The sequence below is a fragment of the Vibrio sp. 1CM2L genome (genome assembly GCF_023161695.1).
GTDB classification, from domain to species: domain Bacteria; phylum Pseudomonadota; class Gammaproteobacteria; order Enterobacterales; family Vibrionaceae; genus Vibrio; species Vibrio coralliirubri.
This window is the reverse complement of record NZ_JALNTT010000002.1, coordinates 979,380-1,037,050: the sequence shown is the minus strand read 5'-3', so window position 1 is coordinate 1,037,050 and position 57,671 is coordinate 979,380. Positions and strand designations below refer to the sequence as shown.

At 44.9% G+C, this 57,671-nt stretch carries 47 protein-coding genes and 2 tRNA genes; 38 read left to right on the top strand and 11 right to left on the bottom strand.

Annotated elements, in window-relative coordinates; translation table 11 throughout:
- Nucleotides 1-101 precede the first annotated feature (101 nt).
- Both MSG34_RS09720 and MSG34_RS09715 read left to right on the top strand, forming a co-directional pair.
- The gene (locus MSG34_RS09720) at nt 102-1,226 is read left to right on the top strand and encodes an efflux RND transporter periplasmic adaptor subunit (RefSeq protein ID WP_248337188.1); all 1,125 of its coding nucleotides are present in this window, start codon (nt 102-104) and stop codon (nt 1,224-1,226) included.
- Nucleotides 1,227-1,236: 10 nt separating this feature from the next.
- Nucleotides 1,237-4,326 carry an efflux RND transporter permease subunit gene (locus MSG34_RS09715; protein ID WP_248337186.1) on the top strand — a complete coding sequence of 1,030 codons (3,090 nt, stop codon included), beginning with the start codon at nt 1,237-1,239 and terminating at the stop codon, nt 4,324-4,326.
- A 77-nt stretch (nt 4,327-4,403) separates the two neighbouring features.
- Here the strand turns inward: MSG34_RS09715 and MSG34_RS09710 are convergent, their stop codons facing one another.
- On the bottom strand, nt 4,404-5,693 hold the full coding sequence (locus MSG34_RS09710) for a peptidoglycan DD-metalloendopeptidase family protein (protein ID WP_050633594.1): 1,290 nt from the start codon (nt 5,691-5,693) through the stop codon (nt 4,404-4,406).
- A 129-nt stretch (nt 5,694-5,822) separates the two neighbouring features.
- On the opposite strand from MSG34_RS09710, the gene tyrS reads away from it, so the two are divergent.
- Together tyrS and MSG34_RS09700 are read left to right on the top strand one after the other, a co-directional pair.
- Complete coding sequence (gene tyrS / locus MSG34_RS09705) at nt 5,823-7,010, top strand: tyrosine--tRNA ligase (protein ID WP_017059402.1); 1,188 nt, start codon at nt 5,823-5,825, stop codon at nt 7,008-7,010.
- 359 nt (nt 7,011-7,369) lie between these two features.
- Nucleotides 7,370-8,215 (top strand): magnesium transporter, encoded by an 846-nt coding sequence (locus MSG34_RS09700; protein WP_248337184.1) that lies wholly within the window; start codon nt 7,370-7,372, stop codon nt 8,213-8,215.
- 109 nt (nt 8,216-8,324) lie between these two features.
- On the opposite strand, the gene dacB is transcribed toward MSG34_RS09700, so the two are convergent.
- Both dacB and MSG34_RS09690 read right to left on the bottom strand, forming a co-directional pair.
- Nucleotides 8,325-9,758: a serine-type D-Ala-D-Ala carboxypeptidase gene (gene dacB, locus MSG34_RS09695; RefSeq protein ID WP_248337182.1), complete on the bottom strand. Its 1,434-nt coding sequence runs from the start codon at nt 9,756-9,758 to the stop codon at nt 8,325-8,327.
- Between the two features lie 111 nt (nt 9,759-9,869).
- Nucleotides 9,870-10,922, bottom strand: coding sequence for a porin (locus MSG34_RS09690; protein ID WP_248337180.1), 1,053 nt, complete (start codon nt 10,920-10,922; stop codon nt 9,870-9,872).
- Nucleotides 10,923-11,435: 513 nt separating this feature from the next.
- Here MSG34_RS09690 and greA point away from each other — a divergent pair.
- Entirely contained in the window at nt 11,436-11,909 is a 474-nt protein-coding gene (greA, locus tag MSG34_RS09685; protein ID WP_017059397.1) for a transcription elongation factor GreA, read from the top strand.
- A 125-nt stretch (nt 11,910-12,034) separates the two neighbouring features.
- Here the strand turns inward: greA and yhbY are convergent, their stop codons facing one another.
- Entirely contained in the window at nt 12,035-12,331 is a 297-nt protein-coding gene (gene yhbY, locus MSG34_RS09680) for a ribosome assembly RNA-binding protein YhbY (RefSeq protein WP_004738252.1), read from the bottom strand.
- A 114-nt stretch (nt 12,332-12,445) separates the two neighbouring features.
- Here yhbY and rlmE point away from each other — a divergent pair, with 114 nt between their 5' ends.
- From rlmE to MSG34_RS09595, 17 genes are all read left to right on the top strand, one after another.
- Nucleotides 12,446-13,075 carry a 23S rRNA (uridine(2552)-2'-O)-methyltransferase RlmE gene (gene rlmE / locus MSG34_RS09675; RefSeq protein WP_017059396.1) on the top strand — a complete coding sequence of 210 codons (630 nt, stop codon included), beginning with the start codon at nt 12,446-12,448 and terminating at the stop codon, nt 13,073-13,075.
- A gap of 107 nt (nt 13,076-13,182) precedes the next feature.
- Nucleotides 13,183-15,150 carry an ATP-dependent zinc metalloprotease FtsH gene (ftsH, locus tag MSG34_RS09670; protein WP_048612308.1) on the top strand — a complete coding sequence of 656 codons (1,968 nt, stop codon included), beginning with the start codon at nt 13,183-13,185 and terminating at the stop codon, nt 15,148-15,150.
- Nucleotides 15,151-15,238: 88 nt separating this feature from the next.
- On the top strand, nt 15,239-16,069 hold the full coding sequence (gene folP / locus MSG34_RS09665) for a dihydropteroate synthase (protein WP_248337178.1): 831 nt from the start codon (nt 15,239-15,241) through the stop codon (nt 16,067-16,069).
- A gap of 21 nt (nt 16,070-16,090) precedes the next feature.
- Nucleotides 16,091-17,431, top strand: a complete 1,341-nt coding sequence (gene glmM / locus MSG34_RS09660) for a phosphoglucosamine mutase (protein ID WP_248337176.1) — start codon at nt 16,091-16,093, stop codon at nt 17,429-17,431.
- Nucleotides 17,432-17,709: 278 nt separating this feature from the next.
- Complete coding sequence (gene secG, locus MSG34_RS09655; protein ID WP_017059392.1) at nt 17,710-18,042, top strand: preprotein translocase subunit SecG; 333 nt, start codon at nt 17,710-17,712, stop codon at nt 18,040-18,042.
- A 16-nt stretch (nt 18,043-18,058) separates the two neighbouring features.
- A tRNA-Leu gene (locus MSG34_RS09650) sits at nt 18,059-18,143 on the top strand.
- Between the two features lie 54 nt (nt 18,144-18,197).
- A tRNA-Met gene (locus tag MSG34_RS09645) sits at nt 18,198-18,274 on the top strand.
- Between the two features lie 234 nt (nt 18,275-18,508).
- A complete protein-coding gene (gene rimP, locus MSG34_RS09640) occupies nt 18,509-18,964 on the top strand; it encodes a ribosome maturation factor RimP (RefSeq protein ID WP_004738265.1) in 456 nt (151 codons plus the stop codon).
- 35 nt (nt 18,965-18,999) lie between these two features.
- Nucleotides 19,000-20,487 (top strand): transcription termination factor NusA, encoded by a 1,488-nt coding sequence (gene nusA / locus MSG34_RS09635; RefSeq protein ID WP_017059230.1) that lies wholly within the window; start codon nt 19,000-19,002, stop codon nt 20,485-20,487.
- Between the two features lie 22 nt (nt 20,488-20,509).
- Nucleotides 20,510-23,200 carry a translation initiation factor IF-2 gene (gene infB / locus MSG34_RS09630; protein WP_048605664.1) on the top strand — a complete coding sequence of 897 codons (2,691 nt, stop codon included), beginning with the start codon at nt 20,510-20,512 and terminating at the stop codon, nt 23,198-23,200.
- 134 nt (nt 23,201-23,334) lie between these two features.
- On the top strand, nt 23,335-23,748 hold the full coding sequence (rbfA, locus tag MSG34_RS09625; protein WP_017065964.1) for a 30S ribosome-binding factor RbfA: 414 nt from the start codon (nt 23,335-23,337) through the stop codon (nt 23,746-23,748).
- Nucleotides 23,748-24,701, top strand: coding sequence for a tRNA pseudouridine(55) synthase TruB (truB, locus tag MSG34_RS09620; RefSeq protein WP_017059233.1), 954 nt, complete (start codon nt 23,748-23,750; stop codon nt 24,699-24,701). The genes rbfA and truB overlap by 1 nt, the downstream gene beginning before the upstream one ends.
- Before the next feature lie 218 nt (nt 24,702-24,919).
- A complete protein-coding gene (gene rpsO, locus MSG34_RS09615) occupies nt 24,920-25,189 on the top strand; it encodes a 30S ribosomal protein S15 (RefSeq protein ID WP_010436144.1) in 270 nt (89 codons plus the stop codon).
- Nucleotides 25,190-25,567: 378 nt separating this feature from the next.
- Entirely contained in the window at nt 25,568-27,688 is a 2,121-nt protein-coding gene (pnp, locus tag MSG34_RS09610; protein WP_019819855.1) for a polyribonucleotide nucleotidyltransferase, read from the top strand.
- 124 nt (nt 27,689-27,812) lie between these two features.
- On the top strand, nt 27,813-28,736 hold the full coding sequence (gene nlpI, locus MSG34_RS09605) for a lipoprotein NlpI (RefSeq protein WP_048605659.1): 924 nt from the start codon (nt 27,813-27,815) through the stop codon (nt 28,734-28,736).
- Between the two features lie 153 nt (nt 28,737-28,889).
- A complete protein-coding gene (locus MSG34_RS09600) occupies nt 28,890-29,297 on the top strand; it encodes a MarR family transcriptional regulator (protein WP_017056675.1) in 408 nt (135 codons plus the stop codon).
- 97 nt (nt 29,298-29,394) lie between these two features.
- Nucleotides 29,395-30,732, top strand: coding sequence for an MATE family efflux transporter (locus MSG34_RS09595; RefSeq protein WP_050633591.1), 1,338 nt, complete (start codon nt 29,395-29,397; stop codon nt 30,730-30,732).
- 85 nt (nt 30,733-30,817) lie between these two features.
- Here MSG34_RS09595 and MSG34_RS09590 read toward each other — a convergent pair whose 3' ends face one another.
- From MSG34_RS09590 to MSG34_RS09580, 3 genes are all read right to left on the bottom strand, one after another.
- Nucleotides 30,818-31,696 carry a U32 family peptidase gene (locus MSG34_RS09590; RefSeq protein WP_017059237.1) on the bottom strand — a complete coding sequence of 293 codons (879 nt, stop codon included), beginning with the start codon at nt 31,694-31,696 and terminating at the stop codon, nt 30,818-30,820.
- A gap of 18 nt (nt 31,697-31,714) precedes the next feature.
- Complete coding sequence (locus MSG34_RS09585) at nt 31,715-32,728, bottom strand: peptidase U32 family protein (RefSeq protein WP_017068227.1); 1,014 nt, start codon at nt 32,726-32,728, stop codon at nt 31,715-31,717.
- A gap of 177 nt (nt 32,729-32,905) precedes the next feature.
- On the bottom strand, nt 32,906-34,945 hold the full coding sequence (locus MSG34_RS09580; protein ID WP_248337174.1) for a bifunctional diguanylate cyclase/phosphodiesterase: 2,040 nt from the start codon (nt 34,943-34,945) through the stop codon (nt 32,906-32,908).
- 216 nt (nt 34,946-35,161) lie between these two features.
- On the opposite strand from MSG34_RS09580, the gene MSG34_RS09575 reads away from it, so the two are divergent.
- The 6 genes from MSG34_RS09575 to MSG34_RS24245 all read left to right on the top strand — a co-directional run bounded on the left by MSG34_RS09575 (nt 35,162) and on the right by MSG34_RS24245 (nt 39,856).
- Nucleotides 35,162-35,731 (top strand): SCP2 domain-containing protein, encoded by a 570-nt coding sequence (locus MSG34_RS09575; RefSeq protein WP_157374513.1) that lies wholly within the window; start codon nt 35,162-35,164, stop codon nt 35,729-35,731.
- Nucleotides 35,715-36,218, top strand: a complete 504-nt coding sequence (locus MSG34_RS09570) for an N-acetyltransferase (RefSeq protein WP_050633588.1) — start codon at nt 35,715-35,717, stop codon at nt 36,216-36,218. Before MSG34_RS09575 ends, MSG34_RS09570 begins: the two co-directional genes overlap by 17 nt.
- Before the next feature lie 136 nt (nt 36,219-36,354).
- Complete coding sequence (locus tag MSG34_RS09565) at nt 36,355-36,753, top strand: DNA polymerase III subunit psi (RefSeq protein ID WP_248337173.1); 399 nt, start codon at nt 36,355-36,357, stop codon at nt 36,751-36,753.
- Nucleotides 36,746-37,201, top strand: coding sequence for a ribosomal protein S18-alanine N-acetyltransferase (rimI, locus tag MSG34_RS09560; RefSeq protein WP_048612301.1), 456 nt, complete (start codon nt 36,746-36,748; stop codon nt 37,199-37,201). Before MSG34_RS09565 ends, rimI begins: the two co-directional genes overlap by 8 nt.
- A gap of 137 nt (nt 37,202-37,338) precedes the next feature.
- Nucleotides 37,339-38,919, top strand: coding sequence for a peptide chain release factor 3 (gene prfC / locus MSG34_RS09555; RefSeq protein WP_017059244.1), 1,581 nt, complete (start codon nt 37,339-37,341; stop codon nt 38,917-38,919).
- A gap of 106 nt (nt 38,920-39,025) precedes the next feature.
- Nucleotides 39,026-39,856 (top strand): LysR family transcriptional regulator, encoded by an 831-nt coding sequence (locus tag MSG34_RS24245; protein WP_248337171.1) that lies wholly within the window; start codon nt 39,026-39,028, stop codon nt 39,854-39,856.
- On the opposite strand, the gene MSG34_RS09545 is transcribed toward MSG34_RS24245, so the two are convergent.
- Together MSG34_RS09545 and MSG34_RS09540 are read right to left on the bottom strand one after the other, a co-directional pair.
- Entirely contained in the window at nt 39,853-40,551 is a 699-nt protein-coding gene (locus MSG34_RS09545; protein ID WP_248337169.1) for a hypothetical protein, read from the bottom strand. The two genes, MSG34_RS24245 and MSG34_RS09545, sit on opposite strands and share 4 nt — an antisense overlap.
- Nucleotides 40,552-40,647: 96 nt before the next feature.
- A complete protein-coding gene (locus MSG34_RS09540; protein WP_248337167.1) occupies nt 40,648-41,964 on the bottom strand; it encodes a hypothetical protein in 1,317 nt (438 codons plus the stop codon).
- A 246-nt stretch (nt 41,965-42,210) separates the two neighbouring features.
- On the opposite strand from MSG34_RS09540, the gene MSG34_RS09535 reads away from it, so the two are divergent.
- The 7 genes from MSG34_RS09535 to deoD all read left to right on the top strand — a co-directional run bounded on the left by MSG34_RS09535 (nt 42,211) and on the right by deoD (nt 49,440).
- Nucleotides 42,211-42,366: a DUF5363 family protein gene (locus MSG34_RS09535; protein WP_164091100.1), complete on the top strand. Its 156-nt coding sequence runs from the start codon at nt 42,211-42,213 to the stop codon at nt 42,364-42,366.
- Nucleotides 42,347-43,159, top strand: a complete 813-nt coding sequence (locus MSG34_RS09530) for a TatD family hydrolase (RefSeq protein WP_248337165.1) — start codon at nt 42,347-42,349, stop codon at nt 43,157-43,159. The genes MSG34_RS09535 and MSG34_RS09530 overlap by 20 nt, the downstream gene beginning before the upstream one ends.
- 204 nt (nt 43,160-43,363) lie before the next feature.
- Nucleotides 43,364-44,626 carry a NupC/NupG family nucleoside CNT transporter gene (locus MSG34_RS09525; RefSeq protein ID WP_017058833.1) on the top strand — a complete coding sequence of 421 codons (1,263 nt, stop codon included), beginning with the start codon at nt 43,364-43,366 and terminating at the stop codon, nt 44,624-44,626.
- A gap of 517 nt (nt 44,627-45,143) precedes the next feature.
- A complete protein-coding gene (gene deoC / locus MSG34_RS09520; protein WP_048605645.1) occupies nt 45,144-45,920 on the top strand; it encodes a deoxyribose-phosphate aldolase in 777 nt (258 codons plus the stop codon).
- A 110-nt stretch (nt 45,921-46,030) separates the two neighbouring features.
- On the top strand, nt 46,031-47,359 hold the full coding sequence (deoA, locus tag MSG34_RS09515) for a thymidine phosphorylase (protein ID WP_050649685.1): 1,329 nt from the start codon (nt 46,031-46,033) through the stop codon (nt 47,357-47,359).
- A 76-nt stretch (nt 47,360-47,435) separates the two neighbouring features.
- Entirely contained in the window at nt 47,436-48,656 is a 1,221-nt protein-coding gene (locus tag MSG34_RS09510) for a phosphopentomutase (RefSeq protein WP_017068223.1), read from the top strand.
- A gap of 64 nt (nt 48,657-48,720) precedes the next feature.
- The gene (deoD, locus tag MSG34_RS09505; RefSeq protein WP_017063285.1) at nt 48,721-49,440 is read left to right on the top strand and encodes a purine-nucleoside phosphorylase; all 720 of its coding nucleotides are present in this window, start codon (nt 48,721-48,723) and stop codon (nt 49,438-49,440) included.
- Between the two features lie 129 nt (nt 49,441-49,569).
- Here deoD and MSG34_RS09500 read toward each other — a convergent pair whose 3' ends face one another.
- A complete protein-coding gene (locus MSG34_RS09500; RefSeq protein ID WP_076655999.1) occupies nt 49,570-50,181 on the bottom strand; it encodes a YtjB family periplasmic protein in 612 nt (203 codons plus the stop codon).
- 109 nt (nt 50,182-50,290) lie between these two features.
- On the opposite strand from MSG34_RS09500, the gene serB reads away from it, so the two are divergent.
- Entirely contained in the window at nt 50,291-51,271 is a 981-nt protein-coding gene (serB, locus tag MSG34_RS09495; RefSeq protein ID WP_017058828.1) for a phosphoserine phosphatase, read from the top strand.
- 114 nt (nt 51,272-51,385) lie between these two features.
- On the opposite strand, the gene MSG34_RS09490 is transcribed toward serB, so the two are convergent.
- A complete protein-coding gene (locus MSG34_RS09490) occupies nt 51,386-53,731 on the bottom strand; it encodes a PilZ domain-containing protein (RefSeq protein WP_248337163.1) in 2,346 nt (781 codons plus the stop codon).
- Between the two features lie 161 nt (nt 53,732-53,892).
- Here MSG34_RS09490 and radA point away from each other — a divergent pair, with 161 nt between their 5' ends.
- Both radA and fusA read left to right on the top strand, forming a co-directional pair.
- Nucleotides 53,893-55,272: a DNA repair protein RadA gene (gene radA / locus MSG34_RS09485; RefSeq protein WP_017058826.1), complete on the top strand. Its 1,380-nt coding sequence runs from the start codon at nt 53,893-53,895 to the stop codon at nt 55,270-55,272.
- Between the two features lie 234 nt (nt 55,273-55,506).
- The gene (gene fusA, locus MSG34_RS09480; protein WP_048612295.1) at nt 55,507-57,594 is read left to right on the top strand and encodes an elongation factor G; all 2,088 of its coding nucleotides are present in this window, start codon (nt 55,507-55,509) and stop codon (nt 57,592-57,594) included.
- Nucleotides 57,595-57,671: the final 77 nt, after the last annotated feature.

The following is a 57,671-nucleotide window of genomic DNA, read 5'->3' as shown; positions in this document are numbered from 1 at the left end:
AGGATTGGTCTGTTAAGGTTACCTTTGTGCATAAGGAAGTTGCACATCACGCTATTAAGCCAACTAGCGCGCATGAATTACATCGGACAAAAGGATTTGTTATGCCCACTCTATTTTCTAACTCACCACTTTTTCAGAAATTGAAGCAACCGTGGCTGGTTTCTCTGACTCTAGTCGTGTTGTTGTCGATTTGGCTTGGTTTAGGCGTTGGGCAAGCTGAAGAGTCACCTGAAAAAAAGGCGACAGAAATTCCATTGGCTAAGGTTTCCTTTCAAACATTCACTTCATCACCGACCTTTAAAACCATTGATCTCTATGGAAGAACGGCGCCCGATCGGCATGCTCGTCTAGGTGCAGAAGTCGCGGGCAAGATTGTAAGATTGAACGTTGTTAAGGGGGATATGGTTAAAGCTGGACAAGCCATTGCCCAGATAGATAAGGGTGATTTAGAGATTCAACTAGAGCGAGCATCTGCGTTATATCGCTTGAAGCAGAAAGAGTTCAAAGCGGCGCAGTCACTGAAGAAAAGAGGGCTGCAAGGCGAAATCGCCTACACTACAGCAGAGGCTTCATTAACAGAAGCAAAAGCCATGATGCGCAATGCGGAGTTGGCTTTAAAGAATACTGTGATTACTTCGCCTTTTTCGGGTGTGGTTCAAGACTTGATGGTTGAGCTTGGTGACTTTGTTGGGGTTGGCGACCTGGTCGCGGGCGTGATTGACCTCGATCCTCTGGTCATCGAAGCCGATATCAGTGAACGTCATATCCAGCATTTGTTAGTCAATCAATCCGCTTTGGTTCGCCTGTTAGGGAGAGAAGAAGCAGAAGGTCGTCTGCGTTATGTTTCTCGAATCTCTTCTGCTTCTACCAATACTTTTCCAATCGAGATTGAAATCGATAACTCCAAAGGCCTATTACCAGCAGGTGTCAGTGCCGAAGTAAAACTCAACCTAGAAACAAGAGACGCAATCAAGATAACACCGGCGATGCTGGCACTGGATGAGGCGGGTAACCTCGGGGTCAAAACCTTGCTCTCTGCTAGTGACTCACCAACGGTGAAATTTGTAGGCATTCAGCTAGTAAAGGCCGAACAAGATGGAGTGTGGCTCACGGGTTTAGGTCAACGCGTCGACATCATCACCGTAGGTCAAGGCTTTGTGCGTGATGGTGATTCTGTGATTGCTGTTGAGCAAGGTGCTGAACCCTCAAATGTAACCGCAGAGTAGGAGATTGCCGATGTATTCAATTATTGATGCAGCTTTGTCTCGTGCTCGAACAATGCTCTCCCTTTTGGTGTTAATCCTCGTAGCTGGTGTCGTCACTTATATCACGATCCCCAAAGAATCGAGCCCAGACATTACTATCCCGATTATCTATGTCTCTGTTGGGCACCAAGGTATTTCGCCAACCGATGCCGAACGGTTATTGGTTAGGCCGATAGAGCAAGAGCTGAGGTCGATTGAAGGCGTAAAAGAGATGACAGCAACCGCAGCAGAAGGCCACGCCTCTGTTGTTTTGGAGTTTAATGTCGGCGTCGATCTCACCAAAGCAATGGCCGATGTGCGTGACGCGGTTGATCTGGCTAAACCAAAACTGCCAGAAGACAGTGACGAGCCGACCGTAAATGAGGTGACGCTGGCTTCTGAGCAGCCTGTTCTGTCTGTTGTGCTATTCGGTACCGTTCCTGAGCGCACCATAGTGCAAATTGCTCGAGAGCTTGGAGATAAATTAGAAAGCTATCGCCAAATCCTTGAAGTGGATATTGCAGGCGATCGCGATGACATCGTCGAGATCATTGTCGATCCGTTATTGATGGAGAGCTACAGCTTAGATCAAGCAGATATCTACAATCTGATCGCTCTGAACAATCGAGTAGTTGCCGCAGGTTTTGTTGATACTGGCTACGGACGTTTTTCTGTCAAAGTCCCTTCGGTGTTTAATTCCTTAAAAGACGTGCTTGAGCTACCTATCAAAGTCGATGGCAAGCAGGTGGTCACTTTTGGCGATGTGGCTACAGTTCGCCGAGCATTTAGAGACCCAGAGAGCTTTGCTCGTTTAGATGGCAAATCTGCGGTGGTGTTGGATATCAAGAAGCGTGCAGGCGAAAACATCATCGAAACGGTTGAGCTAGTCAAAGCGGTAATGGCTGGTGCTCAGCAGCAAGCGGAATGGCCCAATAACCTGTTGGTTAAATACACCTGGGATGAATCTAAAGATGTGAAGATCATGCTCAATGATCTGCAAAACAATATCTTATCCGCCATTATTCTGGTGGTGATCGTTATCATCGCGATTCTTGGTGTGCGTACCGCTTTGTTAGTGGGTATTTCCATTCCTGGTTCCTTCCTTACCGGGCTGCTAGTGCTGTCTGTGTTCGGCTTAACCGTCAACATCGTGGTGTTGTTCTCTCTGATCATGGCAGTTGGTATGTTGGTTGATGGTGCGATTGTGGTTACCGAATTTGCAGACAGGCGAATGCAAGAAGGTGAAGGACGTAAAGTCGCTTACCGAGATGCAGCGAAACGGATGGCATGGCCGATAACTGCATCGACTGCAACAACCTTGGCCGCATTTGCTCCGTTGCTGTTTTGGCCGGATGTGACGGGCGAATTCATGAAGTTTTTACCACTAACTCTGATCGCTACGTTAACTGCCTCATTGATTATGGCGCTGTTGTTTGTGCCCGTGCTGGGCGGTTTGATTGGCAAACCGCAATACGTATCGTCTCAGAGCCAAGCTCGAATGGTCGCACTGCATAATGGTGACTTTTCACAAGCCACAGGCTTAACTAAGGCGTATTACCACACACTGTCGATTGCGATTAAGCACCCGTTTAAGATTTTGTTCAGTGCGATACTACTCGCGGTTGCGGTTGGCTTTACTTACTCCAAAGCCGGTCTTGGAGCAGAATTCTTTCCTGAGGTTGATCCGCCATTCTTTAATGTCAAAGTTCGTTCTCATGGTGATCTGTCTATCCAAGAAAAAGACGACATTATGCGCGACATTGAGCTGATGATGCTCAATCATGATGAGTTCGATACCGTTTACACGCGGACTGGTGGTGATGACCAGATTGGTTTGATCTCAATTACGCCTGTTGACTGGCAATATCGCCGCAGCGTTAAAGCGATCATTGATGAGTTGAAGGTACAAACCGATCAATACGCTGGTGTTGAGATTGAATATAAGTTTCCTGATGCTGGGCCTCCGGTTGAAAATGACTTAGTGATTGAGCTGTCAGCAAGAACGCCAGAGCAACTTAATCAGGCTGCAAAGATCGTGAGAGGTTGGGCAGATGGCAATCAAGCACTGACCAATATCAGTGATACCGCGAGTAAAGATGGCATCGATTGGAAGGTGGATATTCGCCGCGACGATGCCGCGCGCTTTGCTGCTGATGCGACCTTGGTGGGAAATACCGTTCAATTCGTGACTAATGGTCTCAAGATTGGTGATTACCTCCCAGATGACTCTTCAGAAGAGGTCGATATATTGGTACGTTACCCGAATGATAAAAGGGATATCGGACGCTTCGACCAGCTGAGAGTCAAAACACCTGCAGGCTTGGTGCCGATCACCAACTTTGCTCAGATTGTCCCCGACCACAAGCAAGATACGATTAAACGCCTTGATGGTAAGCGTGTAGTGAACATCATGGCGGATATGGAAGAGGGCTATAACCTTGCCCTCGAACTGCCAAAGATTGAGCAAGCGTTGAGTGAGCTTGGGCTACCGAGTAGTGTAGAATTTCGTATCCGTGGTCAAAATGAAGAACAAGAAAACTCTTCCGCCTTCTTACAAAGTGCTTTCTTGGTTGCTTTGGCGGTAATGGCTTTGATTCTGATTACTCAGTTTAATAGTTTCTATCAAGCATTCCTGATTTTGAGTGCGGTGTTGTTTTCGACGGTAGGTGTATTTGTTGGTTTGCTTATCTTCCAGCGCCCGTTTGGCATCGTGATGTCTGGTATTGGGGTGATTGCACTGGCAGGTATCGTGGTGAATAACAACATCGTGCTGATCGATACCTATAACCAGTTAATCAAAAGAGGCTTGGATAAGCGAGATGCGATTCTAAGAACTGGTGTTCAACGTTTAAGACCAGTAATGCTGACTACGGTCACCACCATTTTAGGTTTGATGCCGATGGTGCTAGAGATGAACATCGACCTGATTAATCAAAAGATAGAATTCGGCGCGCCGAGCACGCAATGGTGGTCGCAACTTGCTACGGCGATTGCGGGAGGCTTGGCATTCGCTACAGTCTTAACCTTGGTACTGACACCATGTCTGTTAATGCTAGGCCGAGACAAGAAGCCTGAAAGTTAGTAGATACGGTCGTTCGATGAACATAAAAAAGAGCGCCTTAGTGGGCGCTCTTTTTGTTGGTTTATATGGCTCTTAACCTAATTAGTCGCTAGCAACTGGCCGTATCGCTCTAGGTTATTCAGTCGAATCTCTGAGTTGGCAATAAATGTTGCTTTTGCTTTACCCGTTAACGACTTAGATTGAGGTAATTTCACGGTACGCGCATTTTTATGTACGCCATTAACCAAGAATTCATAATGTAAGTGCGGACCAGTCACACGGCCTGTACCGCCCAAAGTACCAATGGTTTGGCCTTGTTTTACGCGCTGACCTGTTTTCACCATACGTCTCTTCATGTGCAGATACTTGGTGATGTAGGTGTTGCTGTGGCGGATAAACACGTAGTTACCATTGAATTGGTTGTAACCCGACTTCTGAACAATACCATCACCGGCTGCCCAGATAGGCGTGCCAACAGGAGCTGCGTAGTCAGTGCCGCGGTGAGCGCGAACCTTACCGGTTACTGGGTGTCTCCTGGTAGGATTAAAGTTCGATGTTACGCGACGAAAATCAATTGGTGAGCGCAAGAACGCTTTCTTCATTGCTCGACCATTTTCATCGAAGTAGTTTCCGCTCTTATCATCCAATACCGCGGTAAATGAGTCGCCTTGGTTTTTGAATACGGCTGCCATGATCTTACCGCGACCAACCACTTCACCTTCAACCACTTTCTCTTGGTATAAGATTTTGAAGCTGTCGTTCTTACGAATATCTAACGCAAAGTCGATATCCCAACCGAAGATGCCCGCCAGTTCCATAATTTGGTTTGCGGTTAAACCTGCGCTTACGCCTGCGTTCCAGAAGTTAGAGGTGATGTTGGCTTCGGCATAATTGTATTGGTAGGCCACTTCTTTTTTGTCGAAACTTGATGAGAAAGAATCGCCAGACTTGGTGATCTTGAAGCTTTCAAATGCACTAAGTTGTCGTTTTAACTGAATAAGGTCGTTGTTTTCATCGAAGCCGAACTGCAATACATCGCCAGGTCTTAGATTAGACAGCTGCTTCTTAATATCATCATTGGTATTGAGTAGCGTGATCAGCAGGCGGTATGAGAGGCCAATACGTTCAAATAAAACAGAAGTGCTTTCGCCAGAGCGAACGGTGTATTTCTCCCAATTGAGCACTGCCGTCGGTGGAGCGTCACTTGAGCTAATAAGCGCAGAGGCATTGATAGTCAGCGGGTAATGTTTTCCCACAACTAAAGCGCCCGAATCGTCACGCAAACTGTTGACGTCGGGGAGTAAGAAAATCGCGACGAAAATTATGGCACTAAAAAATGCGATAAAAGCCCGGTGCAAAATAGGAAGGCGTGCAAAAATAGACAACATGTTCCGGTTCGTTCTGTAAATATTATGAAAATCGACGACGGAATAGTGTAACTGGTTTCAAAATACATCGCTATTCAAGTAAGATGTCTAATTAATGTATTTTTGCCAAATCTGTGGGAGTGAACAAGAATGGCGAGTATTGAAGCTGCACTAGCCGAGATCAAACGTGGCGTAGAAGAACTGATTCCAGAAGACGAACTGATTGCAAAACTAAAAGAAGGTCGTCCTTTACGCATTAAGCTGGGTGCCGATCCAACAGCTCCAGATATCCACCTAGGCCATACGGTTATCTTTAACAAGCTTCGTGCTTTCCAAGAGCTTGGTCATGAAGTGACATTCCTTATCGGTGATTTCACTGCAATGGTTGGTGACCCATCAGGTAAAAACTCAACACGTCCACCGCTAAGCCGCGAAGACGTATTGAAGAATGCTGAAACTTACAAAGAACAAGTATTCAAGATTCTAGATCCTGCGAAAACGCAAATTCGTTTCAACTCTGAATGGCTATCTGAGCTTGGCGCTGAAGGCATGATTCGTCTTGCTTCTAACCAAACTGTTGCTCGTATGCTTGAGCGTGATGACTTCAAAAAGCGTTATGCTGGTGGTCAACCGATCGCAATCCACGAATTCATGTACCCACTTCTACAAGGTCACGACTCTGTTGCACTAGAGAGCGACGTTGAGCTTGGCGGTACTGACCAGAAGTTTAACCTTCTAATGGGTCGTGAACTGCAAAAAGCAGCAGGTCAAAAACCACAAGCGGTACTGATGATGCCACTACTTGTTGGTCTAGACGGCGTTAAGAAGATGTCTAAGTCTGCGCACAACTACATCGGTATCAGCGAAGCACCAAGCGAGATGTTTGGTAAGATCATGTCTATCTCTGACGATCTAATGTGGAGCTACTACGAGCTACTGTCTTTCCGTCCTCTTGAAGAAGTTGCGGAACTGAAAGCTGGCGTTGATGCAGGTAAGAACCCGCGTGACGTTAAAGTACTTCTTGCTAAAGAGATCATCGCTCGTTTCCACAGTGAAGCAGATGCTGAAGCCGCTGAGCAAGAGTTCGTTAACCGTTTTGCTAAGAACCAAGTTCCTGATGAGATGCCGGAATTTGAATTCGAAGCTGGTTTGCCAATTGCGAACGTTCTAAAAGAAGCAGGTCTTGTAAACTCGACTTCTGATGCGATGCGTATGATCAAGCAAGGCGCGGCTAAGCTTGAAGGCGAGAAGATTGAAGACAGCAAATTCGTACCTGAAGCAGGTACTGCGGTTTACCAAGTAGGTAAGCGTAAGTTTGCTCGTATTACTATTAAGTAATAATGCACATCAATAATTGAACCAAAGGCATCCACGGATGCCTTTTTTATTGACCGAAAGTTGACGAAACTTTGAAGCGCCTATTGCTACACTATGCGCGCTGTCAAATTGACAGTAATTCTGGAGATTTTTATGAACAATACCGACCATCCTCCTAGTTTGAATGGAGAAGAATAACCTGTCTCGGTATTGATCTATTGTCCTGCCGTTCAGGTAGGGTATCTTTGTTTTTCCCCTCATTCTTTTCCACACACTAGATTCTAACAAGTAGACACACCTGTAGCTTTCTGCCCTTGGTGCGTATAAATCTATGCTATTTGTTTTGATGGTCGTTACCTTTGCCAATCGGGAGATTCGCCATGACGGTAATGAACAGCACTTTTTTATCTATTGAAGCTCTGTACTCAGAGCAAGACATCCAAGCTGTATCGAATGCATTTCAACAGTACGGACGTGAACAACAAATTAACCTTTTGAACCGAATGCCGCTCGAAGATGCGGTGCTAGTGCTGGGGCAATGCTCTCTTAGTACGATTCAGACTTTACTTAGTGAGCTAGAAGAGCAGGGCTTTGAGAAGCGCTCTCGACATCTAGCTCACCAACTAGGGCTGATCTACTCAGAGGTAGAACCTCAGCAGGGCTACCTTTCTACTGGCGTCATGAGCCACGTTAGGCAGCGTATCGGTTGGATTATTGCGTTAGCACTATTGGGAATCGTCTCAGGGCTTATCATTGCTCAGTATGAAGACATTCTCAGTCAGTTGGTACTTTTGGCAATCTACATGCCGGTAATTGCTGCTGCTGGTGGTAACACCGGAACACAAGCCGCGACTTTGGTGATCCGAGCCTTAGCCACAGGTGAGTTGAAAAAACGCCAATGGGCTAACGTTCTGTGGAAAGAGTTTAGGGTTGCTATTTGTTTAGCTCTAGCGATTGCCGTAGTGATGATTGGGCGTATTCTGCTATTCAGTGAAAACCAATCGACAGGTGGTTATGACATCAACATGATTGCGTTAGCGATTGCGGTAGCGCTGTTTATTCAGGTGACCATATCTACCGTACTCGGCGGAGGATTACCGATAGTTGCTAGGCTATTTAAGCTTGATCCAGCGGTGTTAGTGAGCCCCGTGCTTGCTTCGATAGTGGATATCTCAGGAATGTGGATCTACTTCACTGTCGTGAACTCATTCCTAGGAATCGCTTAAAAGCTGATAAAATAGTTAAATACATCTGAAGAACAAAAATGGCGCTGAAGATTTAAGGTCTTCAGCGCCATTTTTATTGTTTAAGTAGAAGTTTACACAGAGCTAAGCATTACTTAGATTTGCTTTGTGTTTGACTGAACTCGACCACATCTTTGTAGAAAGCACGCTCAAACTGGGTGATAGGTGCTTCTACTGGTTTGTCTGGATCTTGTTCTTCAGGGAAGTAATCACGGACAAATTGCACAAACAGAGAGTTTGGCTTTCCCACCTTATCTAATCCGTATCCCGCCATGTTGTAACTGCCGTATAGAGAACCACTTTTGGCGATAATGTTGCCTTGAATCGGTGCTTTTCTCATGCTTTGACGGTATTTGAGCGTTCCATCAGTGCCTGATGTAGGCATAGCCTCAATCAGGTTGAGCTGTTGATCGTTTTCCCAGATATAACGAAGCACTTGAGCCATGGTCTGTGACCTCATTCGGTTATTTCTGGATAGCCCTGAACCATCGACGAGCTGCGCTTTACTGAGGTCAATATTAGCCTTGGTCAGTAATATCTGCTTTATCGCTTCAGTACCGTTATTGAAGCTACCCGGTTGAACATAAAATGTTGCTCCTAGCGTTTTAGTTAGGTTGTCTGCGATAAGGTTATCCGACTTCTTGAGCATGATATCGAGCAGTTCAGGAAGCTTTTCTGAGTTATGACTAGCGATTAACGTGGTTTTGTCTGCTTTAGCTTTTTTACCAATAATCACATCACCTTTTACTTCTATTTTCAGTTCTTTGAGAAGCGATGTAACGACTTGATAGGTGTAAAGTTCTGGATTTTGAATCGCGAACTTGAGTGGCAGTGGCTTTTTACGTTCAACTAAGCAACCAGAGAGCTTGTAAGCGTTATCAGGTGTGGTGATGAGCTCTAAGTCGCATTGTGTTGCCTTCTGCCCAGAGCGAGTTACCGTGGCAGCGGTGGTCGTCACGTCTATCGGATAGTGAGCGGGAATATAAACGCGAGTGCTGCCATTATCTTTTGTATAAATAGAGGCTTGTGCGCAGTTGCTGTCTAAGGTCATTGCACTAGAAGGCGCGCTGTAACAAACGCCTAGAATGTCCCAAGGCCAACCCACCGCTCGCTGATAGCCCGTAAAAGTCGAGTTATCGAGATATAAGTTGCCCTTTATGGCTCTGGATTGAGACTTAGCGTATTGAGCTAAAAGGCTTTTAAGCTGTTCTCGTTGCAAGGTTGGGTCGCCACTAAATGAAATGATAGAATCATTCCCAGAACGAGCAATGCTGGTCGTGTAGTGAAAGTCATCCCCTAACTCCAACTTAGCCGCCAACGCTGTCACCAGCTTTAAAGTACTAGCGGGGGGATAGAAGCCATCACTGTTGGAATTCATTTTGTTTGAATCGCCTCTCAGGGATTCCAAAATTACACTGGTGCTACTGCCATCAGGCAGTTTATCTAGAGGGGGGTAAGCGAAAGCGTTAACTGAGAAAGCGCTAATGGAAAAACTACATATCAGTAGTGTGGATAGAAGGCGCATAGAAGATTTCTTGGATGGCTGATGTTTTCAGTATACAGATATAAAAAACGCCCGCTAGATAGCGGGCGTTTTGATTCTCAATTAACTAATTAATCAATTAGATAATCAGAATTAGAAGTCGTAACGTAGACCTAGAGCTAGCTCATCTTCAGCTTGTGCTTTAGTTGCGCCAAAGTTGAATCCATCAGCAGTACCGAACTTGTCACCTTCTGAGATAAGGTTGAAGTTGTACGAGATGTACGTACGGAAGTTAGGCTTGAAGTAGTAAGTTGCATCGATCGCAACGTTGTCAGCTGAAGTATCACCGTCAGTTTCTGCATTGTTGTACGTTAAAGTGAATGCAGTTTTATCTAGCGTGTACGCAGTTGCGAATTCGTAACCAGTGTAGTCACCGTCTTTTTTCGCTAGTTCACCGTCTGTGAATACACCAGCAAAGTATAGAGTTTCAGTGCGGAAAGATGCCGCTAGCATGTACTCGTTTTGCTCGTCTTGGTCAGCGTAACCTGCACCTAGCTTAAAGCCAGAATCACCGATTGCGTAGATACCTGATAGAGAGTAACCGTCTGCTTCGTTTTCATCGTAAGAAATTACAGTACCGTCAAGTTTTTTGTTTTCTGTACGGTCAGCGAAGCGGTAGCTTGCTTTTACGCTTAGGTCTTGGAATTGGCCTTTGTATGACGCCATGTTGTCAGCACGGTCTGCTGCATTGATTTTGTATGCAGCTGAGTTACCGTGGTAAGACATGATATCGGTAAAGTCAGTGATTACGCCTAGTGCGCCGTCATTTTTACCGTAAGTCACTTCACCGAATGTACCGCCAAGTCCAGCGTAAGCGTAACGGTTAGTGATGCTGTCGCTGTTCTCATCTGTACCTAGGTCGCCATCAGCAGTTGTGAATTCGCCTTCGTAGAAACCAACACCGTATAGGCCGTCTTGGATTTCAACTTTACCTAGGAAGTTAAGACGTACACGTGTTTTGTCTTCAGCTTTGCCATCTTTTAGAGATAGACGAGCTTCCGCACGACCACCGATTTCTAGAGAAGTGCCGTTTGAGCTGTATACAGAAGTACCGTCAATACCACCAGCTTGTTTACCGTCCGCTGCCACTGCGTTAGTAGCAAGAGCTGCAGCAGATACAGCAAGCGCGATCATAGTCTTGTTCATGTTATTATTTCCTAATTACTGTCCATAGAAGTTTTATCAAGGATTTGAACCCTTTTGTGTATTGCCTGTATTAATCAGGCTTCATAATCATGATTAGAACAGAAGTCTGAAAAATGCCAGTGCAATCCATGGGTTACTTTTTACCTCTAAAGTTCCATGGTCAGTTAGTAAAATGATATAAAACTAAAAAATGAACACTGTTTTATTATATCTCTTGTTATTTAAGTGTTTGTTTTTACGTGTTTTTTATAAAAGTGTGATCTATGTTTATTTTGTTTGTTTTTTGTTTTTTTAGGTATTTAACTCTCCACTTATTGATGGGGGAGTTATTATTCATTTTTGTGATGTCTGTAATTTAGACCTAGATAAAGCTTTTATAACGCAAAGTGGAATAAAGGTGATTTAGCCATAAAGTTTGTTTACACTAAGCCAAATCGTTTTGTTTCTATCACCCAATAAATGCGTTGGGTGTATTTATGTTGGCCAAAGAAAGCTTTGGCATAGAGGTAAAAAATGGAAAAGGTTCCAATGACAGTACGTGGCGCTCAGCAGCTACGTGACGAATTAGATCGCCTACTTAAGCTACGCCCTGTTATCTCAGCAGCTATTGGTGAAGCACGTGAACTAGGTGACCTGAAAGAGAATGCTGAATACCACGCCGCTCGTGAAGAGCAGGGTATTTGTGAAGCTCAGATCCGTGATATTGAATATAAGCTATCACTGGCTCAGATCATCGATGTAACGCAAATGGATAATACGGGCAAGATTATCTTTGGTACGACAGTGACGCTGATTGATGTGGATACCGATGATGAGTTCCGCTACCAAATCGTTTCAGAAGACGAAGCAGACATCAAAACGGGTCGTATTTCTGTGAAATCGCCAATTGCTCGAGGCCTTATCGGTAAAATGGAAGGCGACGAAGTCATGATTTCTACCCCTGGTGGTGACAAAGACTTCGAAATCGACAAAGTAGAATATATCTAATTGAATTTTCTTTGTTTCTGATAAGTAAAAAGGTCGCTAAATGCGACCTTTTTCGTTTCTCACGCTACACTAAAAGATAAACGCTGTGGCTTCCTATTAGTGAAGTTAGCTTATATTAAGCTCGCTTATTTACGTGGAATCTCGATTTTACGTGCTTCTGACTGACGGAACAGTACTAGAACTTTACCGATAGTCTGTACTTTCTCAGCTTTAGTCTCACGTACAATTGCATCGATAATCAGTTGCTTAGTCTCACGGTCTTCTGATGCAACTTTAATCTTGATCAGTTCGTGGTGGTCTAGAGCTAATTCGATTTCCGCTAGAACAGCTTCAGTAAGTCCATTTGCGCCCATTAGCACAACAGGTTTTAAACTGTGAGCTAGGCCCTTTAGATGCTGCTTTTGTTTGGTACTTAGGTTCATTACGCGGCCAATTTTCTTTACTATTAGGGTTGAAAAAACCTATTTTAACGCCATCTAAAGCTGAAGACTATAATTTATTCAGCAATTAGTACTTTCCTCCAATTTAGGTATCCAATGAGCAAACAGAAACACTCGGCCAGTTCAGGCCGTTGGTTGAAGGAACACTTCGACGACAAGTACGCAAATGAAGCAAGAAAGAAAGGCTATCGTTCACGTGCTTATTTCAAAATGGAAGAGATTCAAACGAAAGATAAATTGCTGTCTCCTGGGATGACCATTGTGGATTTGGGTGCAGCACCTGGCGGTTGGTCTCAATATGCTGCTAAGATTGTTGGAGACAACGGACAAATCATTGCGTGTGACTTGTTACCAATGGATCCGATTGCTGGTGTTAGCTTTTTACAAGGTGATTTCCGCGAAGAAGCTGTGCTAGATGCCTTGTTGGAACGTATACAACCAAATATGGTTGATGTCGTGATGTCAGATATGGCACCTAATATAGCAGGCAACAATTCTGTGGATCAGCCAAGAGCTATGTATTTAGTTGAATTAGCTTTGGATATGTGTCGACAAGTTCTAGCTACCAATGGTAGTTTTGTTGTAAAAGTATTCCAAGGCGAAGGGTTTGACCAATACGTTAAGGACGTCCGCGAGATGTTTAAAACAGTAAAAGTTAGAAAACCCGACTCTTCTCGAGCTCGATCTCGTGAAGTGTTTATCGTAGCCACTGGTTACAAAGGTTAACGATTCTCTTCCAAGAGTGAGAGTTAACAACATGGCTACAGGTTACAAACTGTAGTACCCTACCTTTAATTACAATTAGTTATCGAGAGGCTTACACCTTGAGTGACATGGCAAAAAATTTAATTCTGTGGCTTGTTATCGCGGTAGTGTTGATGTCGGTATTCCAGAGCTTCGGCCCTGGGGAAAGTAACGGCAGAGCAGTAGATTACACCACGTTTGTACAGGAAGTTGGCCAAGGCCAGATTCAAGACGCACAGTTCAATAACAGCGAAATCACTTTCACACGTCGTGGTGGTGGTTCTAAGTATGTAACTTACATGCCTGTTTATGATCAAAAGCTACTTGATGACTTAATTAATCAAAACGTAAAAGTTCAGGGTACACCACCTGAAGAGCAGAGCCTGCTTGGCACTATCTTCATCTCATGGTTCCCAATGATCTTACTGATTGGTGTATGGATTTTCTTCATGCGTCAAATGCAAGGCGGCGGCGGCGGTAAAGGCGCGATGTCTTTCGGTAAGAGTAAAGCTCGAATGATGAGCGAAGAACAAATCAAAACGATGTTTGCTGATGTTGCTGGTTGTGACGAAGCAAAAGAAGACGTGAAAGAGCTTGTGGATTACCTTCGTGACCCAAGCCGCTTCCAAAAACTAGGTGGTAAGATCCCGACAGGTATCCTGTTGGTTGGTCCTCCTGGTACGGGTAAAACATTGCTTGCAAAAGCGATTGCCGGTGAAGCGAAAGTACCGTTCTTTACTATCTCTGGTTCTGACTTCGTTGAAATGTTTGTTGGTGTTGGTGCATCTCGTGTGCGTGACATGTTCGAACAAGCGAAGAAAGCGGCACCTTGTATCATCTTTATTGATGAAATTGATGCTGTAGGTCGTCAACGTGGCGCAGGTGTTGGTGGTGGTCACGATGAACGAGAACAAACACTGAACCAGATGCTGGTTGAGATGGATGGTTTCGAAGGTAACGAAGGTATTATCGTTATCGCTGCGACTAACCGTCCAGACGTACTAGACCCTGCATTACTTCGTCCTGGTCGTTTTGACCGTCAAGTTGTGGTTGGTCTACCAGATGTACGTGGCCGTGAACAGATTCTTAAAGTACACATGCGTAAAGTGCCACTATCAGGTGATGTTGAACCATCTCTGATTGCTCGTGGTACTCCAGGTTTTTCTGGTGCAGATCTTGCGAACCTTGTGAACGAAGCGGCGCTATTTGCTGCTCGTGGTAACAAGCGCAATGTATCTATGGTTGAGTTTGAACTTGCGAAAGACAAAATTATGATGGGTGCAGAGCGCCGTTCAATGGTTATGTCTGAAGAAGTGAAAGAGTCAACGGCTTACCACGAAGCGGGTCACGCAATTGTTGGTCGTTTGGTGCCTGAACACGATCCTGTGTACAAGGTGTCAATCATTCCACGTGGTCGTGCGCTTGGTGTAACTATGTACCTTCCAGAGCAAGATCGCGTAAGCATGTCTCGCCAACATCTAGAATCAATGATCTCTAGCTTGTACGGTGGTCGTCTTGCTGAAGAACTTATCTACGGTAAAGACAAAGTTTCGACTGGTGCGTCTAACGATATCGAACGTGCAACTGATATTGCTCGTAAGATGGTAACGCAGTGGGGCTTCTCTGAAAAACTGGGTCCTCTTCTATATGCTGAAGAAGAAGGCGAAGTTTTCCTAGGTCGCGGTATGAGCCAAGCGAAACATGTTTCTGACGATACGACTAAGCTGATCGATGAAGAAATTCGTATTCTAATCGACCGCAACTATGCTCGTGCGAAGCAAATTCTTGAAGAGAACATGGATATCATGCACTCGATGAAAGACGCGCTAATGAAGTTTGAAACGATTGATGCAGGTCAGATTGATGACTTGATGGAACGTAAAGACGACATTCGTGAGCCAGCTGGTTGGGGTGATCAGGCGAAAGCAGAGCCTGCAAAGGAAGAAGCTAAACCTGAAGCGAAATCAGAAGAAGCAACAGCCGAACCAAAAGCTGAAGAGTCGAAAGTTGAAGAAGTTAAATCTGAAACAGATGATGCTCAAAACAAAGATTCTTAATTGCTAAGCTTTAAATTAAAACCCTGAGTACGCTCAGGGTTTTTCTGTTTCTAGCCCAAGATGTTTTTACCTTTAAGACCCGCCTTCCATGATATTAAAAGCACATAATAAAACGTTCGTTTTAGACCGCCCACATGTGATGGGTATCCTCAATGTTACGCCTGACTCTTTCTCTGATGGCGGAAAATTCAATTCATTAGATAATGCTCTACTGCAAGCAGAGCGTATGATTCAAGCTGGTGTTAGCATTATTGACATTGGTGGTGAATCAACTCGCCCGGGAGCGCCTGACGTACCTTTAGAAGAAGAGCTCGCTCGCGTTATTCCTGCCATAAAAGCAATTCGCGCCAAGTTTGATGTGTGGATCTCCATTGATACCAGTAAAGCGGAAGTGATGCGCCAAGCCGTTGAAGCGGGCGCTGATTTGATCAATGATGTGCGCGCATTGCAAGAGCCCGGAGCTCTAGATGCGGCCGCCGATGCTAATGTGCCAGTTTGCCTGATGCACATGAAAGGTCAGCCGAGAACCATGCAAGCTAACCCAAATTACGATGATGTCCTAACGGATGTTGAAGCGTTCTTAAAAGAAAGGGTGGAGGCTTGTGAGGCTGTTGGCATATCAAAAGAGCAGCTGATTCTGGATCCTGGTTTTGGTTTTGGTAAAACCATTGAGCATAATTACCACCTATTAGCGCACCTTGAAAAATTTCACAGGCTTGGATTGCCAGTCTTAGCTGGGATGTCGAGAAAATCGATGATCTTTAAGCTACTAGACAAAGCTCCAGCAGATTGCATGGTTGCTAGCGTCACTTGCGCGACTATCGCTGCAATTAAAGGAGCACAAATTATTCGCGTTCACGATGTTGAAGATACATTGGAAGCGATGAAGATAATCGAAGTGATGAATAACAATCACTAATCATAATTAAGGAAAATCAATATGTCTGATAAGAGACGTTACTTCGGCACAGATGGTGTACGTGGCAAAGTTGGCCAGTACCCGATTACACCTGATTTTGTTCTGAAGCTTGGCTGGGCTGCGGGTCGTGTTCTTGCGAAGCAAGGCACAAAGAAAGTCATTATTGGTAAAGATACTCGTATCTCTGGCTACATGCTGGAGTCTGCTCTAGAAGCTGGCCTTGCTGCTGCTGGTCTTCAGGCTACGTTTACTGGCCCGATGCCAACACCTGCTGTGGCTTATCTAACACAAACGTTCCGCGCTGAAGCGGGTATCGTTATCTCTGCATCACATAATCCATATTATGACAATGGCATTAAGTTTTTCTCTTCTGAAGGAACAAAACTGCCGGACGATATCGAGTTGGCGATTGAGGCAGAATTGGATAAAGACATCGAATGTGTTGATTCCTTCGAACTTGGTAAAGCAGTGCGCTTGAACGATGCAGCTGGCCGTTACATCGAGTTCTGTAAAAGTACGTTCCCACATAAAATGACACTAGCTGGCATGAAGATCGTTATCGATTGTGCACATGGTGCGACTTACCACATTGCGCCTGCTGTATTTAAAGAGCTGGGTGCTGAGGTTATTGCGATTGGTGTTGAGCCAAACGGTACTAACATTAACCACGAAGTAGGTGCGACGGATGTACGTGCTCTGCAAGCAAAAGTGGTTGAAGAGAAAGCGGCATTAGGTCTTGGCTTTGATGGTGATGGTGACCGTATCATCATGGTTGACGAGCTAGGCAATAAAGTGGATGGTGACCAAATTGCTTACATCATTGCTCGTGATGCACTGCGTCGCGGTGAGTTGAAAGGCGGCGTTGTTGGTACACTAATGACCAACCTTGGTATGGAAAACGGCCTTAAGCAGTTAGGTATTCCGTTTGTTCGTGCTGCTGTTGGTGACCGTTACGTAATGGAACAGCTTCTTGCTAAAGGCTGGAAGATCGGTGCTGAAAACTCGGGTCACGTTATCCTACTGGATAAAGTGACGACGGGTGATGCTATCGTTGCTGCTCTGCAAGTGTTGGCTTCAGTTGTTGATAGCGAAATGACACTGAATGAGCTGTCTCAAGGCATGACTTTGTACCCTCAAGTTCTAGAAAACGTTCGTTTCAGCGGAGATTCAAACCCATTGGAAGCCGAAGCGGTAAAAGCAGCGGTTGTTGAAGTAGAAGCTGAGCTTGGCGAGAAAGGTCGTGTGCTATTACGCAAGTCTGGTACCGAGCCACTACTGCGTGTCATGGTTGAAGGCGAAGATGCAGAGCTTGTTCAAGCGTCCGCGCTTAAGATTGCAGATGCAGTAAAAGCAAACTGCTAATTTAACCTTTTACTTAGCCGGCGCAACGAATAGCGCCTGTGATTAGAAGTGATTGAGTTATATCACGGTCAAAAGAGACGTAAATGAGTTTTGTGTCGCTTTTGACCTTTTTTTGACCATTCACTTGGTAAAGGCTTATTTTTTAGCAAATTCTCCTTGTCAGCCATCGTCGCATTCGCTAGTATTGCTCGGCCTTCAGTTAGGAGGTCGCTAGCCTTGTTCTTAAAAATAGTTTTTTGAACGGCGCTGGCTCAACAATTAGGAACATAGGTGGAAAAATGTTTACAGTTCTACTTGTGATTTACCTGTTGGCAGCGCTTGGTGTAATTGGCCTAGTGTTGATTCAACAAGGTAAAGGCGCAGATATGGGAGCCTCTTTCGGTGCTGGCGCTTCAAACACTGTGTTTGGTGCTGGTGGCTCAGGAAATTTCCTTACCCGAATGACTGCAATTTTTGCAACTACATTTTTTATCCTTAGCTTAGTGCTTGGTAATATGTCTACACATAAAACTGAGTCACAATGGATTGACCCGACCCAAGGTCAGGTAATTCAACAAGCTGATGATGCAGTGAGTGAAGTTCCGGCGCAAGGCGACGAAATTCCACAATAATCTGTAAAGATTTGATGCCGAGATGGTGAAATTGGTAGACACGCTAGCATGAGGTGCTAGTGCCTTAGGGTGTGAGGGTTCGAGTCCCTCTCTCGGCACCATGTTTACAAACTTGTAAAACATCTTGTTGGGCGTATAATGCTCGGCAAGTCGGACGCGGGATGGAGCAGTTTGGTAGCTCGTCGGGCTCATAACCCGAAGGTCGTCGGTTCAAATCCGGCTCCCGCAACCAATTTCAATGCTATTATATAGCTTGTATTGGTAGCAAGTTTGCACAGTGTGAACCTCACTGTGAGTTAAGTGCGATATCGAATGTGATGGCACTTAACATATAAGGGTCCAGCAACAAAAACCCCGGCTTATACGGGGTTTTTTGTTATCTAAGCATTTGTAAATGTATTTAGATAATGTTTGCTTGGAATTTAAATTGGGCTTTGAGCCCTTTTTTTGTTTCTGGAGTGGTTAAATGACTGGTTTAGAAAGACAACTTACTGAAATGCTTGACGCTCCAGTAGCAGCATCAGGTTATGAGTTAGTTGGATTAGAATTTATTCGTGCTGGTGAGCACTCAACGCTACGTATTTACATCGATTCACCAAACGGTATCAATGTAGATGATTGCGCTGAAGTTAGTCACCAAGTAAGTGCCGTAATGGACGTTGAAGATCCAATTTCAGTGGCTTATAACCTTGAAGTGTCTTCACCAGGTTTAGAGAGACCACTGTTCAAAGCAGAGCATTACCAACAATTTATTGGTCACGAGGTAAGCATCGTTTTGAAAATGGCTGTCGGCAACCGTCGTAAATGGAAAGGTGATATCCAATCTATCGAAGGCGAGACAGTGAAAGTATTGGTTGAAGGACAAGAAGAAGAATTCGTCCTGAGCAATATTGCGAAAGCTAACCTGATCCCTAAATTTTAGTTCTCCTAGAGAGAAGAGCTTAAGAGGCTAGATTAATGAACAAAGAAATTTTGGCGGTAGTAGAAGCTGTTTCAAATGAGAAAGCAGTTCCTCGTGAGCGTATTTTTGAAGCGCTTGAAATCGCGCTTGCAACGGCAACAAAAAAGAAAAGCGAACTAGAAATCGAAGTTCGTGTTGAAATTGACCGTAAAACGGGTGATTTCGAAACTTTCCGTCGTTGGGAAGCTGTTGAGGAAGTTGAATTCCCAACAAAAGAAATCTCTATTGAAGCTGCAAAGTACGATGACCCAGAGATCGAACTTGGCGGTTTCATTGAAGATGATATCGAATCAGTAACGTTTGACCGTATTACGACTCAAACGGCTAAGCAAGTTATCGTACAGAAAGTACGTGAAGCTGAACGCGCTCAAATCGTTGAGCAGTTCATCGATAACGAAGGCGAGCTAGTCACTGGCGCAGTTAAGAAAGTTAACCGTGACACTATTATCCTAGACCTAGGTAACAACGCTGAAGCGGTAATCCTTCGTGATGACCAACTTCCTCGTGAAAACTTCCGTCCAGGTGACCGTGTTCGTGGTCTTCTTTACGCAGTTAAACCAGAAGCTCGTGGTTTCCAGCTTTTCGTTACTCGTTCGAAGCCAGAAATGCTAGCTGAACTATTCCGTGTTGAAGTGCCTGAGATTGGTGAAGAGCTAATTGAACTTAAAGGTGCTGCACGTGACGCTGGTTCTCGTGCTAAAATCGCTGTGAAAACAAACGACAAACGTATTGACCCAGTTGGTGCGTGTGTTGGTATGCGTGGCGCACGTGTACAAGCTGTTTCTAACGATCTTGGTGGTGAGCGTATTGATATCGTTCTTTGGGATGATAACCCGGCTCAATTCGTAATCAACGCAATGGCTCCTGCTGATGTTGCTTCAATCATCGTTGATGAAGACGCACACTCTATGGATATCGCTGTTGAAGCGGATAACCTAGCACAAGCGATTGGCCGTAGCGGTCAAAACGTACGTCTAGCTTCTCAACTTACTGGTTGGGAACTGAACGTAATGACTGTTGCTGATCTTGAGAAGAAGCACCAAGAAGAAGCAGTTGCTTCTATTGAAAACTTCATGAAGCACCTAGACATTGAAGAAGACTTTGCTCAAATGCTTGTTGAAGAAGGCTTCTCTACGCTTGAAGAAGTAGCATACGTTCCTGTGAACGAGCTTCTTGAAGTAGACGGTCTAGACGAAGGTATCGTTGAAGAACTACGTAACCGCGCAAAAGACGCACTGACTACTCTAGCGCTAGCGAAAGAAGAAACTTTCGACGGTGTTGAGCCTGCTGAAGACTTACTTGCACTTGAAGGTCTTGAGCGTGAAATGGCTTACAAGCTAGCAGCAAAAGGCGTTGCGACATTGGAAGACCTAGCTGACCAAGGCGTTGATGAACTAGAAGGCATCGAAGACCTAACTGCAGAGCGTGCAGGCGAGCTAATTATGGCTGCGCGTAACATCTGTTGGTTCGGCGACGAAGAATAATTCAGCAAGGAGAGAAAGCGGTATGACACAATTAACAGTTAAAGCACTGAGTGAAGAGATTGGTACGCCAGTTGACCGCTTAATTGAACAACTTGCTGATGCAGGCATGAAGAAAGCAGGGTCGGATCAAGTGACTGATTCAGAGAAGCAAACATTGCTAACGCACCTTAAAAAGGAGCACGGCGATACTTCAGGCGAAACAGAACCGACTCGTTTAACTCTTCAACGCAAGACCCGCAGCACGCTAAGTGTTGCCGCTGGAGGCGGTAAGAGTAAGGATGTTCAAGTAGAGGTACGTAAAAAGCGTACTTACGTGAAGCGCAGCACTATTGAAGATGAAGCGAAACGTGAAGCTGAGGAAGTAGCTAATCGTGAAGCGGAAGAGAAAGCACAACGCGATGCTGAAGAGCAAGCGAAACGTGATGCTGCAGAGAAAGCACAGCGCGAAGCCGAAGAAAAAGTAACACGTGAAGCGGATGCAAAACGTGAAGCTGAAGAGAAGGCTCAACGCGCACAAGCTGAAAAGGCTAAAAAAGACATGAATTCAAAAAATGCAGACGCTAACGCACAAGCGAAAAAAGAAGCGGATGAACTTAAAGCTCGTCAAGAGCTAGAAGCAACTCGTAAAGCAGAAGCTGAAGCAGCTAAGCTTGTTGAAGAAGCTCGTAAGTTAGCAGAAGAGAACCAAGAACGTTGGTCTGAAGAAGAGAAGAAGAAGAAAGAGCAAGAGAAATCTGCGGATTACCATGTGACGACTTCTACTTACGCTCGTGAAGCTGAAGATGCGGCAGATAAGAAAGATGAGAAAGCACCTCGTCGTCGCAAGAAGAAAGCAGCTCCTGCTAACCAACCTGCAAACAACCGTGGTGGTCGTAACCAACGTGGTCGTGGCGGTAAAGGTAAGCTTGCTAAACCAACTTCAATGCAGCAAGGCTTCGATAAGTCAGCGACTGTTGCTAAATCTGACGTTGCTATCGGCGAAACTATCGTTGTTTCTGAACTGGCTAGCAAAATGTCAGTTAAAGCAACTGAAGTTATCAAAGTAATGATGAAGATGGGCGCTATGGCGACTATCAACCAAGTGATCGACCAAGAAACAGCACAACTTGTTGCTGAAGAAATGGGTCACAAGGTAATCCTACGTAAAGAAAACGAACTTGAAGAAGCAGTACTAGCTGACCGTGATAGCGATGCTATCGCTGAAGGTCGTGCTCCTGTTGTTACTATCATGGGTCACGTTGACCACGGTAAAACTTCAACACTTGATTACATTCGTAAAGCACACGTTGCTTCTGGCGAAGCTGGCGGTATCACGCAGCACATTGGTGCTTACCACGTAGATACTGACAACGGCATGATCACTTTCCTTGATACTCCTGGACACGCGGCGTTTACAGCTATGCGTGCTCGTGGTGCTCAAGCGACAGATATCGTTGTACTTGTAGTTGCAGCAGACGATGGCGTAATGCCACAAACAATCGAAGCAATCCAGCACGCGAAAGCGGCAGGTGTTCCTCTGATTGTTGCTGTGAACAAGATCGATAAAGAGGGTGCAAACCCAGACAACGTTAAGAACGAGCTAGCTCAATACGACGTTATCCCTGAAGAATGGGGCGGTGAGAACATCTTCGTTCACATCTCTGCAAAACAGGGTACAAACATCGATGGTCTTCTAGAAGCAATCCTTCTTCAGTCTGAAGTTCTTGAACTTACAGCGGTTAAAGAAGGCATGGCGTCTGGTGTTGTTGTTGAATCTCGTCTTGATAAAGGTCGCGGTCCAGTTGCAACAGTACTAGTACAGTCTGGTACTCTAAACAAAGGCGACATCGTTCTTTGTGGTCAAGAGTACGGCCGTGTTCGTGCAATGCGCGATGAGAACGGCAGAGACATCGAAACTGCAGGTCCATCTATCCCTGTAGAAATTCTAGGTCTTTCTGGCGTACCTGCATCAGGTGATGAAGCGACTGTTGTACGTGATGAGCGTAAAGCACGTGAAGTTGCGAACTACCGTCAAGGTAAATTCCGCGATGTTAAACTAGCTCGCCAACAAAAAGCGAAACTAGAGAACATGTTCGCGAACATGACGGCTGGCGAAGTTGCTGAGCTTAACGTTGTACTTAAAGCTGACGTTCAAGGTTCTGTAGAAGCGATTGCTGACTCTCTACTGAAACTGTCTACTGACGAAGTTAAAGTGAACATCGTAGGTTCTGGTGTTGGTGGTATTACTGAAACTGATGCAACTCTTGCAGCAGCTTCTAACGCTATCATCCTTGGTTTCAACGTTCGTGCTGACGCAACTGCGCGCAACACGGTTCAGAACGAAAACCTAGATCTACGTTACTACTCAATCATTTACCAACTGATTGACGAAGTTAAACAGGCTATGGGCGGTATGCTTGCTCCTGAATTCCGTCAAGAGATTATTGGTCTTGCACAAGTTCGTGACGTATTTAAGTCGCCTAAACTTGGTGCAATCGCTGGTTGTATCGTTACTGAAGGTACGATTAAGCGTAGCAACCCAATCCGTGTACTTCGTGAAAACGTTGTTATCTACGAAGGTGAACTAGAGTCACTTCGTCGCTTTAAAGATGACGTACAAGAAGTTAAGAACGGTTACGAGTGTGGTGTCGGCGTTAAGAACTACAACGACGTTCGCGTTGGTGACCAGATCGAAGTATTCGAAATCGTTGAGGTTAAACGTACTCTAGACTAATCAGTCTGTACGACTCGACATATTGACTAAGGTTACTAACATTACTAGTAAAGGTAATAAGTAATCGGTTGTTGAATACACCATGGGGGGCTGGTAATTACCAAGCCCCCCATCTTTCTAAGTGAGAAAAGAAAATGTCAAAAGAATTTAGCCGCACACAACGTGTGTCTCAGCAGCTTCAAAAAGAGCTTGCTCTTATCCTACAACGTGAAGTTCGTGACTCACGTATTGGTATGGTAACTATCTCAGACGTAGAAGTGTCTCGTGACCTTGCTTACGCAAAAGTGTTCGTGACTTTCCTATGTGTTGGTGAGCAAACTCCTGAATCATGCCTAAAAGCTCTTAAAGAGCATGAAGTGCCAGTTCGTATGGCTCTTGGTAAGCGTATTCGCCACCGTTTAACGCCTGAAGTTCGTTTTACTTACGACAACACACTAGTAGAAGGCATGCGTATGTCTAACCTAGTAAGTGAAGTTCTGAACGATGATAAGCGTAAGCAAGAAGAAGCTGGCCGCACTGACGAAACTCAGTCTAAGGGCGAAGAGTAATGGCTCGCCGTCGTAAAGGTCGCCCTATCAACGGGGTAATTCTATTAGATAAGCCGACTGGCATTTCGTCTAATGATGCACTGCAAAAAGTAAAGCGTATTTACTTTGCAGAGAAGGCAGGGCACACCGGTGCTCTGGATCCTCTTGCGACTGGCATGCTGCCAATTTGTCTTGGTGAAGCGACGAAGTTCTCTCAGTTTCTTCTAGATTCTGATAAACGCTACGTTGTTATCGCTAAGCTTGGTGAGCGTACCAATACCTCTGACTCTGATGGTGAAGTGGTAGAGACACGTGATGTTAACGTGACTCAAGAACAGCTTGAGCGCTGTATTGCGAGCTTCAAGGGTGAAACCGATCAGATACCATCAATGTTTTCGGCATTGAAGTATCAAGGTAAGCCTTTGTACGAATACGCACGTGCAGGTATCGAGGTTCCTCGTGAGTCTCGTAAGATCACTGTGTACTCTATTGAACTGCTTCGCTTTGAAGGTGATGAAGTTGAAATGGAAGTGCATTGTTCGAAAGGCACATACATCCGCACAATTACCGACGATCTTGGTGAGATGCTAGGTTGTGGTGCTCACGTGACCATGCTTCGTCGTACAGGTGTCGCGAAGTACCCATACGAGCGTATGGTGACTTTGGAGCAGTTAAACGAGATCTTAGAGCAAGCACAGGCGCAAGAAATTGCACCGAAAGAGCTGCTTGATCCACTGCTGATGCCAATGGACACTGCCGTTGAAGACTTACCAGAAGTAAACCTGAACGCGGAACTGACTGACCTAGTTCAGCACGGTATGCCAGTTCAGGTTGCTGGTGCGCCAACTGAAGGCACGGTTCGTATGACAAGTGGCGAAGAGAAGCTGTTTGTCGGCGTAGCTCAGATTGCTGAAGATGGCCGAGTTGCACCGAAGCGTTTGGTTGTTTTCAGAGATGAAGAACCACAAGCGTAGCGCTTACATCGAATCAGATCTTAGAGCTGAGTCGTGAAAAGCGAGCAAATAAGACAGAAAGCGAACGCCTAATTTAGGTGGTTCGCTTTTTTCGTTTTTAATGGGTTCGATTGTTATTGCACCAACTGACAAACTTCCCTATAATCCTCGGCTCGCGTAGCGGCTGAATCAGAGATTGGCTGCTACAAATATAAACTTACTCTTATCAGGAGAGAATTATGTCTCTGAATGCAGAAACTAAAGCAGCAATCGTTGCAGAATACGCACAGTCTGAAGGCGACACAGGTTCACCAGAAGTACAAGTAGCACTACTTACTGCTTCTATCAACCACCTACAAGGTCACTTCAAAGCGCACAAACACGATCACCACAGCCGTCGTGGTCTACTACGTATGGTTTCTAGCCGTCGTAAGCTTCTTGATTACTTGAAAGGCAAAAACCTTGCTCGTTACCAAGACCTAATCAAGCGTCTAGGCCTACGTCGCTAATAGCGATGTCTGCAAAGACAGTTTGAAGAAAAGGAGCATTTATGCTCCTTTTTTTGTGCCTGTAAGAAAATGCTAGGCTGGATGCTCAGAATATCATCTGGCTTTTTCTGATAGGAAATATATCTCCTAATAAAAATAGTTTATACTACGCCCGCCTATAGCGTTTTCAGCGTTTGGCAATCAACCTCTCAAGAGATTACAGTCACAGATGTCGGCCAATAGGTCGCGACTATTCAAAGGCGGATTTGGTCCTAATTCGGCGTATGAAGACATACAAAGAGTCACCATCCTAAGTCCCTTTTCACTAGTCGCGATTGGTAATGTCTTGAGTCATTATTCACTTAATCTAAAGTCTGACTTTAGAGCTAAGGATATACAATGTTTGAAAAACCAGTTGTAAAATCGTTCCAGTACGGTAACCACACCGTTACTCTAGAAACGGGCGTAATTGCACGTCAAGCTACTGCTGCTGTAATGGCGACTATGGACGATACATCAGTATTCGTTTCTGTTGTTGCTAAGAAAGAAGCAGTTGCAGGTCAAGACTTCTTCCCTCTAACAGTTAACTACCAAGAGCGTACATACGCTGCGGGTAAAATCCCTGGTGGTTTCTTCAAGCGTGAAGGTCGTCCATCTGAAGGCGAAACACTAACAGCTCGTCTGATTGACCGTCCAATTCGTCCACTTTTCCCAAGTGCGTTTAAAAACGAAGTTCAAGTTATCGCTACGGTTGTTTCTATCAACCCTGACGTAAACCCAGACATGATCACTATGATCGCAACGTCTGCTGCACTTGCTATCTCTGGTGCTCCATTCAATGGTCCTATCGGTGCTGCACGTGTTGGTCACATCGACGGCGAACTTGTTCTTAACCCATCAAATACTGAGCTTGAAAACTCTAAACTAGACCTAGTTGTGTCTGGTACAGAAGGCGCAGTACTTATGGTTGAATCTGAAGCAGATAACCTATCTGAAGAAGAAATGCTTTCAGCTGTTGTTTACGGTCACGACCAACAACAAGTTGTAATCAAAGCAATCAACGAGTTTGCTGCTGAAGTTGCAACTCCATCTTGGAACTGGGAAGCACCAGCAGTTAACACTGAGCTTAAAGCTCAAGTTGCTGAACTTGCTGAAACACGTCTATCTGACGCGTACCAAATCACTGAGAAAATGGCTCGTTACGAGCAAGTTGGCGCAATCAAGAACGACGTTGTTGAAGCTCTAATCGCACAAGACGAAAACCTAGATGAGCGCGAAATCCGCGGCATGCTTGGTTCTCTAGAGAAAAACGTAGTACGTAGCCGCATCATCGCTGGCAACCCACGTATCGATGGCCGTGAAAAAGACATGGTTCGTGCGCTAGACGTACGTACTGGTGTTCTTCCACGTACACACGGTTCTTCTCTATTCACTCGTGGTGAAACTCAAGCACTTGTTACTGCAACGCTTGGCACACAACGTGATGCTCAAATCATCGACAGCCTAATGGGTGAGAAGAAAGACAACTTCCTTCTACACTACAACTTCCCTCCATACTGTGTAGGTGAAACTGGTTTCGTTGGCTCTCCTAAGCGTCGTGAAATTGGTCACGGTAAGCTTGCTAAACGTGGTATCCAAGCAGTAATGCCTTCTGTTGAAGAATTCCCATACACAGTTCGTGTTGTATCGGAAATCACAGAATCTAACGGTTCTTCTTCAATGGCTTCTGTATGTGGTACATCTCTAGCGCTTATGGATGCTGGTGTTCCAATCAAAGCTTCTGTTGCGGGTATCGCAATGGGTCTTGTTAAAGAAGGCGACGATTTCGTTGTTCTTTCTGACATCCTTGGCGACGAAGATCACCTAGGTGACATGGACTTTAAAGTAGCAGGTACTAACGCTGGTATTACTGCACTTCAAATGGACATCAAGATCGAAGGTATCACTAAAGAGATCATGCAAATTGCACTTAACCAAGCGCAAGGTGCACGTAAGCACATCCTTTCTGTAATGGATGAAGCTATCTCTGGTGCTCGTGAAGATATCTCTGAATTCGCTCCACGTATCCACACAATGAAAATCAGCTCTGATAAGATCAAAGATGTTATCGGTAAAGGCGGCGCAGTTATCCGTGCTCTTTGTGAAGAAACTGGTACTACAATCGAAATCGAAGACGATGGCACAATCAAGATTGCTGCTACTGAAGGCGCAGCTGCTAAAGAAGCTATCCGTCGTATCGAAGAGATCACAGCTGAAGTTGAAGTTGGCCGCATTTACCAAGGTAAAGTTGCTCGTCTAGCTGACTTCGGTGCATTCGTTACTATCCTTCCAGGTAAAGATGGTCTAGTACACATCTCTCAAATCGCTGATAAACGCGTTGAGAAAGTGTCTGACTACCTAACTGAAGGTCAAGAAGTTCCAGTTAAGGTTCTTGAAATTGACCGTCAAGGCCGTGTACGTCTAAGCATGAAAGAAGCAGTTGAAACGCCAGCTGAAGGCGAAGCACCTGCTGCTGAGTAATTCTCAGTGTGTCGATGGTGATATCGCTTTTTAGTGATTTCTAACCTATCGTCAACAAAGCATGTTATAAAGGGGAGCATATCGCTCCCCTTTTTTATTGCGGTCATAACAGGAGTAATTATTTGTGAAATGGTTTCAAACCGCGAGTATGTGTTTACTGCTTGTACTAACAGGTTGTGCGACAACATCAGATAACACCTCACGTTGGGTTTATCCACCGATGGCTGTGCCACTGCAACCAAGCGTTCAGCAAGAAGTTCAAATTGCACGTCTTAGTCAGTTATTACAGCGCCCAGATTTGAACGATGAAGTTCGAGCTAAGATGCTGTTTGAGCGTGGTAACTACTACGACAGTGTTGGCCTGCGTGATCTCGCGCGTCTCGACTTCAACCAGTCTCTTTCATTGAACCCTGCTCAACCTGATATCTTCAATCTTTTGGGTGTTTACTTTACGCAGGTAGGGGAGTTTGATGCGGCTTATGAATCTTTTGACTCTACGTTAGAGCTTGATCCTGCAAACTCTTACGCAGAAAGAAACCGCTCTATCGCGCTTTACTATGGCGAGCGTTACGACTTAGCCAATGAAGAGATGATGAAGCACTATGCCGATGATCCTAGCGATCCGTTTCGTGCTCTTTGGTTGTACATCATTCAGCATGAGTTAACGCCAGAGCAAGCTAAGCTTGATTTACAAAAACGTTACGAGAGCCGTGATGAGCAGTGGGGCTGGGTATTAGTCGCGATTATGCTTGATGACATTACTGAAGAGCAGGCTTTCAAGGCGATATTAACCGGTACTCGTGACAACACGCTACTTGCGCAGCGCCTAACAGAGACGTACTTCTATCTTGCTAAGCGTTACCATATGAATGGTGACTACGCGAATGCTATCTCTTTGTACAAGTTAGCGGTTTCTTTTAACGTGTATGAATACGTAGAACACCGTTACTCTTTCTTAGAGTTAAGCCGTATTTTCACCACGCTTAAAGCCGAGCACTTAGCACAAGTTAAGCTGGCTGAGGCCGAAGAAGAAGCCAACGCTAAGTAAGCAACACATTTTGATTCCGAAAAGCCGCTGTCAGTCAGCGGTTTTTTTATGCGCATTTTTTATGATCTTCATCTCGTTTTGATTGCTTTTTATTTAAACAGCACTAAAATAGTTAGCCTTGCTAACTAAATGCTATTCTTTGATTAGGTGAGTATGCTGAACCAGAATTTAGAAAAGATTGAGCGCTTCGCCTCTAAGATATGGCGCACTCAGGTAAATGAAGATCCTATTTGCCAATTGAGCTTCAATGAGTATGACTATTTGAAGGTCATTCAAGCCTCTCCTGAACCGATCCGATTGACTGATCTGGCGATTGAGATGCAAGTAACCAAGCCTTCAGCAACCACTATGGTTCAAAGGTTAGAGAGAAAAGGTCTCGTTGAGCGTAAAGCTTCGCTCGAAGATGCGAGGTCTAAGTTGGTCGTGCTGACCAGTAAAGCTGAAGTCGGCTTAGAAGAAGAAAGTAAGATCTATCAGGTAATGGCACAGATACTGGAAAGTCGTTTGTCTGAGCAAGAATCTCAGCAGCTAAACCTATTATTAAATAAAGCTTTGAAGTAACTAATTTAGATATTTAGATATTTAGTTAGCCTTGTTAACTAATTTTTCGAGTCATATCTTGTTGATATACGACTCACAAATGAAAGTAGAGTAAGAAATGAGTAACTCAATTAGTCGCCAGTTTTGGCGATACACAATCCCTACCGTGGCAGCCATGTTGGTTAATGGCCTGTACCAAGTGGTGGATGGCATCTTCATCGGCCGCTATGTGGGGGCTGATGGTCTTGCAGGTATCAATGTTGCGTGGCCTGTGATTGGTTCGATTCTCGGTATTGGTATGTTGGTGGGTGTGGGCACAGGTGCGCTTGTCTCAATTCGCCAAGGTGAAAAAGATACTCAAGGCGCTAAGCAGATCTTAGCAACGGGCTTAACCTTGTTGTTAGCGATAACGCCTATTGTCTCTGCATTGCTGTTCTTGTTTGCTGATAACTTCTTGCTTTGGCAGGGCGCTGAAGGGCGAGTGTATGAACTTGGTCTGCAGTACTTACACATTCTGATTGGTGCCAGTGTTTTCACGTTAGGTTCGATCGCGATGCCGTTTCTACTGCGTAACGATGACAGCCCTAATCTAGCGACGATACTGATGATCGTTGGTGCGGTAATTAACATCGTACTCGATTACCTGTTTATCGCGCTGTATGGCTGGGAGTTGATGGGCGCTGCATTAGCAACAGCGATTGCCCAGTTTGTAGTAACGGCTCTCGGCTTGGCTTACTTCTTCTCACGTCGAGCAAACCTACGTTTACGTTGGAATGAGTTGAGACTGAAGCTGGATGTGATTCCACAAATCTTCGCCATTGGTACATCAAGCTTCTTTATGTACGCTTATGGTTCGATGATGGTGGCGCTGCACAATGCGTTGTTCTCTCAATATGGCGACCAGTTGATGATTGGCGCGTACGCGATTTTGGGCTACATCGTGACGGTTTACTACCTCACGGCTGAAGGTATCGCCAACGGCATGCAACCTTTGGTGAGCTACAACCATGGTGCGCGTAATCAAGCGAACATCCGTAAGTTACTTAAGATTGCGATGATGAGTTCGGTATTGATTGGTGTGGCGTTCGTGCTACTTCTGAACGCGTTCCCACGTGAGTTTGTATCAGTATTTAACTCAGACGAACCTCAGCTGGTTGAGTACACAGTGTTGGGTATTCGACTTCACATGTTTGCACTGGCGCTGGATGGCTTCTTGGTTGTAGCGGGTGCTTACTATCAAGCAGTGAACAAGGGCAGCAAGGCGATGTTTGTAACGATAGGCAATATGCTTATCCAATTACCTTTCTTGTACATTATGCCTAAGTTGTACGGTGTGCCTGGGATCTGGATTGCGTACCCACTGTCTAATATCGCGCTAAGTGTTGTGGTGATGGTAATGCTCTACAAAGATCTAAAGAAGCTCGATGCCTCACCGATGGAAACAGCGACGGCATAGGTCGCGTTTCTTAAGTCGAATAAAAAAGGTCTAGCGAATGCTAGACCTTTTTTGTATCTGTTGCTGGTTAGTCCAATGCGAGGAACTAGATGTTCTTAACGTCTAAACCTGCAAGCTGATGCCAGTAACCATTACATTGGCGGCTTTCAATCTTCATCGGTTTTTGACCTTGCTCGTTCGCTCTGAAGTTGTTGATTTCAGAGAAGGTATCGATACCGAGTGGGCTTAAACGAACCACATCAACCAGGTCGTGCATGTTTGGCAAATCATTGACTAGGTTGTAGCAGTAGCCTGATTGCGTCTGGATACCATTAAGGTTGAATACTGATTGGCCTTCTTGGCTTTCTACTTGTAGCCCTGTTGGGTACTTGATACAGCAGGTTTCGCAATCGTCTTTAGCTTTGTTTTCAGCGCGAGCGGTAAAGCAGCGTGCTGAGTAAGCAAGCGGCAGGTAGCCGTGGCTAAACACTTCAACTTCGAACTTGTTACGAATATTCAGCTCTTCACACTGGGTCATCACGTTGCTTAGCCATTCGCGAGAAAGCTCAACCGGCATACACCAACGCGTCATGCCTTGTTTCAAGAACAGGTTCAGGGTGCGTGCGTTGTAGGTGTTTACTGCCGGGCCAACCACGAAAGGTACTTTGCTTTCGCTAGCCAGTTGAATTGCAGACACATCATTGGCTTCGATAGCAAAGTCACCATTATCGATGTACTTCTTCATGATGTTGACTTCGCTTGGTGCTTCTAGCAATGCCATGGTCGAGAGGACAACTTGCTTACCTGAAGCAGACAGCTCTTTGGCAATGTCCATCCAGTGTTTCGCTTTCATCTCACGACGCTTTGAACACACAGCTTCACCTAGGTAGATGATATCGGCAGAGCTTGATTTCGCTTGCTCATAGAAGCTTTCAACGTCTTGTTTTGGCCAAAAATAAAGTAGAGGGCCTAATGCGTATTTCATTGAGTTCTCCATTTGGCTCTATTGCCATTTACGGTGATAAGCGCCAAGCGTGGTTTGTGTACCTTCAGATACATTCGCCAGTGTCGCATTCCAAGCTTGTTCCACTTGGTATTGTTCTGGGTTCGCTAAGTAGCGATCGATAGCTGCGCGCCAAGTGCGAGTGACTTGTTCAACATAAGCAGGGCTACGTTGGCGACCTTCAATCTTAACTGAGGCAACGTTTGCCGCGAAAAGCTCAGGCAACATGGATAGCGTGTTGAGGCTGGTTGGCTCTTCAAGTGCGTGATAGCGCTTACGTTCACCATCGATCTCGGCTTCAAAGCGGCCTTTACACAGCGTTGGGTAACCTGCGTTTTCACCTGCTTCGTACTTATCAATAAGGATTTCGTTCAAGCGAGATTCGAGGCCAGTTTCTGTTTCTTGCCAGCGAACGTATTTTGCCGGAGAACAAGCACCAACAGTATTTGGTGATTCGCCTGTCATGTATGAAGAGAGGTAGCAACGGCCTTCTGCCATGATACACAAGCTACCAAAAGCGAATACTTCAAGGTCAACGTCAGAAGTGATGTTACGAGAAAGCTGTTTGACCTGATGAATCGACAACACACGCGGCAGTACGACACGCTTAACGTTGAAGTTTTTATGGTAGAAGTCGATAGCCGCCGCATTGGTCGCAGATGCTTGCACTGACAGGTGCAGTTCGAGATCTGGATACTTATTTGCTGCGTACTCAAGCACCGCGATGTCTGCGATGATCAGCGCATCAACACCCAGAGCTGCGGCGTTGTCTACGGCATTGGTCCAACGGTCGAAGCCATTTGGGTGAGCAAACGTATTTAGGGCAACATGAATTTTCTTGTTGTGGTCATGCACATACTGCACAGCACGATCGAGCTTTTTACCCGCAAAGTTTAGGCCTGCAAAGTGTCGGGCATTGGTATCGTCTTTGAATCCGATATAGACAGCATCCGCACCACAATCAATAGCGGTTTTCAAAGCAGGTAAGTTACCCGCTGGGCATAAGAGTTCCATTTGCTCACTACCAGTAGAATTAAGTTGAAGCGAGCATTTTATGAAGAATTGTGAATGACGGAATTGATGTAAGGCAGGTTTAGATGGATAAATCTGCTTTTACTCCGTTTGAGGTACTGACGAGTGACCATTTTACATGTTGGCTTGGTTTAAATATGAGGTACTTGAATTGGTTAGCTAGTTCTTATGACGGCGGTTTTGGGCAAACAACTCTTCGACATCTTGTTTCGGTTGCGGGCGATAGAAGTGGAAACCTTGAATCGAACTACAGTTGAGGTTCGATAACAGAGTCGCTTGCTCACTGGTTTCGACACCTTCAGCAACCACGGTCAAATCGAGAGATTTACCTAGGTTGATGATGTTTTCAATTACGGTAATTTGCTTTGGTAGGGTATCGATATCAGAGATGAAAGCACGGTCAATCTTAAGCTCATCAATTGGGAAGCGAGCAAGGTAAGACAGTGAAGAGTAACCAGTACCGAAATCATCAATAGAGAGAGCAAAGCCGAGTTTCTTGATGGCGTTAAGCATTTGAAGTGTGTGTTCACTATCACTCATTACCGCGCTTTCCGTTAGCTCGAACGTAATCGCACTTGGATCAAGCTCGGTCGAACGCAGCAATTTTTCCATGTAATCAATCAGCTTTGGATTACCAAACTGTTCTGGAGATAGGTTGATCGCGACTCGACCTGGAAGGATACCTTGCATCTTCCAGCGCTTAACCGTAGCAAATACTTCGCGCATTACCACTCGGCCAAGTTGTTCTATAAGACCAGCTCGCTCCGCTACAGGAATGAACGCAGCAGGACTAATATAACCTTCGACAGGATGCTTCCAACGTACCAGAGCCTCAGCGCCGTTGATGGTGAAATCACGGGCATTCACTTTCGGTTGATACCAAACCTCAAGTCCATTTTGTTGCAGCGCTTTTTGTAGCTCTATCTCAAGCCACAGTCGCATGCGCGCTTCTTTGTTCATCTGTTCGTTGAACTTGATCAGGCGGTTGCGACCACGATCTTTGGCTTCATACATTGCTGTGTCTGCATTTTGCAGCAAGATGCGAGCATCAGTACCATCTTGAGGAAAGCTCACACTACCAATCGAGCAGGCTAAGCGCTTGCTAAAGTGGTGAAGATCGAAGGGTTGATTGATCAGGGAAATGATCTTTTCAGCGAGCATTTCAGGTGTTCGCTGATGTTCAGGTTCTGGAAGGATAATACCAAACTCATCCCCGCCTAAATGTCCAATCACGGCCTTACGAGGCAGTAAGCGTTTAAGACGCGAAGCGACCTCTTTTATCACCTTGTCACCGATGTGATGACCAAGTGAGTCATTGATATTCTTAAAGTTATCAATATCTAGATAGAGCATCACCACCTGCGTATCGTTGTGAATGAACTGCTCAAGACGCTTAGTAAACCCAACTCGGTTGTAGAGTTTGGTCAGTGCATCTATGTAGGCATCTTCACTGTTTGCCGGTGTGTATTGTTTTGCGGTTTCTTGTGCGTCTTGAATAAGCACCAGCTGAGTGTTGCTTCCAAGAACGGTGGTGGAGTCGATGTTGAGCTGAACCTTACGTTCAAAGCCGCATCGGGCACCTGTTAAGCAAACCAAACCAGACTCAGAAATAATAGAGCTGAGGTTATTATTAAAGACTGTTTTGGTTTGTTCATCGATAAATAGGCGCCCCAACTCTTCGCCAATTAACTCTGTGGTTGAGTTAAAGCCAAGCAAGCGCGCTGCCGCTGGGTTAGATGACAAGATGTAGTCACTTTCAACGAGCAGTAATCCGTCAGGGAGTAGTTGAGATAGTTTGTGGAATTTGGCTTCGGACTCTTCTAAAGAACGGACAAGTACTTGGTTTTCTGATGTGTCGAAGGCGTGAAAGACGATGTAGTCGGTTTTGTTGCCATTGGTAAGTGGAGATAGGCTGAAATGAAGGCTGGTATCGAGGTCGGTTTCGTTGAGGGTGACTTCGGCCTCAATCGTTTCGCCACTGAATGCACGCTCATAGTAAGGCTTAAGATGTTGGTAGAATTGTTCGCCCAATGTTTGGCGGTCATTCATGCCTGCAAGCTCTGTTTGACTCAAACCAGCAATATCGCAGTAACGCTCATTCACCATAAAATAGTTATGTTGAGCATCAAGTACTGCAAAAAAGAACGGACTATTTGCAGTTAGCTGGGTAAACCAATGTTGTAGTTGCTGGGGAGGCATCAAAGTACTACCAATTCTCCAAGAGCTTGAATATTCACTATCGATAAATATTTATTACTTTTTGTGTGGCTATCGATATTTACCTGTGAGTGCAGCGATCCGCTGTAATTCTCATTACCTGAGTTACTATAACTGTGATTTTCAGGATATTAAAGGTCGAGTATCAAACAGAAGTTAATTTGATACATAACAGTAACTGAGATCTCAACATCATCTATGATGCATTCCATATTATTGACAAAGTTACGGATAAGTCACGTGATAAACAAGATTCGCACTCAACTAGTTCAAAATGCCGCATCAATTTTGCGATCTCCAGTCCAGTTATTGCCTAAAACAGTACAAAAAAGAGCCTTATTGGAGGCGCTTAAGAATGTCTTCAAGGAAGCTTTAGAGGACGGTGACTTTGAGTTTTTAGAAGACAAATGGCTGAAAGTCTCAATAAAAGACATGGGGTTAAGTTGGTGTATTAGCTACAAAAATGAGCAACTGGTTGTAGCTGATAAAGAGGTGGCTGAAGATGTAAGCTTTAGCGGCAATCTTAACGATCTTGTGTTGATTGCGGGGCGTAAAGAAGACCCAGATACGCTTTTCTTCCAACGTAGACTGTCTATTGAAGGCGATACCGAGCTCGGTTTAGAAGTCAAAAACTTGATGGATAGCGTAGATTTGGACTTATTGCCGGCTCCTATGAAAACTTTGTTAAATCAATTAGCTGATTTTGTGCAGAAGGGAGTACAATCCCCAGATACACAAAGTGAGGTAATGAATGCTTATTCGAACTGAAGCACCGGCAGATATACTTGTCATTGATCGTTTATTGAAATCTGTTTTTGAAACAGATGCAGAAGCTAACTTGGTTATGAGCTTGCGTGAGAATAGCCATTTAACGCTATCGCTGGTGGCTTGTTCTGATGAAGGCGAGGTGGTTGGTCACCTGATGTTTAGCCCTATCACTCTTGATGGCGACGATCATAACTGGCAAGGGCTTGCGCCTCTCGCTGTAAAAGAAGAGTTCCGCAACCAAGGCATTGCCAAATCTCTAGTTGAAGATGCGTTTTCCACTTTGGTTGATTTTGGTTACCCAGCTTGCGTTGTGCTTGGTGACCCTGCTTATTACAGCCGCTTTGGTTTCAAGGCAGCGAGCGAGTTTGGTCTGAGTTGTGTTTGGGATGTGCCTGAAGGTGCTTTCCAAGCGATTGAATTGGTAGACGGTGCGTTTGCTGGACATGCTGGTGAGATTGCTTACAGCCCAGAGTTCAACGACTTATAAGCTGATTTATCACGCAATAAGATACAAACTGATTTAGTCTAAATAAAGGAGCTTGATGCTCCTTTATTTTTTGTTAGTATCAGCCCAGTTCTAATAAGCTTCGGCTCTAATCAACTTAAGGTTACTATCGCTAGATATGTCACAAACACATGCGCAATACCTACAAGAGATGGGCATTAGCCAATGGGAGCTAAGTCATCCAGAGCGTTTAGCGGGTTATGAATCTGAATTGACTCTGCTCTCGAACGATTGCAAGTTACTGTTGGTTTCGCCTGAAAAACCTCAGGAAGATCTCGCCGTGATGTTTGAGCGAGTACTCAAAAGTATCAAGCTCGACTTATCTCAGGCTTTACACCTTCAACCGCAACACTTGTCTACTGTGGATTTAGGTTCGGTTGAGTGGGTATGGTTTGCTGGTTGCGAGTCGCCTCAAGAGCTGAAGGCTAAAACACTTCAATCGCCATTACTGTCTGACATTAACGGTAACAACCAACACCGCCGCGACTTATGGCAACAAATTTGTGCTTATGACTAATCAATTTTTACCGACTTCACAACAACACCTAGATGCCATTTGGCAGATAGAACAGGCCGCGCATTCTCACCCTTGGTCTGAAAACATGATCCGAGATCTTGATAGCCGAGGCGCTTGTCATCATGTGCTTGAAGTCGATGGGCAAGTGGTCGGGTACTTCTTCGCGCAAAACATCGTTGGCGAAGTCACATTGCTTAATATCGCGGTAGACCCAAGCCTGCAGGGTAAAGGGTATGGAAAAGCGTTAACGGAACATTTCCTTGATATGTGCGAACAAGCTGGTGCGGAAAGCGCTTGGCTAGAAGTTCGCGAAAGTAATGTGAATGCGTTTAATCTTTATGAAAAGGCCGGCTTCAATGAAGTTGATCGCCGTCGTAACTATTATCCAACCAAGCAAGGCAACGAAGACGCCATCATTATGAGCTATCTTTTTATGTCGTTTAGCTAAGCAGAGAGTACGCGAAAAATAGGGTGTAAACTGACCCTTTAGAAAGTGACACGCTTTCTGTATAATCCGCACACAGAATTCAAGGGCAAGTATCATCTACTTGCCCTTTTTACGCTTTAGATCAGCAAAGGGCGACTATGTCTTTCCAACAAGAAGTGAGCAAACGTAGAACGTTTGCGATTATCTCTCACCCGGATGCGGGTAAAACCACGATTACTGAAAAAGTTCTTTTATTCGGAAACGCGATTCAAAAAGCGGGTACCGTAAAAGGCCGTGGCTCTAACCAGCACGCTAAATCTGACTGGATGGAGATGGAAAAAGAACGTGGTATCTCGGTAACTACGTCGGTAATGCAATTCCCATACAATGATTGCCTAGTAAACCTACTAGATACTCCAGGACACGAAGATTTCTCGGAAGATACGTACCGTACGCTAACAGCGGTTGACTCTTGTTTGATGGTTATCGATGCTGCGAAAGGTGTCGAGGATCGTACTCGTAAACTAATGGAAGTAACGCGTCTACGTGATACGCCAATCGTAACGTTTATGAACAAACTTGACCGTGACGTTCGTGACCCAATGGAAGTGCTTGATGAAGTAGAGAGCGAGCTAGGTATGGCTTGTGCTCCAATTTCATGGCCAATTGGTTGTGGTAAAGAGTTTAAAGGTGTTTACCACATTCACCGTGATGAAACGATCTTGTATGAATCTGGCCACGGCCACGAGATCCAAGAAGTTCGCATCATCAAAGGTCTAGATAACCCTGAGCTAGATGAAGCGGTAGGTGCTGATCTTGCGGAAAGCGTACGTGAAGAGCTAGAGCTTGTTATCGGTGCTTGTCCTGAGTTTGATCACGAACTGTTCCTTGCGGGTGAACTAACGCCGGTTTACTTCGGTACTGCATTGGGTAACTTTGGTGTTGACCACATGCTTGATGGTCTAACGAAGTGGGCTCCAGCGCCTCAAACGCGTCAAGCGAACGAGCGTGATGTTGAAGCGACAGAAGAGAAGTTCTCTGGTTTCGTCTTTAAGATCCAAGCAAACATGGACCCTAAACACCGTGACCGTATCGCATTCATGCGTATCGTTTCGGGTACTTACAACCAAGGTATGAAGATGAACCATGTTCGTACTGGTAAGAGTGTAAGTATCTCTGATGCGGTAACCTTCATGGCGGGTGACCGTGCTCGTGCTGAGAAAGCATACGCGGGTGATATTATCGGTCTACATAACCACGGTACTATCCAGATTGGTGATACCTTTACTCAAGGTGAGAGCCTTAAGTTCGCTGGTATTCCTAACTTCGCACCTGAGCTATTCCGTCGTATCCGTCTACGCGATCCACTGAAGCAGAAGCAACTTCTAAAAGGCTTGGTTCAGCTTTCAGAAGAGGGCGCAGTACAAGTATTCCGTCCTATGCAGAACAACGACCTGATCGTTGGTGCGGTTGGTGTACTTCAGTTCGACGTGGTTGTAGCGCGCTTGAAAGCGGAATACAACGTAGAAGCTATCTACGAAGGTGTTAACGTTGCAACAGCTCGTTGGGTTGAATGTGATGACGCTAAGAAACTAGAAGAATTCAAACGTAAGAACCAATCTAACCTTGCGCTAGATGGCGGTGACAACCTGTCTTACATCGCACCAACTATGGTGAATTTGAACCTAGCTTCTGAACGTTTCCCTGAAGTTCAATTCCGAGCGACGCGCGAGCACTAATAGCGACAGTTCTACATAACACTGTTGGATAATATTAAAGCCGAATTGCTTCTAGCATTCGGCTTTTTTGTTACACTAAGAGTACACCGTTTTGATGGAGTAAAGCGTGTTTGATCTCAATTTAGTAAAGCCATTCCTCTCTGTATATCAACAAAGATCGATAACCAAAGCGGCTGAATCGTTAGAGCTAACTCAACCTGCGGTCAGTGCTGCAATCAAGAGGTTTGAAGCGGTGGTAGGCTATGCGTTGTTCGTAAGAGTAGGGCGTTCAATAGAACCAACGTCAATGGCTCACAAATTGGCAGGTCAATTATCTGATGCTTTAGAGTTGATGGAAGGTGCAGTATCAAGAAAGCGTGATTTCACCGTTTATATGCCTGCGAATCTGCTCCACAAGATGCCCATGCTCAATGGTGTTCAGCTGGTTGAATCACCAATCTCTGTTGATAACGTTGTCGAGGATATCCGACTCAACCGAGTAGATTTAGTGGTCGATACTGGTTTGCCGAAACAAGCGAGCTTAGCGTCTGAATTTGCGACAACCGATAGACTGCTATTGATGAGCGATCCCGAGGTCAGTAAATTTGGTGAGCAGATTTCAATGGATGAGTTTCTTGAAGCACGGCATGTAACCTTGAAGCTACTTCGACAAGATACTCAAATAGTCGACTTTCTTTCCGAGCAGAGCTTCACGCGTGATGTGGCAATTGAAGTTCGCAATCTAACGAACTTGCTCCTAGCAGTTAAAGGAACTGACTACATTGCTGCGGTTCCGGTTAGTATGATCCATTTAGCAAAAACCATCGGTTTACAAATTCATGAACCTCCATTCTCAATGCGTCCTGTGGAGTTTGAGTTTTTTTATCACAAGAAGTATCAAACTAATGGGCAACACCAAGAGCTACGAGATGAGCTTAAACAGCTACTAAATAGCTAGAAATCGAAGGCTAGACCGAATTCCACATAGTTATTATCAGTGTTTTCTGGGAAGTATGAGTACGTTATAGAGGGCTTTAGATATTTAATGTTAATAAAAGTGACCAGCTCATAATACTGGAGGTTTGTTTTATCTGATTGGCTGATTCTATTTCCAGTCGCTGGGATATCTAGATAGTACTCGTTATTCTTTACCCCAATCTCTTGGTTGTATTTAAGCAAGAGATCAGCATATTTTATAGGGCTCCACATTAAGCCTACACTGTATTCTATAGAGTCTGATGGAGTACAGGTTAGGTTGCGGAAGTCATAGCATTGCTCTTGTTCGAATTTGTAGTTGTAATTAATATCACCGATCAGCGTCCAATCTTCATGCAGTAATTTAGCCGCAAAGATCCCTGTGGTGAGTTTTTTTTCACTCGCTTTAAATGTATTTTCGGTATAGTAAGTACTCCCCTGCCAGAATGAATAGCCGACTCCAACTTCCCAGTTTAAGTCGGTATCAATATCGCCAAAGACGCGAAAGTCATCCGTCATTCTATAGTTAGCATCGAGCGTTGCTACTGTGGAATCATCGACTTTGGAAAAGCTAATACCAAAGATATCGGTAAAACGCTCAATAGATTCAACAAGGGTGTCATTTGCAGATGAATGAAAAGGAAAAGTGGAAGCAAGTATTAATAGAAGGCGTTTCATATTTTAGTTCCGAATCGCTTTCCTTAGCTAGTGAGTAAAACACCCGATAATAGCGTTCACTATTATCGGGTGAGCGGGTTCAACTCAGGTTAAATTTTAGCCGCGTAAACGTTGTTGAATTGCTGACTTCGCTTTCTGTAGCTTAGCAGGGTCGATAGATTGAACTTTGTCCTTTACGTTGTTTTTAACCGCAGAAGGAAGTGTCACGTCACCTCGGTCGTTTACAACAATACCGTTGCGGAATTCAAGTGTTTCGTTGTCGATATTAATGTACCCGATGCCTACAATATTACCTTCGCGATCTAGAATGTTGACGCTATCTCCAACTCTTTCAGCTGTATACTCCGTTGTACGAGATTTTCCATTAACCGTGACCTCTATATGTTCACCGGCTAGAGCAACTGAAACGGTTGGGTTAGGGCTTTGGCCTGGTTTTCCCCAACCTAAGTCAGCACTTTTAATGGCATCGACTACACGGTCACCAGAAATTATTTGAGCCATGCCGTTTTCAGCGATATGAACTAGAGAGAGCTCGCCACCATTACTGATAACGTAGTACTCAGTGCCACCCATTTGAATGCCGGACATTACTTGCCCATCATTACCAGTAATGACATAACCGTTGCTTACTTTAGAAATTGTGCCGACCGTTTCGCCGTTAACGATAACTTGGTCGCCAATAACTGCCACTGCATTTTGCCCCCAATCACCTTCGCCGTATTCAGGGAGGTCATTGTCTGGTGTGCCTGGTTTGCCCCAACCTAAGTCAGCACTTTTAATGGCATCGACTACACGGTCACCAGAAATTATTTGAGCCATGCCGTTTTCAGCGATATGAACTAGAGAGAGCTCACCACCATTACTGATAACGTAGTACTCAGTACCACCCATTTGAATGCCAGACATTACTTGCCCATCATTACCAGTAATGACATAACCGTTGCTTACTTTAGAAATTGTGCCGACCGTTTCGCCGTTAACGATAACTTGGTCGCCAATAACAGCCACTGCATTTTGTCCCCAGTCACCTTCGCCGTATTCAGGGAGGTCATTGTCTGGAGTAATGTATACAGGTAATGAAGGAATAGCTTCGTCAGTACCAGAAGACGTACTCGAACTACTTGAAAGCAACCCAGCAACCAATGCAGCTGAAGCCGCGCCAACAGCAGCCCAAGAGCCGTTAGATTGTTTCTCATAAGTGACATCATCGATTGTAGCCGTAGTGCCTGGCGTTGCATTTGCATATTGTTCGTTTAACTTATACTGAACAGAAGCATCAACCGCTTTCATTTGTCCATCAATAAGCTGAAGTGTTTGTTGGTTGGCTAGCTCAACATCAACTTGGTAAGGTGCAGCAAAAGTGGGTGCAGCTAACACGCTAGAAATTGTAATGGCTAAGAGTGATGCTTTCATAATGTAGGATCTCGTCGTTTAATTAGGCGTCTTGCTATCAGTGCCTCCTTGGCAAGTGCGGCTATTATTTGTTCTGATGAGATTTTCAACAATATAGCCAGCTAGTGTTGATGTATAAATTAGATTTATGCATTTATGGTGTTTGGGCTAATTATTAGGCTTTTAAATGATTTGTATGTGTAGTTTTAGCTCTCTACTTTATGTGTTGGCTTTTCACCAAATAATGATAGAAGGGGCGGGGTAAATATGTTCGGTTGGATAAAAGTATGGATTAAGAAATACGATGAGTGGTGTGAGGAGCTTGGTTTAACGCCTGAGAATAAGCGCAGCTGTGTGCCTCATCGTCGTGATCCTCAAGGACAACAAACAGAGAGTGGGGAAGATGACATCAGAATTAAGTGATTTTCTGCTATTTGATACCCATTGCCATGCGGATTTTGAGGCGTTTGAACAAGGTTTTGCACTTGAACAAAGTATTGATCTCTACCTCAAAGATGCGAAACAAGCCCAAGTTGAGAAGTTGCTGATTCCTTCTATTGGTAAAAGTAACTGGAACAAACTCGACAAAATCGCTCAATCTCACCCCAATGTTTACTATGCATTAGGCTTCCATCCTTACTTTTTAGAGCAGGCCAATGACGAACAATTTTCGGAACTTCGCCAATTACTCTCTTCAAAAAACAGCCAATGTGTTGCGATAGGTGAGTGCGGACTCGACTTTTTTGTGGACGTTGAACGAGAGAAACAAGAGCGCTTTTTCATCCAACAAATGGAAGTTGCCAAGGAGTTTGAGCTGCCTTTAATCATCCATGAGAGGAAGTCTTACAACCGACTTATTGAGTTGTTAAAGCAACACAAGTTTACTTTTGGAGGGGTGATTCACGGCTTTTCAGGGAGTGAACAGCAAGCTTTGGCGTGGATCAAGCTCGGTTTCTATATTGGCGTCGGTGGAACGATAACTTACCCAAGAGCGCAAAAAACACGCACAACCATCGCAAAACTGCCCCTTGAATGCTTGGTGTTGGAAACGGATGCTCCGGACATGCCCATGTATGGAAACCAAGGAAATGTTAATCATTCCAAACATTTAGTTACGATCTTAAATGAACTTTATTTGCTTAGAAAAGAGCCAAAGCAATCGATTGCAGCGCAAATTTGGCAAAATAGCCATCGCGCATTCGGTATATGTGAATAAAATCGAAGGTTTTTGTTTATCGTTTGCGTAAATTGCACTTAGCTTGTGATTTGGGTCACATTTGCGTGTGAATGGTACATGAATCTTCTACGAAAGTGTGAGGACGGCATTACTTTATTAGTGGTCGCATGAGTATAATTGCCTCCGCTTTATAGCCCCATTTTGTAACACGCCAATAAATAACTAATAAGGAAGTCATAAACTATGAGCCTGTTTATGAGCCTAGTCGGAATGGTTGCACTGATCGCAATCGCAGTACTACTATCTGACAACCGCAAAGCTATTAATCTAAGAACAGTGGGTGGCGCTTTCGCTATCCAATTCGCACTTGGTGCATTCGTACTTTACATCCCTTGGGGTCGTGATCTACTTGCAGGTTTCTCTGCTGGTGTAGCAAACGTGATCGACTACGGTAAAGACGGTACTGGTTTCCTATTCGGCAGCCTAGTTAACTTCTCAGTTGACGGTATCGGTTTCATCTTTGCTTTCCAAGTACTACCAACTCTGATTTTCTTCTCTGCACTTATCTCTGTACTTTACTACATTGGTGTTATGCAAATTGTAATCAAAGTTCTTGGTGGTGGTCTTCAGAAAGCTCTAGGTACTTCTCGCGCCGAGTCTATGTCTGCAGCAGCAAACATCTTCGTTGGTCAAACTGAAGCACCTCTAGTTGTTCGTCCATTTGTTCCTAAAATGACTAACTCTGAACTATTCGCAGTAATGTGTGGTGGTTTGGCTTCTGTTGCTGGTGGTGTACTAGCAGGTTACGCATCTATGGGTGTACCTCTAGAGTACCTAGTTGCAGCGTCATTCATGGCAGCACCTGGTGGTCTACTATTCGCTAAAATCATCAAGCCTGAAACAGACACGCCAGACGACAACATCGCTGACGAAATGGACGGTGGCGATGACAAACCAGCTAACGTTATCGACGCAGCAGCAGGTGGCGCATCAGTTGGTCTACAACTAGCACTTAACGTTGGTGCAATGCTACTAGCATTCATCGGTCTAATTGCTCTAATCAACGGTATCCTAGGTGGCATCGGTGGTTGGTTCGGTATGGAAAACCTAACTCTAGAACTTCTTCTAGGTTGGATCTTCGCACCGCTAGCATTCATCATTGGTGTTCCATGGGAAGAGGCAACTATCGCTGGTTCTTTCATTGGTCAGAAGACAGTTGTTAACGAATTCGTTGCATACCTAAACTTCGTACCATACGTTGGTGAAAACGCTCAAGTTGTTGCAGCAACTGGTCAAGTGATGTCTGAGAAGACTCAAGCTATCATCGCATTCGCACTATGTGGTTTCGCAAACCTTTCTTCAATTGCGATTCTTCTAGGTGGTCTAGGTGGTATTGCACCAAGCCGTCGCCACGACATCGCACGTATGGGTGTTAAAGCGGTAATTGCTGGTACTCTATCTAACCTGATGGCAGCAACAATTGCTGGCTTCTTCCTGTCTTTCTAATTAGTTAGAAATCGATATATAGACGCCATAATAATATCGCCCCGTAGCAAGAAATTGCTGCGGGGCTTTTTTGTTTTTAGGCCTAGTGTTTCTTTGGCATAAGCATCAGCTTGAAGTCGATTAATGGGTCTAGAATGTTTTTTTGAGATACAAACCGTTTGCGTTCTAAGGAGCACTACAATTTATTGATGGATACCTATAATGTATAAGCTAAAGGGATAGGATGTCTCTGTTGGCAAGAAAGTAACCTCGAAATCAACTCGAACGTTATTCTTCTGGGATTAAGCCAAAATTAGCGATACGCTATAGATGTTAGACACAACATGACTGATTTGTTGTGCCATAGACCAAACTGGTACTGTGCGGTGACAAGGATTGCAATTGGTAGCGAAAGTTATCAAGTCTTCAGGGAACCAAGTCCGTTCATTTGTGGCTACTGAGCATTACTAAAATATCCATCTATACTGGATGGAGGGCGAAGTAGTTAACTATTTGAATATATTGATCGGAGATAGAAATGAGCGATTTAAAAGCAGCAGCTCTACGTGCACTTAAACTTATGGACCTAACTACGCTAAATGACGATGACACGACTGAAAAAGTAGTGGCGCTTTGTCATGATGCGAAGACTGCAGTAGGCAACACCGCTGCAATCTGTATTTACCCTCGCTTTATCCCAGCAGCTAAGAAAGCGTTGCGTGAGCAAGGTACTCCAGAAGTACGCATTGCGACTGTAACTAACTTCCCTCATGGTAATGACGACATCGAAATTGCTGTTGCAGAAACAAAAGCAGCGGTAGCGTACGGCGCAGACGAAGTTGACGTAGTATTCCCATACCGTGCTCTTATTGCTGGCAACGAAGAAGTTGGCTTTGAGCTAGTTAAACAGTGTAAAGCAGCTTGTGGTGACATCACGCTTAAAGTGATCATCGAAACAGGTGAACTGAAAGAAGAAGCACTGATCAAGAAAGCTTCTCAAATCTGTATCGAAGCAGGTGCAGACTTCATCAAAACTTCAACAGGTAAAGTGCCAGTAAACGCGACTCCAGAATTCGCGCGCATGATGCTTGAAGTTATTCGTGACATGGGCGTTGCTAAAACAGTTGGTTTCAAACCAGCTGGTGGCGTACGTACTGCTGAAGATGCAGCACTATACCTAGCAATGGCTGATGAGCTACTAGGCGCTGAGTGGGCAGACAACATGCACTACCGTTTTGGTGCTTCAAGCCTACTAACTAACCTTCTTAATACATTAGAAGTGACAGACCAAACTGCTGATCCAGCAGCATACTAATATCCCAATCGGGTGTAACAAGATTTAGTCTGTTTGATGGAGTGGCGTTAAGTCACTCCACATTACCTCTTTCCCTACAAACCATACTCACTTGAGTTTGGGAGGCACTAATGTATCTACCTCAAGAAATTATTCGCAGAAAACGTGACGGTGAAGTCCTAACAGCTGAAGAAATTAACTTCTTCATTCAAGGTGTGGCTAAAAACACGGTTTCTGAAGGCCAAATTGCAGCATTCGCAATGGCTATCTTTTTTAATGAAATGACGATGCCAGAACGTATCGCACTAACATGTGCAATGCGTGATTCAGGCATGGTGATTGACTGGAGCCACATGAACTTTGATGGCCCAATCGTTGATAAACACTCTACTGGTGGTGTTGGTGACGTAACTTCTCTGATGCTTGGCCCTATGGTGGCAGCATGTGGCGGTTTCGTTCCAATGATCTCTGGTCGTGGTTTAGGTCACACTGGCGGTACGCTAGACAAGCTAGAATCTATTCCGGGTTACAACATTACACCAACCAATGATGTGTTCGGTGAAGTAACGAAAGATGCTGGCGTGGCTATCATCGGTCAAACAGGCGATCTAGCTCCTGCTGACAAGCGTGTTTACGCGACTCGTGATATCACAGCAACAGTCGACAACATCTCGCTAATCACGGCTTCAATCCTATCTAAGAAACTGGCTGCTGGCCTTGATTCTCTAGTGATGGATGTAAAAGTAGGTTCAGGCGCATTCATGCCGACTTACGAAGCATCTGAAGAGCTAGCGAAATCTATCGTTGCAGTAGCAAACGGTGCGGGTACGAAAACAACAGCAATCCTAACGGACATGAACCAAGTACTGGCTTCTTCAGCGGGTAACGCAGTAGAAGTTCGTGAAGCGGTTCAGTTCCTAACGGGTGAATACCGTAACCCACGCTTGTTAGAGATCACGCTAGCATCGTGTGCTGAAATGTTGGTGCTGGGTAACCTAGCTAAAGATTCAGACGAAGCGCGCGAAAAACTGATGGCAGTACTGGACAACGGTAAAGCAGCAGAGTGCTTCGGTAAGATGGTAGCGGGCCTTGGTGGTCCAGTTGATTTCGTAACGAACTACGATAACTATCTAGAAAAAGCAGACATTATTAAGCCAGTGTACGCGCTAGAAAGCGGTGTGGTATCAGCAATGGATACTCGTGCAATTGGTATGGCTGTGGTTGGTATGGGCGGCGGTCGTCGTGTAGCAACTGACAGCATTGATTACGCAGTCGGTTTTGATCACTTCATTCGCCTAGGTGAAGTAGCAAGTGAAGATAAGCCATTAGCAATGATTCATGCTCGCAACGAACAACAGTGGCAAGAAGCTGCAACAGCATTACAAAATGCAATCACTGTGGGCGGAGAATATACAGCAACGCCAGACGTTTACCGTCAGATTCGTTCTGAAGACGTGTAAATAACAGATATCGGCATGCCTAGTGTATGCCGATAAACAGAGTTCTGGTGCAAAGAGCAATAAGTTGGTGAAGAAAATGAAAAGAGCATTTATTTTAGTTTTAGATTCATTCGGTATCGGTGAAACAGCGGATGCGGACAAATTTGGTGATGTAGGTTCTGACACTATGGGCCACATCGCAGATCATTGTGACCAAGGTCTTGCAGACAATGCAGATCGTAAAGGTTCACTGACATTGCCAAACCTGTCTAAGCTAGGTCTAGCGATGGCTCACAAAGAGTCTACAGGTCGTTTTGCTCCTGGTATGGATGCAGACGCTGAGATCATTGGCGCTTACGGTCACGCTGCTGAGCTGTCTTCTGGTAAAGACACGCCATCAGGTCACTGGGAAATCGCGGGTGTTCCTGTACTGTTTGACTGGGGCTACTTCACCGACAAAGAGAACAGCTTTCCAAAAGAACTGACTGACCGCATCCTTGAGCGTGCAGGCCTGTCTGGTTTCTTGGGTAACTGCCACTCATCTGGCACAGAGATCCTAGATAACCTAGGTGAAGAGCACATGAAGACTGGCTTGCCTATCTTTTATACTTCTGCAGACTCTGTTTTCCAGATCGCTTGTCACGAAGAAACATTCGGCCTGCAAAACCTATTAGACCTGTGTCAGATTGCTCGTGAAGAGCTAGAAGATTACAACATTGGTCGTGTTATCGCTCGTCCGTTCATTGGCCCAGGTAAAGGTCAATTCGAACGTACTGGTAACCGTCGTGACCTTTCTGTTGAGCCACCTGCAGCTACCATTCTTCAGAAGTTGGTTGATGAGAAGGGCGGTAACGTTCACTCAATCGGTAAGATCTCTGATATCTACGCGGGTTGTGGCATCACTCAGAAAACCAAAGCAACAGGTATCCCTGCGCTATTTGAAGCAACCAAAGAAGCGATCAATGAAGCGGGCGACAACACTATCGTGTTCACTAACTTCGTTGATTTCGACTCAGCTTACGGCCACCGCCGTGATGTTGCTGGTTACGCAGCGGCACTTGAGTACTTCGATGGTCGCATCAATGAAATCATCGATATGATGAAAGAAGACGATGTGCTTATCTTAACCGCTGACCACGGCTGTGATCCGACATGGCCAGGTACAGACCATACTCGTGAACACATCCCTGTGATTGTTTACGGTCAGAAGGTTCCAGCCGGTTCTTTAGGCCGTCGCGATACGTTCGCTGATATCGGTCAAAGCTTAGCGTCATACTTTGGTACATCGCCAATGGGACACGGTACAAGCTTTCTATAATAGTTAACGAAGAGAGAGGGAAACCTCTCTCTTCTTTTTTGTTTTGAGATTAAGGATATTTTCAATGGCTACTCCACATATTAATGCTGAAATGGGTGATTTCGCTGACGTAGTTTTAATGCCAGGCGACCCGCTACGTGCTAAATACATCGCTGAAACCTTCTTAGAAGAAGTGGTTCAAGTGTGCGACGTTCGCAACATGTTTGGTTACACCGGTACTTACAAAGGTCGTAAGGTTTCGGTAATGGGACACGGTATGGGCATTCCATCTTGTTCTATTTACGCGACTGAGCTGATCAAAGACTTTGGTGTGAAGAAGATCATTCGTGTGGGCAGTTGTGGTGCAGTGAGCGAAGATATCAAAGTGCGTGATGTGGTGATCGGTATGGGCGCATGTACTGACTCTAAAGTGAACCGTATTCGTTTTAAAGATCATGACTTTGCGGCTATTGCGGATTACAAAATGGTGCGCGCGGCAGAAGATGCAGCCAAAGCTCTCGGTGTCGGCGTAAAAGTCGGTAACCTGTTCTCGGCTGAGTTGTTCTACACGCCAGATCCAGAGATGTTCGAAGTAATGGATAAATACGGCATTGTTGGCGTAGAGATGGAAGCGGCAGGCATCTATGGTGTATGCGCGGAATACGGCGCAAAAGCTCTAACGATTTGTACTGTTTCTGACCACATCAAGACTGGTGAGCAAACGACATCAGATGAACGTCAAACGACTTTCAACGACATGATGGTTATCGCACTAGACTCAGTGTTGCTTGGTGACCAAGAATAATATTGATTTGTCTTAGCTTGATAAGTCAACAGATAACAAAAAGCCCCGTTGCTGCCTGAGCGTCGGGGCTTTTTATTGGATTGCGATATTTATTCTCAATCTAGTGTCTTTATTGTCAGCCTAGTGTATTTATGAGCTTACATTCTTCAACAGTAAGTTCTCACCAGATTTAGTCGGTCTTCTGCGAATCAGCATGATGAACAACACGCCACTCACAAACCCCATCAATACCATACCGATCATGTAGCGATCACTTTTGCGGTAGTGGTGATCAGAAATCGCCGTCATCTTACCGGTTTCGAAGGTCACTCGAATAAAGCCGATGATCGTCTTCTCTGGTGAATAAATAGGTTCAACTAATTGTTGTCTGCCGATACTTGCTGTTGAAAGTGGCGTATCTAAGCCTAGAACCTCACGTACCGAGAGGGCTTTTTCACTCGAAGCCAGTCGAATACCCTCTGCATCATAGATGGTGGTATCGAACACCAGTCGGTCTTGAGATAGCTGGTTAGTCAGATCAAGTAATCGCTCTTGGTCTTGTTGCGTGATCATCTTGCTGGCTGAAAGTGATGCCTGAGAGATAAGCAGCTTGGTAAGAGTTTCCAACTGTTTTGCTTGGATCTTCTCGTTACCTTTACTGATCACGACCGTATTTTTAATCGTTACAACGAACATGGTAGCCAACAAAATGAGGGCTAGCATTCGTAAAGCGTTACGTATTGAGAACAATGATTCATTCATGTTTCACGAAGCCTGAAATAAACAAATGTTATGATTAAGACATATTGAGACTTGCGTTTTCAAATTGCAATAGGTTAACGTTTAGCATAGTTAATTAGGAATCATACACATGGACGCTCAGAAATATCTGCCGATAAAAAGGCATACCACATTATTAACTCGACTCCCCGAGACTCGTTTCGCTTCTCAACTCGCTAAATCCAAGGCCAATTGGATTGTGTTTGGTGAGTACTTATCTCCACAATCTTTCGATGACATCGACTTTTTCACTGGCACTTACAACACCATCCTCGATACGTGGAAGGTTGGGCATTATGAAGTGGCTTTGATGTCAGGCAATCTAACGCCAGCACACGAAGAAATCCTCCAAGCGCTAAAGCTTGATTATGCTTGCCTTAGCGAGGTCCCAGACTTATCTAAGCCAGGTTTGATCGTGATGGATATGGATTCCACAGCGATTCAAATTGAATGCATCGATGAGATTGCCAAGCTAGCTGGAGTGGGAGAGTTAGTCTCTGAAATCACAGAACGAGCGATGCAAGGCGAGCTCGACTTTGAACAGAGCCTGCGCCAACGAGTAGGAGCACTGAAAGGTGCGGATGAGTCGATATTAGAGCAAGTGCGTCAGTCTTTGCCATTCATGCCAGACTTGGTCGGGCTGGTGAATACTCTGAATAAGCTTGGCTGGAAAACAGCAATTGCATCAGGTGGGTTTACTTACTTCTCTGATTATCTGAAAGATACCCTTGATCTTGACCATGCTCAATCAAACACGCTTGAGATCGTCAACGGTAAGTTAACAGGTGAAGTGTTAGGTGATGTTGTTTCGGCGCAGACCAAAGCGGATATCTTGGTAGAGTTGGCTGAAGAGTACGAATTGGAACTGCACAATACCGTTGCCGTTGGTGATGGAGCCAATGACTTGGTGATGATGGGCTCTGCAGGTCTAGGCATTGCCTACCACGCAAAACCAAAAGTAGAGCAGCAAGCTCAAACTGCTGTGCGTTACGCAGGTTTAGGCGGGGTGCTGTGCATCTTGTCCGGTGTATTGGCTAAGCAGCAGAAGATCAGCTGGCAAGCGAAACCTTAGGGGTTCTACCTAAGTGCTATTAGCTATGTATCTTATTTAGCAATAGTGGCTCAGACACAAAAAAGCAGGCTATCAGCCTGCTTTTTCTATTTTAAGTTAAAACGCGGTTCGAAGTTAGCGTGTCAGCTCTAATCGAATCAACACTTCATCGGTAATGTCTTCTATCTCACCATAACCGATAAACGCAGTCACCTCATTCTCTAGCTTCTTAGCTTGATGCATACTGATGCGTGAAAGCTCTTCTAAATCCGACTGGAATAAACTCGTTAGCGGATTAAAGATAGGTGCCGTCGTGACTCGCAATACATACACATCACCTAAGTGCTGCGCTTTCTTAATGAATAAGATGCGTTCCTTTGCTGAGGCGAAGTCTTTGACCAGCTTGGTGTGTACTGATTGGATCTTATCGCCAAACTTAACTGCAGCAATGTACACGTCATGATGTTTAGGCTCCGCACCTTCAATTCTTTTCAGTGGCTCAGCCAACAGTGAGTTGGTGTGACCCTTAAAGATTGGCTCCAGTGAGAACTTTTGGTTGTGACCAAGTTTAGCGAGTAACGCTAGATGCTTATTCAGTGGGAAATTCACACCAATGATCTTACAGCGCAGCGTTGAACTTGGCTTATCAATGAATATTGGGTTACTGACCATCTTGCTCAACAAAATGTTGTGCAGTGATTCGAGTAGTGAATGCGTTGGTAGTATCTCTTGCTTCTTAATCAGCTTATTTTGGTTTTGATCGATAAGCCCATTAAGGAAAGCGATGGTACGCATTGTCTTGGCGTTCTCGGCAATAACCAACTGCACGTTGCGGCCATTCGGACTCACACGAATCACGTGGTAAGGCACGGTGCTTAGTGGCAGGTTCTTGTCATAGAGCTGCAGTTCATTGAAGTTCACTAATACCGGATCATTAATCTTGAGTACCATTGGGTGTTCAAGGCTAATGCTCAGTCCACGCTTCGAGATATCTAAGGTGTGTCCGTTCGCCGCTGCGCCATCTTGTGATGTGAGTTGCAACGGTGACTTAAATTGGTATCTCGGCTCTTTACGACGAGTCTGAGAGTCAAAGTAGATGCTTTGAATATTGCCGACGACAGTACGCGGGTGACGGAAGCGGTTCAATTCACTGCTTGGAATGCGTGGTTTTTCACTCAGAAGATAATCAGCTGCACTTTCGTGATCGCCGATCTCTTGCAAGATTCCGCAATGCGTCAGTTGAGCTGAGCTTTGAGCCAGCGTGTCCGAGTGTTTAGCTAATGCTTGTCGTTCGGTGTCTGATAGTTCGAAAACCGAGAACTTGAACGCCTTCCAACTTTTACGTTTGCCACCGATGTGCCAGAACAGCTGTCTTTGTTCACGAGAGGCTTCAGGCAGCATCATTGAATAGAACAAGGTCTTGTTTTGGTGTTCATGGGTAAACGAATAGATAACGTTACTGGTTCCCTTCACTCCTGGTTTCGCCAGCAGGTTCATACGTTGCTCGTTGAACAGGGTGCCCAGCGCTTGTTGATTTCGCTCGTCGTGCCAGTATTGCCATAACGGATGGTTGTTATCCGTCAGTAGGGCAAGCTTTAGTTCGCTGCCGCTGAAAAACAGGGGAAGGTTACAAGTGTGCTTTAAATAGGTGTGTTCGATTCCTCGAGTACGAGTTCGAATGACCCTATCTTGATTTTCATGGCTGGTTTTCTTACTGGTGCTATTTAAAGACTCATCGAGTAAGCGAGCCACAATATTGTTGTCGCTTACCTTGATGGTTCTTAGAAATTTGACCGCGTTGTTCTCATAAGATTCGTCGATACCCAAAACACGAAATTCAACCGCTTGGTTAACATCGTTTTCTTGGGACTTTTCGATAAGCTCTGAGAACTTAACGCTGATGATCTCGCCGAGGTTGTATCGAAAGGCGCTCGGCACCTTGAACTTTGCACCCGACGGGGATATATCAACCGTTACACCATGTAGGCTTTGACCTTTCGATGTGGTGATCTCTACCTGCGAGCTAATCTTGAGTCTGTTCTCTTGGCGCTTTAAGTCGTAACCTAGGTTAATAGCTTCCGCTTCATACGGGCTATTGGCGCTAGTAATGTCGTGGTTACCTTGAGAAGATGTTTTAACAACGCTCAGAGGCTGAGTTCGCGGAGTCATTACTAACTCCCATGCGCCTTCTGTGTAACCTTTAAACTTTTTCGTACCACGTTGATACGCGTTTAAAGCGATGTCATCGAGCCAGTGCTTACGGCCGTCTAACGTGAACTGACGACATTCATTATCAATGCGCCCACGTAAATCAATGCTCTTTGTACACGGAGCCATGATACGATTCAGTTCCATTTTAACCAGCAGTTTTAGAGACGGAGATTCGCCTTCTGTCATTTGAGAAAGAAGGAATTCGAAATCTTCGGCGTGGTAGGCCGGGATAAGACGTTCTGCTACAGATAGAATTTCAGATTGCTGCATACTTTTCTTGTTAGAATGGACGGTGCATTTATGTTATCGACTAGTTTAAATCGATCTTTAAGTATAAGTGGTATGACTGCAACGTTTATTTTCACCCGTACGGTCAAATAAGTCACAAATTGACAACATCATTGTGTAACTGAGTAAATTATTGAGGTTTTATGGCTAAGGCAAAACGAGCTTATGTGTGTAATGACTGTGGTGCTGACTTTCCACGTTGGCAGGGGCAGTGCAACGCATGTGGTGCTTGGAACACGATTACAGAAGTTAGGTTAGCCGCTTCACCTCAAGTAGCGCGCAATGAAAGATTATCTGGTTATGCAGGTGCAGTAACAGAATCGAGCGTTCAGACATTATCTGAAATTAATCTACAAGAAGTGCCACGCTTTAGTAGTGGCTTCAAAGAGCTCGACCGCGTACTCGGTGGTGGTGTTGTCCCTGGTGCTGCGATCCTGATTGGTGGTAACCCAGGCGCGGGTAAATCAACATTACTATTGCAGACCATGTGTCAGCTCTCTTCTCAACTGCCGACTCTTTATGTAACAGGTGAGGAATCCTTACAGCAGGTTGCAATGCGCGCCTCTCGACTTGGATTACCAAAAGAGCACCTAAAGATGCTCTCTGAAACCAACGTAGATAAGATCTGTCAGGTTGCCGAAAAAGAACAGCCAAAGATCATGGTTATCGACTCCATCCAAGTTATGCACGTTGCTGATGTTCAATCTTCACCGGGCAGTGTTGCTCAGGTTCGTGAATCGGCAACTGCATTAACGCGCTACGCAAAACAGAATAACGTTGCTGTGTTCTTAGTTGGACATGTAACTAAAGACGGCACCTTAGCCGGGCCAAAAGTACTTGAGCACATTATTGACTGTTCTGTTCTATTGGATGGTGGAACCGATAGCCGCTTTAGAACGCTGCGCAGCCACAAGAACCGTTTTGGTGCGGTCAATGAGTTAGGCGTGTTTGCTATGACAGGCCAAGGACTAAAAGAAGTCAGCAACCCATCGGCTATCTTCTTGTCTCGTGGTGAAGAAGAAACCTCGGGCAGTTCGGTGATGGTTGTGTGGGAAGGTACTCGTCCATTGCTTGTTGAAATTCAAGCGCTGGTGGATTATTCCCAGCTGGCTAACCCGCGTCGTGTCGCTGTCGGCCTAGAGCAAAACAGGCTTTCGTTGTTATTAGCGGTGCTGCATAAACACGGCGGCTTACAAATGGCTGACCAAGATGTGTTTGTGAATGTCGTCGGTGGTGTTAAAGTAACCGAAACCAGTGCTGATCTTGCGTTGGTGATGGCTCTACTTTCAAGTTTCAGAGATCGCGCATTGCCAAAAGATGTGGTGGTATTTGGAGAAGTAGGCCTAGCGGGTGAGATTCGACCGGTACCAAGTGGGCAAGAGCGTCTTAATGAGGCATTTAAACACGGCTTCAAGAAAGCGATTGTACCGGCGGCTAACATGCCTAAAGGTGGTATTCCTGGAATGCAGATCCATGGCGTGAAAAAATTATCAGAAGCAATTAATGCTTTTGATGAGTTGTAATTGAGCTCACTTCAGCTACTCTATACAGCAGAAATTCAGTCTAACTTAAACGCCAATTGCGCTTTAGATTAGCACTAAACTAAACAATCATTTAGATTGTTTCTACAGATTGCCTTTTTCTATATGTTAGAAAAAGGCAAAGTTTTTTAGTCCCAAATGCATGCAAAGCTATCAGTCTTCACAGATTGTGATATACTCTGCGCGCATTTTATATCCTATTAACAGAGTAAGACAATGGCAGATTTATCGAAATACAGAAACATTGGTATTTTCGCGCACGTTGATGCGGGTAAAACAACTACCACTGAGCGTATCCTTAAGCTAACTGGTCAAATCCACAAGACTGGTGAAGTACATGATGGCGAATCAACTACTGACTTCATGGAACAGGAAGCTGAGCGCGGTATTACTATCCAATCAGCAGCTGTAAGCTGTTTCTGGAACGGTCACCGTCTAAACGTTATCGATACTCCTGGACACGTTGACTTCACAGTTGAAGTATACCGTTCTCTTAAAGTACTTGATGGCGGTATCGGTGTATTCTGTGGTTCTGGTGGTGTTGAACCTCAATCAGAAACTAACTGGCGCTACGCTAACGAATCAGAAGTATCTCGTCTGATCTTCGTTAACAAACTAGACCGTATGGGTGCAGATTTCTACAACGTTGTTGACCAAGTTAAAAACGTTCTAGGTGCTACTCCTCTAGTTATGGTTCTACCAATCGGCCGCGAAGATGAATTCGTGGGTGTTGTAGACCTTCTAAGCCGTAAAGCATACGTTTGGGATGACACTGGTCTTCCTGAAAACTACGAAATTCTAGATGTTCCTGCGGACATGGTAGATGACGTTGAGCAATACCGTGAAGAGCTAATCGAAACTGCTGTAGAGCAAGACGATGACCTAATGGAAGCTTACATGGAAGGTGAAGAGCCTTCTATCGAAGACATCAAGCGTTGTATCCGTAAAGGTACTCGTGACCTAGCGTTCTTCCCAACTTTCTGTGGTTCTGCATTCAAGAACAAGGGCGTACAAATCGTTCTTGACGCTGTTGTAGATTACCTACCTTCTCCAACTGAAGTTGATCCTCAACCTCTAATGGACGAGAACGGCGAAGAAACTGGCGAACACGCTATCGTTTCTACAGATGAAACTTTCAAAGCGCTTGCATTCAAAATCATGGATGACCGTTTTGGTGCTCTAACTTTCGTTCGTATTTACTCTGGTAAACTGAACAAAGGTGACACGATTCTTAACTCATTCACTGGCAAAACAGAACGTGTTGGCCGTATGGTTGAGATGCAAGCTGATGACCGTAACGAACTAACTAGCGCACAAGCTGGTGACATCATTGCGATCGTTGGTATGAAGAACGTGCAAACTGGTCACACTCTATGTGATCCTAAGCACCAAGTAACGCTTGAGCCAATGGTATTCCCAACTCCAGTAATCTCAATCGCTGTATCTCCAAAAGATAAAGGCGGTTCTGAGAAAATGGGTATCGCGATCGGTAAAATGGTTGCAGAAGATCCATCTTTCCAAGTTGAGACTGACGAAGAGACTGGCGAAACTATCCTGAAAGGTATGGGTGAACTTCACCTAGACATCAAGGTAGATATCCTTAAGCGTACATACGGCGTTGACCTAACTGTAGGTGCTCCTCAAGTTGCTTACCGTGAAACTATCACTCAAGCAATTGAAGATAGCTACACGCACAAGAAGCAATCTGGTGGTTCTGGTCAATTCGGTAAGATCGATTACCGTATCAAACCAGGCGAAGCAGGTTCTGGCTTCAAGTTCAACTCTGTAGTTGTGGGCGGTAACGTTCCTAAAGAATTCTGGCCTGCAGTTGAGAAAGGCTTCGCATCTATGATGGAAAACGGCGTACTAGCTGGCTTCCCAACTCTAGACGTTGAAGTTGAACTTTTCGATGGTGGTTTCCACGCAGTCGATTCATCTGCAATCGCATTTGAAATCGCAGCGAAAGGCGCATTCCGTCAATCTATGCCTAAAGCTGGCGCGCAACTTCTTGAGCCTATCATGAACGTTGACGTGTTCACTCCAGACGATCACGTTGGTGATGTTATCGGTGACCTTAACCGTCGTCGTGGCATGATCAAAGATCAACAAGCTGGCGTTACTGGTGTTCGTATTAAAGCTGACGTACCTCTTTCTGAGATGTTCGGCTACATCGGTCACCTACGTACTATCACTTCTGGTCGTGGCCAATTCTCTATGGAATTCGCACAATACGCACCATGTCCAACTAACGTTGCTGACGAAGTGATTGCAAAAGTTAAAGCAGAAAAAGAAGCTGGTAAGTAATTAGCCCTTTTCTCAATTAGCTAAAAAAGCCCCGCAAGTGAAAGCTTGCGGGGCTTTTTATTGCTTGTAACATACTG

Excerpts from the sequence above, each read along its gene's own strand:
- MSG34_RS09720 (WP_248337188.1), top strand. The coding sequence starts at position 102 with ATGCCCACTCTATTTTCTAACTCACCACTTTTTCAGAAATTGAAGCAA.
- MSG34_RS09715 (WP_248337186.1), top strand. The coding sequence starts at position 1,237 with ATGTATTCAATTATTGATGCAGCTTTGTCTCGTGCTCGAACAATGCTC.
- MSG34_RS09710 (WP_050633594.1), bottom strand. The coding sequence starts at position 5,693 with ATGTTGTCTATTTTTGCACGCCTTCCTATTTTGCACCGGGCTTTTATC.
- tyrS (WP_017059402.1), top strand. The coding sequence starts at position 5,823 with ATGGCGAGTATTGAAGCTGCACTAGCCGAGATCAAACGTGGCGTAGAA.
- MSG34_RS09700 (WP_248337184.1), top strand. The coding sequence starts at position 7,370 with ATGACGGTAATGAACAGCACTTTTTTATCTATTGAAGCTCTGTACTCA.
- dacB (WP_248337182.1), bottom strand. The coding sequence starts at position 9,758 with ATGCGCCTTCTATCCACACTACTGATATGTAGTTTTTCCATTAGCGCT.
- MSG34_RS09690 (WP_248337180.1), bottom strand. The coding sequence starts at position 10,922 with ATGAACAAGACTATGATCGCGCTTGCTGTATCTGCTGCAGCTCTTGCT.
- greA (WP_017059397.1), top strand. The coding sequence starts at position 11,436 with ATGGAAAAGGTTCCAATGACAGTACGTGGCGCTCAGCAGCTACGTGAC.
- yhbY (WP_004738252.1), bottom strand. The coding sequence starts at position 12,331 with ATGAACCTAAGTACCAAACAAAAGCAGCATCTAAAGGGCCTAGCTCAC.
- rlmE (WP_017059396.1), top strand. The coding sequence starts at position 12,446 with ATGAGCAAACAGAAACACTCGGCCAGTTCAGGCCGTTGGTTGAAGGAA.
- ftsH (WP_048612308.1), top strand. The coding sequence starts at position 13,183 with ATGGCAAAAAATTTAATTCTGTGGCTTGTTATCGCGGTAGTGTTGATG.
- folP (WP_248337178.1), top strand. The coding sequence starts at position 15,239 with ATGATATTAAAAGCACATAATAAAACGTTCGTTTTAGACCGCCCACAT.
- glmM (WP_248337176.1), top strand. The coding sequence starts at position 16,091 with ATGTCTGATAAGAGACGTTACTTCGGCACAGATGGTGTACGTGGCAAA.
- secG (WP_017059392.1), top strand. The coding sequence starts at position 17,710 with ATGTTTACAGTTCTACTTGTGATTTACCTGTTGGCAGCGCTTGGTGTA.
- rimP (WP_004738265.1), top strand. The coding sequence starts at position 18,509 with ATGACTGGTTTAGAAAGACAACTTACTGAAATGCTTGACGCTCCAGTA.
- nusA (WP_017059230.1), top strand. The coding sequence starts at position 19,000 with ATGAACAAAGAAATTTTGGCGGTAGTAGAAGCTGTTTCAAATGAGAAA.
- infB (WP_048605664.1), top strand. The coding sequence starts at position 20,510 with ATGACACAATTAACAGTTAAAGCACTGAGTGAAGAGATTGGTACGCCA.
- rbfA (WP_017065964.1), top strand. The coding sequence starts at position 23,335 with ATGTCAAAAGAATTTAGCCGCACACAACGTGTGTCTCAGCAGCTTCAA.
- truB (WP_017059233.1), top strand. The coding sequence starts at position 23,748 with ATGGCTCGCCGTCGTAAAGGTCGCCCTATCAACGGGGTAATTCTATTA.
- rpsO (WP_010436144.1), top strand. The coding sequence starts at position 24,920 with ATGTCTCTGAATGCAGAAACTAAAGCAGCAATCGTTGCAGAATACGCA.
- pnp (WP_019819855.1), top strand. The coding sequence starts at position 25,568 with ATGTTTGAAAAACCAGTTGTAAAATCGTTCCAGTACGGTAACCACACC.
- MSG34_RS09600 (WP_017056675.1), top strand. The coding sequence starts at position 28,890 with ATGCTGAACCAGAATTTAGAAAAGATTGAGCGCTTCGCCTCTAAGATA.
- MSG34_RS09595 (WP_050633591.1), top strand. The coding sequence starts at position 29,395 with ATGAGTAACTCAATTAGTCGCCAGTTTTGGCGATACACAATCCCTACC.
- MSG34_RS09590 (WP_017059237.1), bottom strand. The coding sequence starts at position 31,696 with ATGAAATACGCATTAGGCCCTCTACTTTATTTTTGGCCAAAACAAGAC.
- MSG34_RS09585 (WP_017068227.1), bottom strand. The coding sequence starts at position 32,728 with ATGGAACTCTTATGCCCAGCGGGTAACTTACCTGCTTTGAAAACCGCT.
- MSG34_RS09580 (WP_248337174.1), bottom strand. The coding sequence starts at position 34,945 with ATGCCTCCCCAGCAACTACAACATTGGTTTACCCAGCTAACTGCAAAT.
- MSG34_RS09575 (WP_157374513.1), top strand. The coding sequence starts at position 35,162 with ATGATGCATTCCATATTATTGACAAAGTTACGGATAAGTCACGTGATA.
- MSG34_RS09570 (WP_050633588.1), top strand. The coding sequence starts at position 35,715 with ATGCTTATTCGAACTGAAGCACCGGCAGATATACTTGTCATTGATCGT.
- MSG34_RS09565 (WP_248337173.1), top strand. The coding sequence starts at position 36,355 with ATGTCACAAACACATGCGCAATACCTACAAGAGATGGGCATTAGCCAA.
- rimI (WP_048612301.1), top strand. The coding sequence starts at position 36,746 with ATGACTAATCAATTTTTACCGACTTCACAACAACACCTAGATGCCATT.
- prfC (WP_017059244.1), top strand. The coding sequence starts at position 37,339 with ATGTCTTTCCAACAAGAAGTGAGCAAACGTAGAACGTTTGCGATTATC.
- MSG34_RS09545 (WP_248337169.1), bottom strand. The coding sequence starts at position 40,551 with ATGAAACGCCTTCTATTAATACTTGCTTCCACTTTTCCTTTTCATTCA.
- MSG34_RS09540 (WP_248337167.1), bottom strand. The coding sequence starts at position 41,964 with ATGAAAGCATCACTCTTAGCCATTACAATTTCTAGCGTGTTAGCTGCA.
- MSG34_RS09535 (WP_164091100.1), top strand. The coding sequence starts at position 42,211 with ATGTTCGGTTGGATAAAAGTATGGATTAAGAAATACGATGAGTGGTGT.
- MSG34_RS09530 (WP_248337165.1), top strand. The coding sequence starts at position 42,347 with ATGACATCAGAATTAAGTGATTTTCTGCTATTTGATACCCATTGCCAT.
- MSG34_RS09525 (WP_017058833.1), top strand. The coding sequence starts at position 43,364 with ATGAGCCTGTTTATGAGCCTAGTCGGAATGGTTGCACTGATCGCAATC.
- deoC (WP_048605645.1), top strand. The coding sequence starts at position 45,144 with ATGAGCGATTTAAAAGCAGCAGCTCTACGTGCACTTAAACTTATGGAC.
- deoA (WP_050649685.1), top strand. The coding sequence starts at position 46,031 with ATGTATCTACCTCAAGAAATTATTCGCAGAAAACGTGACGGTGAAGTC.
- MSG34_RS09510 (WP_017068223.1), top strand. The coding sequence starts at position 47,436 with ATGAAAAGAGCATTTATTTTAGTTTTAGATTCATTCGGTATCGGTGAA.
- deoD (WP_017063285.1), top strand. The coding sequence starts at position 48,721 with ATGGCTACTCCACATATTAATGCTGAAATGGGTGATTTCGCTGACGTA.
- MSG34_RS09500 (WP_076655999.1), bottom strand. The coding sequence starts at position 50,181 with ATGAATGAATCATTGTTCTCAATACGTAACGCTTTACGAATGCTAGCC.
- serB (WP_017058828.1), top strand. The coding sequence starts at position 50,291 with ATGGACGCTCAGAAATATCTGCCGATAAAAAGGCATACCACATTATTA.
- MSG34_RS09490 (WP_248337163.1), bottom strand. The coding sequence starts at position 53,731 with ATGCAGCAATCTGAAATTCTATCTGTAGCAGAACGTCTTATCCCGGCC.
- radA (WP_017058826.1), top strand. The coding sequence starts at position 53,893 with ATGGCTAAGGCAAAACGAGCTTATGTGTGTAATGACTGTGGTGCTGAC.
- fusA (WP_048612295.1), top strand. The coding sequence starts at position 55,507 with ATGGCAGATTTATCGAAATACAGAAACATTGGTATTTTCGCGCACGTT.